The organism is Pseudomonas sp. S10E 269 (genome assembly GCF_002798465.1).
In the GTDB taxonomy this organism is placed as follows: Bacteria; Pseudomonadota; Gammaproteobacteria; order Pseudomonadales; family Pseudomonadaceae; genus Aquipseudomonas; species Aquipseudomonas pergaminensis.
The window spans coordinates 1,482,501-1,539,532 of sequence record NZ_PHIJ01000001.1 but is presented as its reverse complement, the minus strand read 5'-3'; the positions used below and the strand labels follow the sequence as shown (position 1 = coordinate 1,539,532).

General features: G+C 61.7%; 49 protein-coding genes and 1 rRNA gene (2 of these 50 cut by a window edge). 21 read left to right on the top strand and 29 right to left on the bottom strand.

Going from position 1 to position 57,032, the window contains the following annotated elements; translation table 11 throughout:
- Positions 1–618, bottom strand: partial view of an MATE family efflux transporter gene (locus CWC48_RS07270; RefSeq protein ID WP_100491585.1) — the 5' end (the start) only. Its footprint begins 720 nt before the window's first position; only the first 618 of its 1,338 coding nucleotides appear in the window; it begins with the start codon at positions 616–618; the stop codon falls past the left edge of the window.
- A gap of 250 nt (positions 619–868) precedes the next feature.
- On the opposite strand from CWC48_RS07270, the gene CWC48_RS07265 reads away from it, so the two are divergent.
- Positions 869–5,767: an alpha-2-macroglobulin gene (locus CWC48_RS07265; RefSeq protein ID WP_100492502.1), complete on the top strand. Its 4,899-nt coding sequence runs from the start codon at positions 869–871 to the stop codon at positions 5,765–5,767.
- Between the two features lie 138 nt (positions 5,768–5,905).
- Here CWC48_RS07265 and CWC48_RS07260 read toward each other — a convergent pair whose 3' ends face one another.
- Positions 5,906–6,199, bottom strand: a complete 294-nt coding sequence (locus CWC48_RS07260; protein WP_078046684.1) for a hypothetical protein — start codon at positions 6,197–6,199, stop codon at positions 5,906–5,908.
- Positions 6,200–6,369: 170 nt separating this feature from the next.
- Between CWC48_RS07260 and pbpC the strand changes: the two genes are divergently transcribed.
- The 6 genes from pbpC (at position 6,370) to CWC48_RS07230 (ending at position 14,534) form a co-directional block, all read left to right on the top strand.
- The gene (gene pbpC / locus CWC48_RS07255; protein WP_100492501.1) at positions 6,370–8,730 is read left to right on the top strand and encodes a peptidoglycan glycosyltransferase PbpC; all 2,361 of its coding nucleotides are present in this window, start codon (positions 6,370–6,372) and stop codon (positions 8,728–8,730) included.
- Positions 8,731–8,871: 141 nt separating this feature from the next.
- Positions 8,872–9,180 carry a MazG-like family protein gene (locus CWC48_RS07250; RefSeq protein ID WP_025857622.1) on the top strand — a complete coding sequence of 103 codons (309 nt, stop codon included), beginning with the start codon at positions 8,872–8,874 and terminating at the stop codon, positions 9,178–9,180.
- Positions 9,173–9,922, top strand: a complete 750-nt coding sequence (locus CWC48_RS07245; RefSeq protein WP_078046686.1) for a methyltransferase — start codon at positions 9,173–9,175, stop codon at positions 9,920–9,922. The genes CWC48_RS07250 and CWC48_RS07245 overlap by 8 nt, the downstream gene beginning before the upstream one ends.
- A 24-nt stretch (positions 9,923–9,946) precedes the next feature.
- On the top strand, positions 9,947–10,549 hold the full coding sequence (locus CWC48_RS07240; RefSeq protein WP_078046687.1) for a DUF4136 domain-containing protein: 603 nt from the start codon (positions 9,947–9,949) through the stop codon (positions 10,547–10,549).
- A gap of 45 nt (positions 10,550–10,594) precedes the next feature.
- Positions 10,595–11,152 (top strand): DUF4136 domain-containing protein, encoded by a 558-nt coding sequence (locus CWC48_RS07235; RefSeq protein WP_100491584.1) that lies wholly within the window; start codon positions 10,595–10,597, stop codon positions 11,150–11,152.
- Positions 11,153–12,584: 1,432 nt separating this feature from the next.
- Entirely contained in the window at positions 12,585–14,534 is a 1,950-nt protein-coding gene (locus CWC48_RS07230) for a pilus assembly protein TadG-related protein (protein ID WP_100491583.1), read from the top strand.
- Here CWC48_RS07230 and CWC48_RS07225 read toward each other — a convergent pair.
- Entirely contained in the window at positions 14,531–17,257 is a 2,727-nt protein-coding gene (locus CWC48_RS07225) for a PAS domain-containing sensor histidine kinase (protein ID WP_100491582.1), read from the bottom strand. The two genes, CWC48_RS07230 and CWC48_RS07225, sit on opposite strands and share 4 nt — an antisense overlap.
- Complete coding sequence (locus tag CWC48_RS07220) at positions 17,254–17,703, bottom strand: TadE family protein (RefSeq protein WP_100491581.1); 450 nt, start codon at positions 17,701–17,703, stop codon at positions 17,254–17,256. Before CWC48_RS07220 ends, CWC48_RS07225 begins: the two co-directional genes overlap by 4 nt.
- Before the next feature lie 72 nt (positions 17,704–17,775).
- Between CWC48_RS07220 and CWC48_RS07215 the strand changes: the two genes are divergently transcribed.
- A complete protein-coding gene (locus CWC48_RS07215) occupies positions 17,776–18,225 on the top strand; it encodes a prepilin peptidase (protein WP_100491580.1) in 450 nt (149 codons plus the stop codon).
- Positions 18,226–18,351: 126 nt separating this feature from the next.
- On the top strand, positions 18,352–19,140 hold the full coding sequence (locus tag CWC48_RS07210) for a response regulator transcription factor (protein WP_100491579.1): 789 nt from the start codon (positions 18,352–18,354) through the stop codon (positions 19,138–19,140).
- Between the two features lie 11 nt (positions 19,141–19,151).
- On the opposite strand, the gene CWC48_RS07205 is transcribed toward CWC48_RS07210, so the two are convergent.
- The 8 genes from CWC48_RS07205 to cpaB are packed head-to-tail and all read right to left on the bottom strand — an operon-like array spanning position 19,152 to position 26,574.
- Positions 19,152–19,421 (bottom strand): DUF3613 domain-containing protein, encoded by a 270-nt coding sequence (locus tag CWC48_RS07205; protein ID WP_078046694.1) that lies wholly within the window; start codon positions 19,419–19,421, stop codon positions 19,152–19,154.
- Positions 19,422–19,424: 3 nt separating this feature from the next.
- Complete coding sequence (locus tag CWC48_RS07200) at positions 19,425–20,141, bottom strand: tetratricopeptide repeat protein (RefSeq protein ID WP_078046695.1); 717 nt, start codon at positions 20,139–20,141, stop codon at positions 19,425–19,427.
- 10 nt (positions 20,142–20,151) lie between these two features.
- A complete protein-coding gene (locus tag CWC48_RS07195; RefSeq protein ID WP_099493363.1) occupies positions 20,152–21,039 on the bottom strand; it encodes a type II secretion system F family protein in 888 nt (295 codons plus the stop codon).
- Between the two features lies 1 nt (position 21,040).
- Positions 21,041–21,922: a type II secretion system F family protein gene (locus CWC48_RS07190; RefSeq protein ID WP_078046697.1), complete on the bottom strand. Its 882-nt coding sequence runs from the start codon at positions 21,920–21,922 to the stop codon at positions 21,041–21,043.
- Between the two features lie 9 nt (positions 21,923–21,931).
- Positions 21,932–23,203 (bottom strand): CpaF family protein, encoded by a 1,272-nt coding sequence (locus CWC48_RS07185; protein WP_078046698.1) that lies wholly within the window; start codon positions 23,201–23,203, stop codon positions 21,932–21,934.
- Positions 23,200–24,393 carry a pilus assembly protein gene (locus CWC48_RS07180; RefSeq protein ID WP_078046699.1) on the bottom strand — a complete coding sequence of 398 codons (1,194 nt, stop codon included), beginning with the start codon at positions 24,391–24,393 and terminating at the stop codon, positions 23,200–23,202. Before CWC48_RS07180 ends, CWC48_RS07185 begins: the two co-directional genes overlap by 4 nt.
- Entirely contained in the window at positions 24,390–25,607 is a 1,218-nt protein-coding gene (locus tag CWC48_RS07175; RefSeq protein WP_100491578.1) for a type II and III secretion system protein family protein, read from the bottom strand. The genes CWC48_RS07180 and CWC48_RS07175 overlap by 4 nt, the downstream gene beginning before the upstream one ends.
- A 19-nt stretch (positions 25,608–25,626) precedes the next feature.
- Positions 25,627–26,574 carry a Flp pilus assembly protein CpaB gene (cpaB, locus tag CWC48_RS07170; protein WP_078046701.1) on the bottom strand — a complete coding sequence of 316 codons (948 nt, stop codon included), beginning with the start codon at positions 26,572–26,574 and terminating at the stop codon, positions 25,627–25,629.
- Positions 26,575–26,905: 331 nt separating this feature from the next.
- On the opposite strand from cpaB, the gene CWC48_RS07165 reads away from it, so the two are divergent.
- Positions 26,906–27,103, top strand: a complete 198-nt coding sequence (locus tag CWC48_RS07165) for a Flp family type IVb pilin (RefSeq protein WP_078046702.1) — start codon at positions 26,906–26,908, stop codon at positions 27,101–27,103.
- A gap of 47 nt (positions 27,104–27,150) precedes the next feature.
- A complete protein-coding gene (locus CWC48_RS07160) occupies positions 27,151–27,552 on the top strand; it encodes a response regulator (protein ID WP_078046703.1) in 402 nt (133 codons plus the stop codon).
- Positions 27,553–27,581: 29 nt separating this feature from the next.
- Here the strand turns inward: CWC48_RS07160 and CWC48_RS07155 are convergent, their stop codons facing one another.
- The 4 genes from CWC48_RS07155 to CWC48_RS07140 form a co-directional block, all read right to left on the bottom strand.
- Positions 27,582–29,264: a ShlB/FhaC/HecB family hemolysin secretion/activation protein gene (locus CWC48_RS07155; RefSeq protein ID WP_100491577.1), complete on the bottom strand. Its 1,683-nt coding sequence runs from the start codon at positions 29,262–29,264 to the stop codon at positions 27,582–27,584.
- A 185-nt stretch (positions 29,265–29,449) separates the two neighbouring features.
- Entirely contained in the window at positions 29,450–31,048 is a 1,599-nt protein-coding gene (locus CWC48_RS07150) for a collagen-like triple helix repeat-containing protein (protein ID WP_100491576.1), read from the bottom strand.
- 301 nt (positions 31,049–31,349) lie between these two features.
- Positions 31,350–32,198, bottom strand: a complete 849-nt coding sequence (locus tag CWC48_RS07145) for a MaoC family dehydratase (protein ID WP_078046706.1) — start codon at positions 32,196–32,198, stop codon at positions 31,350–31,352.
- 2 nt (positions 32,199–32,200) lie between these two features.
- Entirely contained in the window at positions 32,201–33,544 is a 1,344-nt protein-coding gene (locus CWC48_RS07140) for a 3-oxoacyl-ACP reductase (protein WP_100491575.1), read from the bottom strand.
- Between the two features lie 114 nt (positions 33,545–33,658).
- On the opposite strand from CWC48_RS07140, the gene CWC48_RS07135 reads away from it, so the two are divergent.
- Together CWC48_RS07135 and CWC48_RS07130 are read left to right on the top strand one after the other, a co-directional pair.
- Entirely contained in the window at positions 33,659–34,936 is a 1,278-nt protein-coding gene (locus tag CWC48_RS07135; RefSeq protein ID WP_099493354.1) for an acetyl-CoA C-acetyltransferase, read from the top strand.
- A 124-nt stretch (positions 34,937–35,060) separates the two neighbouring features.
- Positions 35,061–35,960: a PA4780 family RIO1-like protein kinase gene (locus CWC48_RS07130; RefSeq protein WP_014716761.1), complete on the top strand. Its 900-nt coding sequence runs from the start codon at positions 35,061–35,063 to the stop codon at positions 35,958–35,960.
- A 146-nt stretch (positions 35,961–36,106) separates the two neighbouring features.
- On the opposite strand, the gene cueR is transcribed toward CWC48_RS07130, so the two are convergent.
- The 3 genes from cueR to CWC48_RS07115 all read right to left on the bottom strand — a co-directional run bounded on the left by cueR (position 36,107) and on the right by CWC48_RS07115 (position 39,153).
- On the bottom strand, positions 36,107–36,508 hold the full coding sequence (gene cueR, locus CWC48_RS07125) for a Cu(I)-responsive transcriptional regulator (protein WP_100491574.1): 402 nt from the start codon (positions 36,506–36,508) through the stop codon (positions 36,107–36,109).
- Positions 36,505–38,706 carry a cation-translocating P-type ATPase gene (locus CWC48_RS07120; protein ID WP_100491573.1) on the bottom strand — a complete coding sequence of 734 codons (2,202 nt, stop codon included), beginning with the start codon at positions 38,704–38,706 and terminating at the stop codon, positions 36,505–36,507. Before CWC48_RS07120 ends, cueR begins: the two co-directional genes overlap by 4 nt.
- Positions 38,707–38,772: 66 nt before the next feature.
- On the bottom strand, positions 38,773–39,153 hold the full coding sequence (locus CWC48_RS07115; protein ID WP_078046711.1) for a hypothetical protein: 381 nt from the start codon (positions 39,151–39,153) through the stop codon (positions 38,773–38,775).
- Between the two features lie 147 nt (positions 39,154–39,300).
- On the opposite strand from CWC48_RS07115, the gene CWC48_RS07110 reads away from it, so the two are divergent.
- Positions 39,301–39,498 (top strand): heavy-metal-associated domain-containing protein, encoded by a 198-nt coding sequence (locus CWC48_RS07110; protein ID WP_100491572.1) that lies wholly within the window; start codon positions 39,301–39,303, stop codon positions 39,496–39,498.
- An 85-nt stretch (positions 39,499–39,583) separates the two neighbouring features.
- Positions 39,584–40,777, top strand: a complete 1,194-nt coding sequence (locus CWC48_RS07105; protein WP_100491571.1) for a Bcr/CflA family multidrug efflux MFS transporter — start codon at positions 39,584–39,586, stop codon at positions 40,775–40,777.
- 8 nt (positions 40,778–40,785) lie between these two features.
- Here the strand turns inward: CWC48_RS07105 and CWC48_RS07100 are convergent, their stop codons facing one another.
- From CWC48_RS07100 to CWC48_RS07090, 3 genes are all read right to left on the bottom strand, one after another.
- Positions 40,786–40,968: a hypothetical protein gene (locus CWC48_RS07100; protein ID WP_100491570.1), complete on the bottom strand. Its 183-nt coding sequence runs from the start codon at positions 40,966–40,968 to the stop codon at positions 40,786–40,788.
- Between the two features lie 145 nt (positions 40,969–41,113).
- Positions 41,114–42,127, bottom strand: coding sequence for a zinc-binding alcohol dehydrogenase family protein (locus tag CWC48_RS07095; RefSeq protein WP_078046714.1), 1,014 nt, complete (start codon positions 42,125–42,127; stop codon positions 41,114–41,116).
- A 25-nt stretch (positions 42,128–42,152) separates the two neighbouring features.
- Positions 42,153–42,446: a putative quinol monooxygenase gene (locus CWC48_RS07090; RefSeq protein ID WP_025857591.1), complete on the bottom strand. Its 294-nt coding sequence runs from the start codon at positions 42,444–42,446 to the stop codon at positions 42,153–42,155.
- Positions 42,447–42,564: 118 nt separating this feature from the next.
- Here CWC48_RS07090 and CWC48_RS07085 point away from each other — a divergent pair, with 118 nt between their 5' ends.
- Positions 42,565–43,491: a LysR family transcriptional regulator gene (locus CWC48_RS07085; RefSeq protein WP_078046716.1), complete on the top strand. Its 927-nt coding sequence runs from the start codon at positions 42,565–42,567 to the stop codon at positions 43,489–43,491.
- A 137-nt stretch (positions 43,492–43,628) separates the two neighbouring features.
- Positions 43,629–44,321: a helix-turn-helix transcriptional regulator gene (locus tag CWC48_RS07080; protein WP_078046717.1), complete on the top strand. Its 693-nt coding sequence runs from the start codon at positions 43,629–43,631 to the stop codon at positions 44,319–44,321.
- 94 nt (positions 44,322–44,415) lie between these two features.
- Here CWC48_RS07080 and CWC48_RS07075 read toward each other — a convergent pair whose 3' ends face one another.
- Positions 44,416–45,369 carry an adenosine deaminase gene (locus CWC48_RS07075; RefSeq protein ID WP_012722045.1) on the bottom strand — a complete coding sequence of 318 codons (954 nt, stop codon included), beginning with the start codon at positions 45,367–45,369 and terminating at the stop codon, positions 44,416–44,418.
- Positions 45,370–45,563: 194 nt separating this feature from the next.
- Between CWC48_RS07075 and CWC48_RS07070 the strand changes: the two genes are divergently transcribed.
- Entirely contained in the window at positions 45,564–46,655 is a 1,092-nt protein-coding gene (locus CWC48_RS07070; protein WP_099493349.1) for a calcium:proton antiporter, read from the top strand.
- Here the strand turns inward: CWC48_RS07070 and CWC48_RS07065 are convergent, their stop codons facing one another.
- From CWC48_RS07065 to CWC48_RS07040, 6 genes are all read right to left on the bottom strand, one after another.
- Positions 46,656–48,011 (bottom strand): 8-oxoguanine deaminase, encoded by a 1,356-nt coding sequence (locus CWC48_RS07065; protein ID WP_100491569.1) that lies wholly within the window; start codon positions 48,009–48,011, stop codon positions 46,656–46,658.
- Between the two features lie 145 nt (positions 48,012–48,156).
- Complete coding sequence (locus tag CWC48_RS07060; protein ID WP_078046721.1) at positions 48,157–48,843, bottom strand: SDR family oxidoreductase; 687 nt, start codon at positions 48,841–48,843, stop codon at positions 48,157–48,159.
- Positions 48,844–48,892: 49 nt separating this feature from the next.
- Positions 48,893–49,474, bottom strand: a complete 582-nt coding sequence (locus tag CWC48_RS07055; protein WP_099493346.1) for a YigZ family protein — start codon at positions 49,472–49,474, stop codon at positions 48,893–48,895.
- A gap of 12 nt (positions 49,475–49,486) precedes the next feature.
- Positions 49,487–50,146: a TetR/AcrR family transcriptional regulator gene (locus CWC48_RS07050; RefSeq protein WP_078046723.1), complete on the bottom strand. Its 660-nt coding sequence runs from the start codon at positions 50,144–50,146 to the stop codon at positions 49,487–49,489.
- A gap of 87 nt (positions 50,147–50,233) precedes the next feature.
- Entirely contained in the window at positions 50,234–51,628 is a 1,395-nt protein-coding gene (locus tag CWC48_RS07045; RefSeq protein ID WP_100491568.1) for a uracil-xanthine permease family protein, read from the bottom strand.
- Positions 51,629–51,716: 88 nt separating this feature from the next.
- Positions 51,717–52,637, bottom strand: coding sequence for a LysR family transcriptional regulator (locus CWC48_RS07040; protein ID WP_078046725.1), 921 nt, complete (start codon positions 52,635–52,637; stop codon positions 51,717–51,719).
- A gap of 125 nt (positions 52,638–52,762) precedes the next feature.
- Between CWC48_RS07040 and CWC48_RS07035 the strand changes: the two genes are divergently transcribed.
- The 3 genes from CWC48_RS07035 to CWC48_RS07020 all read left to right on the top strand — a co-directional run.
- Positions 52,763–54,112, top strand: coding sequence for an aspartate aminotransferase family protein (locus CWC48_RS07035; RefSeq protein ID WP_065900385.1), 1,350 nt, complete (start codon positions 52,763–52,765; stop codon positions 54,110–54,112).
- A gap of 39 nt (positions 54,113–54,151) precedes the next feature.
- Positions 54,152–55,645: a CoA-acylating methylmalonate-semialdehyde dehydrogenase gene (locus CWC48_RS07030; protein WP_099493344.1), complete on the top strand. Its 1,494-nt coding sequence runs from the start codon at positions 54,152–54,154 to the stop codon at positions 55,643–55,645.
- Positions 55,646–56,270: 625 nt separating this feature from the next.
- Positions 56,271–57,032 (top strand): 16S ribosomal RNA (locus tag CWC48_RS07020) (it continues 775 nt past the right edge of the window).

The following is a 57,032-nucleotide window of genomic DNA, read 5'->3' as shown; positions in this document are numbered from 1 at the left end:
GGTCCATTCGGCAGTCACCGAGGCGCGGGCGGAGCCGACCACACCCCAATCCAGGCCGAGTACAAACCACAGGTTCAGGGCGATGTTGACCAGGTTGGTGGTCAGCAGAATCGCCAGCGGCGCGCGGGCGTTCTGCGTGCCGAGGAACCAGCCCACCAGCGCGTAGCTGGCCAACGCGGCGGGCAAACCGAACAGGCGGGTGTGGAAGAATTCGCGGGTCAGTTGATTCAGTTCGGGCGAAGGCTGCATCCACTCCAGCGCCAGATGGCTCAGCGGAATACCCACCGTGCCCAGGAGCATCGCCAAACCCAGCGCCAGCAACAGGCCTTGCAGCAGGATTTGCCGCAGTGCAGCCCCATCATTGCGCCCGGCAGCCTGGGCGGCGAAGCCGGTGGAACCCATGCGCAGGAACCCCATGGCCCAGGCGAGAAAGGTATACAGGCTGGCGCCAACGGCCACGGCGCCCAACTGGTGAGCGTGAGGCAGGTGGCCGATGACCATGCTGTCGACCAGCGCCACCAGTGGCACCGAGATATTCGACAGGATCATCGGCGCGGCCAGGGCCCAGACGCGGCGGTGGGTGGGGCGGTGGCGCCAGTCGGTGAGCAAAGTGGGCATGCGGGCTCCTTCAGAGGAACGGCATTGTACCTATCCATCAGGTGCGCAGCAGAACCAATGTGGGAGCGGGCTTGCTCCCACAGGTGAGCTCTTTTGCCTGTGGGATTCGGCTGGCTCGCTATCCCTGCCCAGAACCAAACTGCCCTCCGTCGGTCAATGTGACCAGCGCCACATCGGCCCCACGCAGGCTGATATATAGTTCACCCTTCGGACCCCTCTCACTACGAGTGCTCACATGCTTAATAAAAGCGTGCTTAACAAAGGACTGTTTCTTGCCTGTGCGCTGGCCCTGCTGAGCGCCTGCGATTCCTCCGATAAACCGGCTGCCCCGACCGCTCCCACAGCGGCGACAGTGGCCCCCAAACCGGCCAAGGCGGCGGTGGATGTGGCGGCGCTGAAGCAGCGGTACGCCGGGCGTGAGTTAAGCGTGGTGGACGTGTCCGAGGTGCAGCTTGACGGGGCCAGCACCTTGTCGGTGAGCTTTTCCATTCCGCTGGATCCCGACCAGAAATTCGCCGACAAACTTCATTTGGTGGACAGCAAGTCCGGCAAGGTCGATGGGGCCTGGGAAATCTCCGACAACCTGATGGAACTGCGCCTGCGCCATCTGGAGCCGCAGCGCAAACTGGTGCTGACGGTTGATCCCGGTCTCAAGGCGGTGAACAACAACCTGCTGCCCGCCGAGTACATCGCTCGTCTCGAAACCCGTGACCTGCAAGCCACCGTTGGCTTCGCCAGCCGTGGCACGTTGCTGCCGACCCGCTTGGCCGAGGGCCTGCCGGTGATCGCGCTGAACGTCGACAAGATCGACGTCGAGTTCTTCCGCATCAAGCCCGAGTCCCTGCCGTCGTTCCTGGCGCAGTGGGGGCGCAACACCAGTCTGCAAAGTTATGAATCCCGCGAGCTGCTGCCGATGGCCGACCTGGTCTACGGCGGCCGTTTCGACCTGAACCCGGCGCGCAACACCCGCGAAACCCTGTTGCTGCCCATCGCGGGTCTCAAGCAATTGCAGCAGCCGGGCGTGTACCTGGCGGTGATGCGTGCTTCGGGCACCTACAACTATTCCCAGCCGGCCACGCTGTTTACCTTGAGTGATATCGGCCTGTCGGTGCACCGCTACGCCAATCGCCTGGACGTGTTTACCCAGGCGCTGGAAGGCGGCAAGGCACTGGATGGCGTTGACCTCGAAGTGCTCGACGCCGAGGGCCGCGTGCTGGGCCAGGGCAAGACCGAGAAGGGCGGCCACGCCGAATTGCCGCTGCCGAAGAAGGCCCAGGTGCTGCTGGCCAAGCAGGGCGAACAGACCAGCCTGCTGCGCCTCGACAGCGCGGCACTGGACCTGGCTGAGTTCGACATCGGCGGCCAACCGTCTCATCCCTTGCAGTTCTTTGTCTTTGGCCCGCGTGATCTGTATCGCCCCGGCGAAACCGTGCTGCTTAACGCCCTGCTGCGGGACAAAGATGGCAATGCCGTCAAACCGCAGCCGGTGAGTGTCGAAGTGCGTCGCCCGGATGAGCAGGTGAGCCGCAAATTCGTCTGGGATGCCGATGCGTCTGGCCTTTACCAATATCAACTGCAATTGGCCGGCGAAGCACCGACCGGGCGCTGGCAATTGGTGTTTGACCTGGGCGATGGCAAGCCGCAGTTGTATGAATTCCTCGTCGAAGACTTCCTGCCCGAGCGACTGGCGCTGGAACTCAAGGGCAGCGACACGGCGTTGAGCCCGGCAGACAGCCCGGTGATCCAAGTCAACGGGCGTTACCTGTATGGCGCGCCTGCGTCGGGCAACCGGGTCAGTGGGCAAGTGTATGTGCGGCCTTTGCGCGAAGCGGTCAAGTCGCTGCCGGGCTACCAGTTCGGCTCCGTGACCGAAGAAGAACTGAGCCAGGATTTTGAGCTGGAAGAAAGCGTCCTCGACGCCAAGGGCCAAGAAGAGCTGACCCTGGAAAGCAAGTGGGCCGAGGCCAAGTCGCCGCTGCAACTGATCGTGCAGGCCAGCCTGCAAGAGTCGGGCGGGCGGCCGATCACGCGGCGCCTGGTGCAGCCGATCTGGCCGGCCGAGCAACTGCCGGGCTTGCGCGGGTTGTTTGACGGCACGGAAACCAATGGCGATGGCCCGGCGGAATTCGAAGTGCTGCTGGCCAACCAGGACGGGCAGAAACTCGCCGCGCAAAACCTCAAGGTGCGCCTGGTGCGCGAGCGCCGTGACTACTACTGGAACTACTCCGAGAATGATGGCTGGAGCTATCACTTCAACGAGAAATTCCTCAACCTCGACGAGCAGACCCTGAACATCAAGGCCGGCGACACGGCCAAGGTCAGCTTCCAGGTGGAGTGGGGCCCATACCGCGTCGAAGTGGAAGACCCGCAGACCGGCCTGGTCAGCAGCCTGCGCTTCTGGGCCGGCTACCAAGCCCAGGACAACACCGAAGGTGGCGCCGTGCGCCCGGACCAGGTCAAGCTGGCGCTGGATAAACCCGCGTATGGCGATGGCGACACCGCCAACGTCACCGTGACGCCGCCGGCAGCCGGCAAAGGCTACCTGCTGGTGGAGTCCGCCGAAGGACCACTGTGGTGGCAGGAAATCGATGTGCCGGCCGAAGGCAAAAGCTTCGCGGTGAAGCTCGACCCGAAATGGTCGCGCCATGACCTGTACGTCAGTGCCCTGGTGATTCGCCCGGGCGAGCGCAAGGCCAATATCACCCCCAAGCGGGCGGTGGGCCTGCTGCACCTGCCTTTGGATCGTACCCAGCGCAAACTCGGTGTGACCCTTACAGCACCGGAAAAAATGCGCCCCAAACAACCGCTGACCGTGAAAGTCGCCGCCCGCAATGCCGATGGCAGCGTGCCGAAACAGGTGCATGTGCTGGTGGCCGCGGTGGACGTGGGCATCCTCAATATTACCGAATACCCGACGCCGGACCCGTACTCCAGCCTGTTCGGCCGCAAGGCCTATGGCGTGGACCAATTCGATATCTACGGCCAGTTGATCGAAGCCGGGCAGGGCCGCCTGGCCAGCCTGGCGTTTGGCGGTGATGCGGCGTTGGCCAAGGGCGGCAAGCGCCCGGACACCAGCGTGACCATTGTCGCCCTGCAAAGCGCACCCGTGACCTTGAATGAGCAGGGCGAGGGCGAAGTCAGCGTCAATATTCCCGACTTCAACGGCGAACTGCGGCTGATGGCCCAGGCTTGGACCGACGACCGCTACGGCATGGCCGAAGCCAAGACGGTGATCGCTGCACCGCTGATTGCCGAGCTGTCGGCGCCGCGCTTCCTCGCCGGTGGTGACCAGACGACGCTGGCCCTGGACCTGTCCAACCTGTCGGGCAAGGCGCAGAAGCTCGACGTACAACTGAGCGCCGACGGGCAATTGGAGTTGGCAAACGGTGGTGCGCAAACCGTCGAATTGAAACAAGGCCAGCGCACCACCCTGCGCATCCCGGTGAAAGCCTGGGGCGGGTTGGGCCAGGGCAAGGTCAAGGTGACCGTGAATGGCCTGGACCTGCCGGGCGAGAACCTGCCGCCGTTCACCCGTGAATGGACGCTGGGTGTGCGACCTGCATATCCGGCACTGCTCAAGCATTACCGTGCAGTGCTCAAGGATCAGCCATGGAACCTGCCGGTGGGCACCCTGGATCAATTCGATGCCTCGGGGCGCCAGGCGCTGCTGAGCCTGTCGAGCCGGCCACCGCTGAACCTCGGTGCGCAGATCAGCGCACTCAAGGCTTACCCCTACGGTTGCCTGGAACAGACCGCGAGCGGCCTGTACCCATCGCTGTACGCCGACGATGCATTGCTCAAGCGCCTGTCGATCAAAGGCGAGTCGGACAGCGAGCGCAAACGCAAGATCGAGCTGGGCATCGAACGCCTGCTGGGCATGCAGCGCTACAACGGCAGCTTCGGTCTGTGGGGCGCTGATGGCGAAGAAGAATACTGGCTGACGGCCTACGTCACCGACTTCCTGCTGCGTGCCCGTGACCAGGGTTTTGCCGTGCCGCCTGAAGCGTTGAAGAAGGCCAGCGAGCGCCTGCTGCGGTACGTGCAGGAGCGCAACCTGATCGACGTCGACTACAGCGATAACGCCGACCACACCCGCTTTGCCGTGCAGGCCTACGCCGGCATGGTACTGGCGCGCAGTCAGCAGGCGCCGTTGGGGGCGCTGCGCAGCATCTTCGAACGGCGAAGCGATGCGCGCTCCGGTTTGCCGTTGGTACAGCTGGCTGTCGCGTTGCAGAAGATGGGTGACCAGCCGCGCGCGGACCAAGCCTTGCTCGCCGGGCTCTCTGCGCAGCGCAATGCCAACGAATGGCTGGCCGACTACGGCAGCCCGCTGCGGGACCAGGCGATGATCCTGGCGCTGCTGGAAGAGAACGACCTGGCCAAGGGCAAGCGTGAGGAGCGCTTGTTCACCCTATCCGACCAGCTGGCGGCCAGCCCCTATCTGTCGACCCAGGAGCGTAACTCGCTGTTCCTGGCTGGGCGCCTGGGGTTCGCCAAGCCGGATGCGAACTGGCAGGTGTCGCTCACCGGCAGTGGCGGCGTGCAGGAATTGAACAACCAGCAGCCGACGCTGGAGTTGGAAGGCAAACTGCTGTCCAGCGAACTGAGCCTGAGCAATCAGGGCGAGACGCCGGTGTACCAGCAACTGACGATCTCGGGTTATCCACAGGTGCCACCGGCGCCTGGCGGAGACAACTTGAGCATCCGCCGCGAATACCTGGGCATGAACGGCCAGCCGCTGAACCTGCGCAACCTCAACAGCGGTGATCTGGTGCTGGTGCATCTGGCGGTCGGCGCCAAGCAGCGTGTGCCGGATGCCTTGGTGGTGGACCTGTTACCCGCCGGCCTGGAGCTGGAAAACCAGAACCTGGCACAAAGTGCTGCCAGCCTGGAAAACGCCAGCAGCCAGGTGAAGGAGTGGCGTGAGTCGATGCAGAATGCGTCGCTCAAGCACCAGGAGTTCAGGGATGACCGCTATGTGGCGGCGATCAATCTGGAAGGCTCTGGCACTACGCACTTGCTCTACTTGGCGCGTGCCGTGACCCCGGGTACATACCGGGTGCCGCCGCCGCAGGTGGAGTCGATGTACCGGCCGAACTGGCAGGCGGTGGGGGAGACACCGGCGGATCTGGTGATCAAGGGGCGCTGAAGGTCTCAGCTTGAAATGGAGATCAAATGTGGGAGCGGGCTTGCTCGTGAATACGGAGTGTCAGTTAGCGCCTCTATTACTGACCCACCGCATTCGCGAGCAAGCCCGCTCCCGCAGGGGATGTGTGGTGGTTTTGGGTTAGTGGACGACCCAGCTCAGGAGCCACAGGCCCAGCAGTAGCCAGATGATGCCCATGATGATCGACGCGCGCATGAAGGCGCGTATGGCCGAGTACAGCAGCATCAGGCCGATGATCAGGGTGATGATGCTGATAATCGAGGTGTCCATGCCCAATGTACGGGACAGGCCATCGATGAAGTTGCCACCGGCATTGGTCAGCGCACCGAACAGGCCGCTGAGTCCGTCGACGATAAAACGGATGATGGAACCGAGCGCCTGGCCCAACCATCCGAAAAAGCTTTCTACCTGCATGTGTGTGTCCTGATGAGAAGGTGGGCGTATCTGTGCTTTTGGTTGTTATTGCGACGGGCTAGTTCCCTATAAGCATAGAGGTTTGCCGGTTTAAACATGGGTTTCATTAATTGTACAGGGTTCAGGGTAGGAGCCGGCTTGCCGGCGATTGCGGTGTGCCTGTGACAAATGTGCCAACTGATTCGCCGCGATCGCCGGCAAGCCGGCTCCTACGGGTTTGGCGTTGGGTTGCAGTGGTTGTTGGGGTGGTGGTTGCGCTGATTTGGCTGGCCGATCGGATTTGGCCGTTGCCGTTGCCCAAGGATGATTTGGCGCGGGTAGTGCTGGCTGAGGATGGCACGCCGTTGTGGCGGTTTGCCGATGCCAATGGGGTGTGGCGGTATCCGGTGCAGACGCGCGAGGTATCGCCCTATTACCTGGACGCGTTGCTGACCTATGAGGACCGTTGGTTCTATCAGCACCCCGGCGTAAACCCGCTGGCACTGGTTCGGGCGACGTGGCAGAACCTCACGGGGGCGCGGGTGGTGTCGGGGGGCAGCACGTTGTCGATGCAGGTGGCGCGGCTGTTGGATCCGCATTCGCGGACCTTCCATGGCAAGGTGCGCCAGTTGTGGCGCACGGCGCAGTTGGAATGGCACCTGTCCAAGGAAGAAATCCTCAACCTCTACCTGAACCGCGCACCGTTTGGCGGTACGTTGCAGGGCGTGGCGGCCGCCAGTTGGGCGTACTTGGGCAAATCGCCGTCACAGCTGACCCAGGCCGAAGCCGCCTTGCTCGCGGTGTTGCCCCAGGCGCCGAGCCGTTTGCGCCCGGACCGCCATCCTCAACGCGCCCAGCAAGCTCGCGACAAAGTGCTGCGCCGCCTCGCTGAGTTCCAGGTGTGGCCGCAGGCCGCCGTCGATGAAGCCCTGGAAGAACCGCTGCTGCTCGCCCCGCGCCTGGAACCGAGCCTGGCGCCTTTGCTCGCGCGCCGCCTGAACCGCCCCGACAGCCCCCCGCTGATCCGCACCACCCTGGATGCCACCTTGCAACGCCGCCTCGAAGACCTGCTGCTGGGTTGGCGTGCACGGTTGCCGGAGCACACCTCCGCCGCCATTTTGGTGGTGGAAGAGGAAACCATGGCCGTGCGTGCCTACCTCGGTTCGGTGGACATCAACGACACCAAGCGCTTTGGCCATGTGGACATGATCAGCGCGCTGCGTTCGCCGGGCTCCACGTTGAAACCCTTCCTCTATGGCATGGCCCTGGATGATGGGTTGATTCATTCCGAATCTCTGCTGCAGGACGTGCCCCGGCGTTATGGCGATTACCGGCCGGGCAACTTCTCCATGGGCTTTACCGGTGCTGTGCCGGCGAGTACGGCGTTGTCCAGTTCGCTGAACCTGCCGGCGGTGCAATTGCTGGAAGCCTATGGTCCGAAGCGGTTCGCCGCCCAGATGCGCATCGGCGGCGTGCCGTTGGCGCTGCCGGCATTGGCCGAGCCGAACCTGGCGTTGATCCTGGGCGGCGCCGGCAGCCGCCTCGAAGACTTGGTGAGCGGCTACAGCGCCTTCGCCCGGGACGGCAGGAGTGCCACCCTTCGATTACAGCCGGACGATACGCTGAGAGAACGGCCTTTGCTGTCGCCAGGGGCCGCCTGGATTGTGCGGCGTATCCTCAGTGGCCAGGCACGCCCGGACCGCGACCCGCGTGCCGAGCTGGTGCAACGCCCGGTGCTGGCCTGGAAGACCGGCACCAGCTACGGCTTTCGGGACGCCTGGGCGATTGGCGTGGGGCCGCGCTATTTGATCGGCGTATGGATCGGCCGCCCGGACGGTACGCCGGTGCCGGGGCAGTTCGGCCTCGCCTCGGCCGCGCCGTTGATGTTGCAGGTGCACGACGTGCTGACCAACCGCGACAGCCAGCGCGGTATCAGCGCACCCGTCAAACCGGTGCCGGCCAATGTCGGCGTGGCGGCGATCTGTTGGCCGCTGGGCCAGCCCATGAGCCGCAGCGACCCCAATTGCCGTCGCCAGCGCTTCGCCTGGACGCTGGATAACACCACGCCGCCCACCCTGCAGGCGCTGGACCAACCCTTGAGCGTGGGCTTGATGGAAAGCGTGTGGGTCAATGGCAAGGGCTTGCGGGTCGACGCCCATTGCCCTGGCGCCGAGCACAAGAACATCGCCCTGTGGCCTGCGCCCCTCGAACCCTGGCTGCCCAGGGCCGAGCGCCGCGAAGCGCGTATCCCTGCAGCCGACCCCGAATGCCCGCCACCGGCGCTCGCCGCGTCTTCACCTTTGTCGATCGTGGGTGTGCGCGAAGGCGACCAACTGCGCCTGCCCGCCGCCAGCCAACAGGCCCTGCGTTTGAAAATCTCCGCATTGGGCGGCAGTGGACGGCGCTGGTGGTTTCTCAACGGTGCCCCGCTGGGTGACAGCGCCAACCAGGACTTTATCAACGCCAGTTTCGAGCGCCTGGGCCGCTACCAGCTCAGCGTCCTCGATGAAGCAGGTCAAACGGCCCGGCTTGAGTTCAGCGTCGTCGATTGAATCGCCATCGCCGACAAGCCGGCTCCTACAAGGGAACGCATTCCAAACTGTAGGAGCCGGCTTGCCGGCGATAGCGGCCTAAAGGTTCACTTGCCTTCAAGGCTAATCCCCCCGAAGCTATCCACCTTCAGGAGCCCCCGCATGAACCTCGAACACCTCACCGAACGCCTGCACCGCATCCGCGATAACAACGACTGGAAGCCATTCCACAGCCCGAAAAACCTGGCCATGGCCGCCAGCGTGGAAATGGCCGAGCTGGTGGAAATCTTCCAATGGCTGACCGAAGACCAATCGCGCCAGCTCCCTGCCGATAAACTCGCCCATGCCGGGCAGGAAGTCGGCGATATCGTGCTGTACCTGCTGTTGCTGTGCAGCGAGCTGGGCCTGGACATGAACGAGGTGGTGCGCGCGAAACTGGCCGACAGCGAACGGCGGTTTGCTCATGAGTGACCGCCATTTCGACCAGCTCGCCACGCGCTTCGCCGAAAAGATCTACGGGGGCGCCAAAGGTGCCATACGGTTGGCGGTGCTCCAGGCCGACCTGACCGAGGCCCTGCCCAAGCGCCCGTTGCGTGTGCTGGATATCGGCGCGGGCCTGGGCCATATGTCGCTGTGGTTGGCCGAGCAGGGCCACGACGTCACCCTGGCCGAACCTGCCGAGCCGATGCTCGAAGGTGCACGCCAACGCTTTGCTGACGCAGGGCAGACCGCCACCTTTATCCATGCGCCCTGGCAAGACCTGTTGGGCCAGCTCACCGAACCCTACGACCTGGTGTTGTGCCACGCGGTGCTGGAATGGCTGGCCGAGCCCCATGCGATCCTGCCGGTGCTGCACCAGCTCACGGTGCCCGGCGGCTGGTTGTCGTTGGCGTTCTACAACCGCGATGCGCTGATTTACCGCAACCTGCTCAAGGGCCACTTCCGCAAAATGCGCAAGAACGACATGGCCGGCGAAAAGCAGAGCCTCACGCCGCAACAACCCCTTGACCCGCGTGAATTGGCGGCGCAACTCGACGGCCTTTGGCAGGTCGAAAGCCAAAGCGGTGTGCGGGTTTTCCATGACTACATGCCAGTGGAATTCCAGGCGCGCGCGGATTTGCAGGACCTTTTGGAGATGGAACTCGCTCACCGTCGTCACCCAAGCTTTGCCGGACTTGGGCGTTATTTGCACTGGATCTGCCGTCCGGTTTAAGCGGCCCAGTCTGCGGAGGTCGAAATGCGTCGTCTCTGTTTGATCCTGTTGTCCCTCGGGCTGGCCGCGTGTTCCAGCCCCAACCCTTATGTGGCCGCTTCGGCGCCGATCCCGCCGGCGCCTCCCCAGGCTGCCAACACCTTTGATGCCAGCGCCTACCCGGCGCCGGTGCGCGACTACGGTGCTTACCGCAACTGGGCCTGGCGTAACGGCCAACTGCCGGCGGGCACGGCCTGGGCGGATTCGGCGCAAATTGCCGAAGCGGTGAGCGGCGCCCTCGACCAGCGCGGCCTGCGTCCCCTGCACGACAACCGCCCGGCAGACCTGCTGGTGAGCGCCGATGTGCGCCTGGAGAAGCGCCTCAAGCAAGTCCAGGATGACTATGGCTACGGCTATGGCGGTTACAACCGTTATGGCAATGGTTACGGCATGTACAACTCGGTGCCGATCGTGCGCACCTATGAAGTCCAGGTCGTGGTGGTTCGCGTCAACCTGTTCGATGCCCGCACCGGTCAACCGGTGTGGAGTGCCAGCGCGGAAACTGGCAGCCAGGGAAGCCTCAGCGAGCGGGGAGATGCCTTGCGCCAGGCGGTGCAAAAGGCAATGACGGCATATCCTCCCAGTTAACAGCTATTCTCATTTCAAGCGCGGGTCGCTCTTTGGAGAAAAACCATGTTTCGTCGTATCGCTACGCTTGCTGTTGTAGTGCTGCTGGGCGGTTGCCAGACCAGCCAGGTCAACCACGATTTTGACGCCAGCCGGGATTTCGGTGCCTACCGCAGTTGGGCCTGGAAGGACCCGGCGCTGCAATATCGCCCCGATGACCCGCGCATCAAGAGCGACCTCACTGAACAGCGCATCCGGCAGGCCGTGGGTGAACAACTCGACCAGCGCGGCCTGCGCCCGGCCGCGTCCGGCACCAAGGCTGACCTGAATGTTCAGGCCTACCTGATTGTCGAGGACCGTCAGCAGCAAGTCACCACCAACTATGGTGGCGCTTGGGGGGGGCCGTGGAATGGCTATTGGGGCGCGCCGATGTACAACGAAACGCGCAACATCACTTACAAAGTCGCCACCATCCAGATCGACCTGCTTGACGGCAAGGATGGCAAGCTCGTCTGGCGCGGCAGCGATGAACAAATGATGGCTACCTCGCCCAATCCTCAGGATCGTGACAAAGCCATTCGCACCACCGTCACTCGTGTCCTTTCCAGCTATCCCCCTCACTAGTTCCCTCGACCTGTAGGAGCTGGCTTGCCTGCGAAGGCGGCCTGACAGCCGGCCGCTCTCTAACTGCCGCCCCACGATCCAAATGTGGGAGCTGGCTTGCCTGCGAATACGGCCTGACAGCCGACCACTCTCTAACTGTCACCCCGCGATCCAAATGTGGGAGCTGGCTTGCCTGCGAAGGCGGCCTGCCAGCCGAGCACTCTCTAACGGCCACCCCACGATCCAAATGTGGGAGCTGGCTTGCCTGCGAATACGGCCTGACAGCCGACCACGCTCTAACTGCCACCCCACGATCCAAATGTGGGAGCTGGCTTGCCTGCGAAGGCAGCCTGCCAGCCGACCACTCTCTAACTGTCACCCCGCGATCCAAATGTGGGAGCTGGCTTGCCTGCGAAGGCGGCCTAACAGCCGACCACTCTCTAACTGCCACCCCACGATCCAAATGTGGGAGCTGGCTTGCCTGCGAATACGGCCTGACGGCCGACCACTCTCTAACTGCCACCCCACGATCCAAATGTGGGAGCTGGCTTGCCTGCGAAGACGGCCTGACAGCCGACCACTCTTCAACTGTTGCCCCACGATCCAAATGTGGGAGCTGGCTTGCCTGCGAATACGGCCTGCCAGCCGACCGCTATCTAACTGCCACCCCACGATCCAAATGTGGGAGCTGGCTTGCCTGCGAATACGGCCTGACAGCCGACCACTCTCTAACTGTCACCCCGCGATCCAAATGTGGGAGCTGGCTTGCCTGCGAAGACGGCCTGCCAGCCGACCACTCTCTAACTGTCACCCCGCGATCCAAATGTGGGAGCTGGCTTGCCTGCGAAGGCGGCCTAACAGCCGACCACTCTCTAACTGCCACCCCACGATCCAAATGTGGGAGCTGGCTTGCCTGCGAAGGCGGCCTGCCAGCCGACCAGGATGTTGGATCTGAACGGGTACATATCCGTTATTTGGGTAACGGCTGGTATTGGTTCCGCCCTTACGGCGGCTCACTTTTGAAAAGCGCAAAAGTAAGCAAAACGCTCTTGCCCCAACACTCGGCACCTCGCCTAGGCTCGGTGTGCCCGTAATCCGACAGGTATTTGGGGGGGCGCCGCCACGCGCCATCCATGGCGCGGGGCGGCTAAACCGGCATCCCTGCCGGTTTACCCCCCAAATCCCTGTCGAATTCCGGCCAGCGTGTTTGACGGGGCGCCTAAGATCAAAAGCAGGGTCAAGATCAAGATCAAGATCAAGATCAAGATCAAGATCACGATCAACAGCGACTCGCTTCGCATCGTGGTTACGGGGGGTGTCGTGGGTGTTACAACTTCGTGTCGATATTTATCGTCATCGCCGGTAGGCCAGCGCCCGCATTGATTTGTGGCGACTGGCCAGCCCTTGTCTACACTCCAAATAACTACGGAGAGTAAGCGCTAAGGAGTGCCTGATGTCTCCCCGACTTCGTTCCAGGCAACGTGGTGCGATTGGCTTGATGGCAGCAGGCACCCTGGCGGTGGCCATGGTGTTTATGCTGTTGGCGGTGGACAGTGGCCGCCTGTACCTGGAAAAACGCAAGCTGCAGTCCATCGCCGACACCTCGGCCCTCGAAGCTGCCGGCCGTGGCGGCGTTTGCACCCCCAGCACCACCGCCAACGACTATGCCGTACAGAACGCTACGCGTAACGGGTTTCCGGTGGTCGCCGGCGATAACAGCCGTGGCCTGGCGGTGACCTGCGGTGCGCTGGTGACCAATGCCAGCAATATCCGCGTGTTTACGGTCGATGCCACCAAGAATGACGCCGTGCGCGTGGTGGCCACTCGCAGTGTAACGACCAGCCTCGCCAGTGGTATCTGGAGCATGTTCAGCGGTGCGCCGGTTTCCTCGCAGATGATCTTGAGTGCCACCGCCGTGGCGGCGTATGCGCCTCCGGTGGCGCAGTTGACCATTCGCAGCAGCCTGGCATCGGTGAATTCCAGCAATTCCCCGCTATTGAACATGGTCATCGGCAATCTGTTGGGCGGCAGCCTGTCGCTGACCGCTGCGGGTTGGAATGGGTTGCTGACCACGAATGTGAACCTGCTCAGCTACCTGGATCAGTTGGCGATTCAATTGAATGTGACGGCGGGCGACTACGAGGCGTTGCTCAACACGGCTGTCTCCGCAAGCCAGTTGATCGACGCCGCAGTCAAGGTGCTGCAGAAAAACGGATCGGTGGCCACGGCGATCATTAACGACGTGATCTCACTGAAAGCCATCGCCCCCAATACCCAGCTTTTGAAAGTGGGGGATCTGCTCAAAGTTGCCAGCGGAACACCCTCCGCAGCCTTGAATACCACTGTGCAGTTGTTTCAGTTGCTGGAGACGGTGGCGCAACTGTCCAATAGCAAGAGCGCGGTGAGCGCGGCAGCCCAGGTGAACATCCCGCTGGTGGGCAACGTCTCGATCCAGACCAAAGTCATTGAGGCACCGCAACTGTCGGCGATTGGTAATCCGGCAAAGGCCAAGGCCGGGCTTTTGAATAATCCGCAGACCGATCAGATTTTCGTACGCACCGCCCAAGTACGCACATTGGTCACCATTGATGCGCCGATCATCAAGGTGGTTTCAGGGGTTTCATCGATCCTTTCCGGCCTGGGCACGCCTGTGTCGAAGGTGGTCGGCGGCCTGTTGAACTTGAACCTGCCGGCAGTTGTGGGCGGCGTCTTGTGCCTGGTGGCGTGTAATGTCGCGGATGTTGATATCACCCAAACACTGTCCATTTATATCGAGGCAGCCAGTGCGCAAAGCTATGTCACGGACTACAACTGTGCCACGCCTGCCACCAAGTCGCTGACGGTCAAGTCCACCACTGCATTGGCCACCCTGGGCGTTGGCTATGTTGATCCGGTTGCGGCATTTTCTTCATCGGGCCCCGTCACCGTGCAGCCGGTCAGGCTGATCGATTTTGGCCAGCGCTATTGCATTGTGTTGACGCTGCTATGCGGTCCGCGCACAGCGGGCGTGGGCGGAGGATTGAATCTGAAGGCGCTGACGACCGTGGGCGCGCAAACCAACTCGATGCTGTTCTTGCCCGTGGCCGAAATGAACACGACGCCGACTTACAAAAGCCCGCCAGGCACCGCCGATATCATTCATAGCCTGGGAGATACCTTGAACGGCCTGCAGGTCACTTACGTACCGCCCACCGGCAGCACGCCCGGCCCGGCGAACGGTACTGTTACCAGTGCTCTGACAACCATCGTCAGTTCGGTGGTCAACCTTGTCCAGAACGTACTGGCGCCGATACTCGACCCTATCGTCAAAACCTTGCTTTCGGCCCTGGGCATCAGCCTCGGCAACGCTGAAGTCGGCGCCAACCTCACCTGCCACATGGGGCGTGCCTACCTGGTGATCTAAACCACCGGCAACTCCACGCAAAACCTCGCGCCTTGCTCACCATTGGCAACGCTCAAGCGTCCGCCCATGTTTTCTACAATGCCGTAGCTCACCGACAACCCGAGCCCGGTGCCTACGCCAATCGGTTTGGTGGTAAAGAACGGTTCGAAAATCCGCTCCAGCAACCGTGGGTCAATGCCGCCACCGTTGTCTTCTACCCAGATCCGCACATGGCGGCTGTCATGCTCGCAATGCACCGCAATCCAGGGACGGAACCCAGGATCTTTTTCGCGCTGGCTCAACAACGCATCACGGGCATTCACCATCAGATTGATCAGCACCTGCTCAAGCTGGTCGACGTGACCTTTGACCTGCACGGTAAAGTCCGCCGGTGTTACGCGCACTTCCACGCCCTTGCCACGCAGGCCTTCGCCGAGCAGCGACAGCGTGCCTTCCACCGCCTGCGACGGGTCGAAGGGCTGCTGTTCGATTTCCGAGCGGCGGCCGAACACGCGCATATGGTCCACCACCCGTGCTGCGCGCTGCACCTGGGTGTCGATGCGCTGGAGCTTTTCGGTGAGGTAGTCGATCTGCGCATCGCCGTTGCCCAGGCGCTTGAGCACATTGACGATGGCCATGCGCATCACGTTCAGCGGCTGGTTGATCTCATGGGCCAGGCCGGTGGCCATTTCGCCCAGGGTGGCCATCTTGGCGCTCTGGGTCAGTTGCTGCTGGGAGCGGCGCACCTCGGTGTTGTCGCGGCCGACGGCCTGCACTTCCACCAGCGCGCCCTGTTCGTCAAACACGCCACGGTCCGACCACACCCACCAGGCATGTTCGCGTCCCGGCAACTCCAGGCTGATCTCGGCGGTGCTCACCGGGAATTCCGGGGTCAACTGGCCGATGCGCTGCACAAAGGCCTGGCGTTGTTCCTCCGACAACCAATGGCCCAGGTTCAAGCCCGGCAATTGCGCCGGCAGACACTCCAGGTAATTGGCCAACGGCGTGTTGCCAAACGTCAGGGTCAGGTCCGGACGATAGCGGCAGATCATCGCCGGGGAGTCTTCGACCAGGATGCGGTAGCGCTCTTCGCTGTGCTTGATCTGTTCGGCGGCCAGGGTCGCGTCGGTGACATCCAGCCACAGGCCGACGGCTTCCACCGGCAGGCCGAGGTCGTCGCGCAGCAACTTGGCCTCATCCAGCAACCAGTGGTAGTTGCCCTGTTTGTCACGCAGGCGGTAGCGGCTGCGGACGCTGCCTTCGCGCAGCAATTGGCGGCTGCGCTCAAAGTACAGTTCGCGGTCGTCGGGGTGGATCAATGACGCCAGGCTGTCGTGGTTGCAGTCGGCCAACGTCCAGCCCAGCAGCGGCAGCAAGCTGTCACTGAAGAACGCCGGGTGCAGGGCGCCGTTGACGTAGCGCTGCACATAGATCACCGCCGGTGAGCTGGCGATCAGGTTATCCAGGCGCGCATGGGCGGCGGCGGCTTGCAGTTGCTGGTTCTTGATGTCGCTGATGTCGAGCATGAAGCCGATCCAGCGGCGGCTGTCGCCCACGCCCAGCACTTGACCCTGTACCCGATACCAGAGCGGGTTGTGCTCGGCGTCGGTGCGTTGCAGGCGCACGCTGGTCAGCAGCGGTTTGCCCAGGGCTTGCAGGTCGTGCAGGCGGCTGTTGAGTGCCTGGCGGTCGGCAGGGTGGATCAGCTCCAGCCACAGGGCCAGAGGCTGGCGGGTAGGGCCGTCTTCCAGGCTGAGGCTGTGCAGCAACTGCGGGGCGAGCTGGACTTCCTGGGTGGCCGGCAGCAGTTCCCACCAGCCGGTGCCGAGCAGGCCTTGCAAAGCCTCCATGCGGTCGAGTTGCTGGTGGTAGCGCTGCTCGCGCAGGCGGCTCAGCAGCGGGGCGGCGAGGGCGGCGGTGAGGTTCAGCCAGTCGCGCTCGTTGGTGTGCCGCTCGCCGCTGTAGAGGCCGCAGAGCAACCACGCGGCGACGCCCTGGCTGTCACGGTAGGGCACCAGGAAACCGTCGGTGGTGCCGAAAATGCCGTGCAGGCGTGGGTGGTCGCTGCGCGCCAGGGCCAGGCTCAACGGCGCGTTGCCATTGGCACTGTCCAGGCTGGTGCCCAGGTGTTGGCCGGTCTGCCATAAGGTGGGCGCATCATGGGCGGCGTAGTGGCTGTAGACGCGCCAGCCTTGGTCGTCCTCATCGAGCAAGGCCAGGGCGACGCAAGGGATTCGCCAGCGTTGGGCCAGGCTGCGCAGCTGTTCATTGAACACCTCAGGCAGGCGCGCCAAGCTGCACACGCGCAATTGCTCGCTCATCTGGCAGGCCAGCTGATGGTTTTGCTCGCGGTGTTGGGCCAGTTGCTGGCCGGCGATCAAGTCGCCAACGTCTTGCAGGTGCAAGTTCCAGCCATCACCCTGCGGCTCGACCCAGCCACGGGTGTGCAGGACCTGGCCGGTAGCGCCCTGGAAATCCAGGTCCAGGCTCTGGTGTTGCCACTCGGCGGGGCTGCCTTCGATACTCAGCGCGCTGTTGGCACACAGCAGTTCACGCAACAGCGGCCGGGGTTCGCCCACGCCGTGTGGCGCAAGCTGTGGGCGCAGGGTACCGCCGATGCTTAGCACGTGGCCCTGGGCATCCAGTTGCAGGTGCAGCCCTGGCGTCGGCGTGCCGGGGGAGTCGAGAGCCAGCGCGCTGGTGCGGCCGAGCAGGCGCCCGAAGAGCTTGTCCCCCGAGGTCAAAGCTGCAGACTCGAACTGACCAACAGGTTGGCCGGCAGATTCGGCACGGTGCCGATGACCGGCAACACCAGTGCAGGGAACACCGAATAGAGGCGGCTGGTGGGGTATTTGATCGTGACTTTCAGCGTAGTGTCGGTTCCAGAGTAGGTGGCGGTGACCAGGTCATCGGTAAACTGGAAGCTGGGAGGGATCCATTGCAACTGTTTTAACGCGGTAGTTTTGGCGAGTGTGGTCACCTGGGTGGTATAAGTGGTGCCCGCGGCTATCGGGTCCACCGACATAGCCTGGCGCACGCCCTCCGCCGCCGCCTGGTTGAACGACTGCATCATCAGCAGTGGCAGGCTATAGCTGACCAACCCATAGAACACCGCGAAAAAGATCCCGAAGACCAGGGCGAATTCAATCGCCGCAGCACCTTTTTGCTTTTTGGGGAGGCCCGTTTTCATGACTGCGTCTACCCTGACGGCTACTACCTGATATCAGCATAGAATCATTCAGCGAAAAGGGATGTTTTTTACGTGATCCAAAGCGTGGTGATACTGCTCTGGCTGGGGCTCTGTGCGTTGCAGGATATGCGTCAACGGCAAATCGCCAACAGCTTGACCCTGGGTGGGGCACTGCTGGCGTTGATCTACCTGCTCTGGATGGGCCTGACCTGGCTGGGAGCGCCTGCCAGCGAGGGAGGCTGGGCCTTCGCCGTGGCGCTGCTGCTGACCTTGCCCGGCTATGCGCTGGGCCGCTTTGGCGCGGGGGATGTGAAGCTGCTGGCCGCCCTGGCCCTGGCCAGTTCGCTGGACGTTTTGCTGTGGTCATTGATCGGCGCTGCCGTGTTCCAGGGCGCCTGGGTGCTTATCAGTCAAAGGCTTAGCGCGCGTCGAGAGGTGTCGCCTCCGGGAGTGTCAACAAAGCAGCCTTATGCGCCCTTTTTATTGACAGGGTTCGCGCTGCATTGGTTTTGGATCCATTAGTCGCACAAGGCCTCTATCGCTATGTACATAGTCGGAAAGTAGGTCTACGTTTATTGAGTAGATGTATAGGATTCTTCGTCAAAAGGGATAGGTCAATCTTTTGGCTTGCCAGGCATGGAGTAGCGCGTGAACAAGCTTACCTCGGCGGTGAAAGTGCTCGTGGTCGACGATCAGCCGATGATCGTGGAAGAGCTGTGCGAATTTCTTGAAGGCAGTGGCTACCGCTGCGTCCCTTGTGAGTCCAGCCGACACGCCTTGCAGCGCTTCAGCGAAGACGCCGAGATCGGCCTGGTGCTGTGCGACCTGCACATGCCGGACATGGATGGCATCGAGCTGGTGCAGGCCATGCAGAAAGTGGCCGGCAAGCAGCGGGCATTTGAGGCGATCATGCTGACCGGGCGTGCCGACAAACAGGACGTGATCAAGGCCCTGCGCGCCGGGATCTCGGATTACTACCAGAAGCCGATCAACCTCGATGAATTGCTCGAAGGCCTGCAACGCCAGGAAGCGGCATTGGAAGAGCGGCAAAAAGAGCTGCAACTGGGGCACCTGAACCAGAAGCTGCAATACCTCTCCGAATCCATCAATGACCTGTATCAGGACCTCGACAAAGTACGTCGCAGCCCAGGTACCGGCTTGGCGGATGAGGGCGAGTTGGCCGCCGAAGAAACCGGGCCGCTGGAAATCCCGACCATTTTCAACCAGCTGTCACCGCGCCAGCTGGATGTGGCGCGCCTGGTGGGCAAGGGCCAGACCAACTACCAGATCGCCTGTGAACTGGGGATCACCGAAAACACGGTCAAGCTCTACGTGTCGCAGGTGTTGCGCCTGACCCATATGCATAACCGCACTCAACTGGCACTGGCCTTGTCGCCGAACAATTCGGCGATGCGCCAACGGGTGACGGCACACTGAATCTTCGGGTGTTATTGGCTCTTCCCGCCCTTGGACGACCCACCGGACTCTGACTCGAAAAACTCCGGGATGGGGTGCTTGTTGCTGTCCAGCCAACGCTGCAAGGCATTCTCCCGTTCTGCGGGCGTGGTCCTTTGCGGCGTGGGTGAAGCGACCCGCCCATCGACCTGCAAGGCCAGCCAGTTTTCCGTCTCTGCCTGTTGCGGGGACGATGGGCCCGGTTCAATGGCCAGTGCGCTCAGCGGAAGCAGCGCCAGGCCGATCAGGTAATGTGCTTTCATCGATCACTCCTCACTTGATAGCCAGCGTATGGCATCGCTGACCGCCACGACTTTGCGTGCTGGTGCGCTGGGGCCCTTGAGTTTTTGCGCGCGGGCCTGGGCATCGGTGACTTGTTCGGGGCTCAGGCCCAATTGGCTGACCACCTTTGCCGCTTGCCCCCAGTCGTCCTGATAGATCAGCAAAGTCACCAGGTTGACGGCGGCCAACGGGTCGCTTTGCTTGAGCTCGATGGCGGTCATGAATTCAAAACGCGCATCTGCCATGCGCAGTTGGTTGAGGTACACCACGCCCAGGTCATTGCGGATTTTTTCGTCGGTGGGCGCCAGTTGCGCGGCCCGTTGCATATGCGCCATGGCCTGGGCGTTGTCGCCCCTGGCGGCCGCCAATTGCCCCAGACCGTGCTCGCCTTCGGCGTCCATGCAAGTACCGAGCAGGCTGCGGTACAACGGCTCGGCCTCGCTGCGCCCGAGCAGTCGGTAGTTACGGGCCTTGCGCTGGCGCACCTGAGGCAGGGCGTCGGGCATATTTTGCAGATTGGCCAGGCTGGCGTGCAGCTTGCCTTCGTTGGCCAGGTCATCGGACAGGTTGAGCGCCAGCTCCTGCTCGGAACTCGGCTTGGCGCAACTGCCGGATGAGGTCAATGCCGACCAGGGTGATTGGCCATCGGTGGCGCAGCCGCCGAGCATCAGCAAGGCCAGGCCGGCAATCAGTACTTTCATCAACGACTCCTTAAAAGTGACTCAACGCGCGGGCGATGCCGATAAAGGCCGGGCCGCCGAGCACGATCAGCAAAGCTGGGAACAGAAACACCATCATCACCACTGACATTTTTGCCGACATTTTCGAGATGTATTCCTGCAAGCGGGTCAGGCGTCGGTCGTCGAGCAATTGCTTGAGCGCCAGCAGCGACTTCATCGCGCCGCCGCCTTGCTGGATCAGTTGTTGGAGGATGATGCAGGTGTCGGTGAACTCATCCACTTCCAGCACGCGCGCGGTCTTGCCCAGTTCCTCACCCAACTCCAGCCCGGAATCGACCCGCGCCAGGATCAGGCGCAATTCGTGCGTGAGGTGGGGAAGCAAACGCTGGGCTTCGTTGCCCAGCACCCGTAACGACTGTTCAACTGCCATGCCCGACTCAAACAGGATGCGCAGCAGCGGAATAAACGTTGAGACTTCCTTGGCGATGGCTTGCTGGCGATGTTTTGCAGCCGCAGCCAGCACACGCTTGGGCAACAGGTAGCCAATCCCCAAGGCAAATAGCGGGGCGATCCATGCAGGGTCCGCATGGGGAAACAGAATTTGCTGGCCCAGGAGGGTCAGGCCCAGGAGCACGATGGGCAAACCGATCTGGAAGGCAGCAAACAGCGAGCGCTGGTTGGCCTTGCGCCACCCGACTCGGTTGAGCAACACCTGGGTCTCCTGGTCCAGGCTGACCGAGCGCTGGGCCAGGGTGCTCCCGCCGAGCTGGCGCATCAGCGTACCGAGCCGGGCATCGCCGCCCATCCGCCCTTGCAGTCGATCAGCGACCCGGCGATCGCGCCGGCGATGCTCCAGCAATTGGCCGGCCACCAGTACCAGGGCGGCGAGCAGCAACAAGGCGCTGGCGAGAAGGGCCATCTCAGACACTCCTCAGCATGCGCCACATGATCAGGGTGCCGCAGATGTCCATGGCCAGTGCGCTGAACAGCATGATGCGCCCGGTGCCGTCGTTCCACATGGTCATCAAATAGTCCGGGTTGACCATGATGAAATAGCCCACGATCAGTACCGGCAACCCACCCAATACATAGGCGGTCATGCGCGTTTCGCCGGTCATGGCCTTGAGTTGGCGGGCACCTTGTTCGCGCTCGCGAATCATCTTGATCAGGTTTTCCAGCAGCTCGCTGGCGTTGCCGCCGTAGCGATGGTTGACCTTCAGCCCCAGGGCGAACAGTCGGAACTCGTCCTGTTCGTAGAACTCGGCGAAGTCACTGACGGAGTCCGGCAGGCTGACCCCCATGCGCACGTTGCGCTGCACCCGGCCCATGGCGTCCTTGAGTGGGTTTTCAATGCTTTCGACGCCGCCCAGCACAGCATCGGCCAAGGTTCTGCCGGACTTGAGGCTGCGAACGCTGTGGTCGAGCAACTGCGGCAGCTGTTCGACCATGCGTTGCACGCGCTGTTGATAACGCCAACTGATGTAGACGCGCAGTGCCAGTGGCGGCCCCAGGATCATTGCGATCAGGCCCAGCCCGTCGGCGAACAGCCAACCGAGCAATGCGCCGATCACCCAACCGCTCAGCCATAGGCCCAGGCGATCGGTGGGCTTGCCCAGCCCGGCGCGCGCGAACATGCGCTCAAGCCCGGTCCATTTGGTCGCGGTTTCCTGAATGTCGGGCTGGCCGTCGCCGAGGCGTTCCAGCACGCGGTCCGTCTGGGCCTTGCGCAGGCCGTGGTGAAACTGCCAGAACGACAGGCCGATCAGCAGCAGGCAGACAAGCAGCAATATCGGTCCGGTCATCAAGCGCCCCTACGACTGCAACGCCGATTCACGGCGCAGTTTGTCGCCGGCCGGGTTGATGGCTTCGCGCAGGAACCCGATGCCGGTGCGCCGGTCCAGGCGGAACAGGGTGTTGGTGACATACACGTCTTCGCGTACGCCGACCACTTCCACCACCTCGCTCACACAGCGGCGGCCATCGGGCATGCGCGTCAGTTGGATGATCACGTCCAGTGCAGCGCAGATCATCTGGCGCAGGGTTTTTTCCGCGACCACACGGCCGGTCAGGCCCACCAGGGTTTCCAGGCGCAGCAAGGCATCCTGGGCATTGTTGGCGTGCACGGTGCTCATGGAACCGTCGTGGCCGGTGTTCATGGCGGTCATCACGTCGAGCACTTCCACGCCACGGATCTCCCCGAGGATGATGCGGTCCGGGCGCATCCGCAGGGCGTTGCGGATCAGGTCGCTGGAGCGTACTTCTCCATGGCCTTCGGCGTTTGGCGGGCGGGTTTCCAGGCGCACCACATGGGGGTGGCCCAATTGCAGTTCGGCCACGTCTTCAATGGTGACCAGGCGCTCGTGGGGGTTGATCAGCTGGCTGAGAATGTTCAGCAGCGTGGTTTTGCCGGTGCCGGTCCCGCCGCTGATGAGGATGTTGCAGCGCTTGCCCACGGCCTCCTGGAAGAATTCGAAAATGCTTTGGTCGATGGTCTGCATGGCGACCAGGTCGCTGCTCTTGAGCATGTCCTTGCGAAATTTCCGAATCGACAGGCATGGCCCGTCCAGGGCAATCGGCGGGATGATCGCGTTGACCCGGCTGCCGTCGGGCAGGCGCGCATCCACCATCGGCGAGGATTCATCGAGGCGCCGACCCAGTGGCGCGAGGATGCGTTGCATCACGCGCTCCACGTGGTGGTCGTCGATAAAGCGCAGGTCGCTCTGGTGCAGCAGGCCGTCGCGTTCGATAAACACCCGGTGCGGCCCGTTGACCAGGATCTCGGTCACCGAGGGGTCGCGCAGCAGCACTTCCAGTGGGCCGAAGCCGGTGAGTTCGTCGACGATCTCTTCGGCCAGGCGCTCCATTTCATAGCGCGAGATCGCCAGGCGCATGCGCGTGATGTATTCGGAAACCTTGTCGATGACAAACTGCGCCAGGGACTGGCGCGTGCCTTCGAGCAGGTTCTTGCCCGACTCTTCGATGGCGTCGATGATGTAGCGATGCAGCACCAGTTTCAGGCCATCGTGATCGCTGTTGCCCCCGGCGCTTCGGGCCGGGCCGCCAAATAATTTTTCGCCGTTCATCGTCCGGACCCCAGGAAGCGTTCAAACCAGCGCATTGAGGGTTTCGCGAGGCCCTCGGAGCGTTTTGCCAGGCGCTCGCCCAAGGTGCGCACGGCTTGGGTCAAAGGTTCACGTGGGGCCAGGGCGAACAGGGTCTGGCCCTGGTTTTTCACATTCAGGCGCAGCTCGGCGGCGAGGGGGAGTACGGCGACGCATTCGAGGCCGAAGCTTTTTTCCAGGGCTTCGGTGTCCGGCGCACAGGCCTTGATGTAGCGGTCCACCACCAGCTTGGCGTGATCGAGCTTCATGCCTTTTTCGCGCCAGCGGTTGATCACCGCGAGGTTGCGGCGGCAGTCCAGTACGCTTTGGTCAGTGCACCACAGCAGCTTGTCGCAGTGGCTGACAAAGGTGCGCAGAGCTTCGCTGTCCGGTTGCCCGGTAATGTTCACGACAATGTGCTGGAAGTGCTGGCGCAGCGCACTGAGCAACATGAACAGCTCGGCGGCACTGGTGAGTTTGAGCGGTTCGTCACCGGTGGCGTACGCCAGGATGCGCAGGCCATCGAGGGCGGTGGTGAAGGCACTGTTGATCAAGGTGGTGTCGAGACGGCGCAAGTGTCGCAATGCATCGCCGAAATTGAACGTGCTCTCCAGGCCCAGCAAGGCCAGGCTGTCGCTGCGCGGCAGGCCCAGGTCGAGCAGCAGGGTCTGCTGCCCGCTTTTTTGCACCACCAGCGCCAGGTGGGTGGCCAGCATCGCCCCATCGGCGTTGCTCTGGGTGCCAAACAACACGGTCAGGCCGCCCAGCTGTGTATTGGGCGTGACGGTCGGCAGGCGCTTGCTGAGGCGTCGCACCAGGCCGGCCACTTCGCTGGAGCGTGAGCCATAGGCGACGAAATCGCGGGCGCCGGCCCGCATGGCGTTGAGTACCAGCTGGTTGTCCATGCCATCGCCGAGGGCAACTACCGCGAGCATCGGCTTGGCTTCCAGGGCACCTTCGATCAGCGCGCTCTGGGCCACTACGTTTTCACGGTCCAGGCCGACAAACACCAGGTTGGCAAAGGTCACGTCCACCAGCGCCAGCAGCTCGTCCAGGCTGCCGGTGCCGGCGCTCACGACTTGGCCCAGGGGCGCCAGGGCACCCTGCAGCCACTCAAGGTCAGTGGCGTTGCGGGTGATGGCGAGGAAGGTCTGACTCAGGCTATCGCTCATTGGGAAAGTCCACTGCGACGGTCGAAATTACCGTTTTCCAGGAAGAACAGCCGGTACCAGTTCGGGTCGTAGGTGCGCAGTTTTTCGCCGGGCAAGGAGGGCAATTGGGCGTTGGCGGCCAGCGGCTGCACCAGGTGCGGCGTGACGATCATCAGCAGTTCCTTTTCTTCGCGGCTGATATTGGAGTCGCGGAAAAACGCGCCGATGATCGGGATATCGCCCAGCCCTGGAAACTTGCTGATGGTGGAGCGGTTATTGGTGCTGATCAGGCCGCTGATCACAAAGCTCTCGCCATCGGCCAGGGACACGCTGGTGTCGGTGCGGCGCACGGTCAGCGCCGGCACCTGGATGCCTTGGATCTGCACCGCATTGCTGTAGTCCAGCTCGCTGACTTCTGGCGCCACCTTGAGGGTGATGCGGTTGCGGTCGATCACCGTGGGGGTCAGGGTCAGGCGGATGCCGAACTCCTTGTACTCGATGGAGATGGTGTCGCTGCCGGCGCTGGGCACCGGCACCGGCACCTCGCCGCCGGCCAGGAAGGAAGCGCTCTGGCCGCTCATGGCCACCAGGCTCGGGCGCGCCAGGGTGTAGGCAAAGCCGCTGCGTTCCAAGGCATTGATCATGGCTTTTACCCGGCCACCGCCAAAGCCGATGTTGAAACTGTCAGCGCTCACCGGCAGTTTGAACACGCCTTCCGAGGGGGACAGCAGGTTGGGGCTGCCGAGGAAAAAATTCGTGCCCGTGCCCAGGAACCGCGTGCTTGCTTCCTTGAGCTTGGTGCGGCTGACTTCTACAAAGCGGATATCGGTCTGCACCTGGCTGGGCAGCAACGGGTCTTCCGACGGCGACAGTGACAGGCTGGTCAATGCCGAGGTGGCCTTGCCCTTGACGAACACCATGCTCTGGCGCGGCGCGCTGGCGCAGGCGGTCCACACCATCAGGCTGGTGGCGCCGGACGATACACCGGTCAGCAGGAAATGTCGGTCGCCGTTCACCCGCACATCGGCGATTTTCGGATCGCCGATGGCCAGGCGCGTAATGGCTACCGGTGATTGCAGCTCCTGTTGCAGGCCTTCTCCCACTTCGACCACGGCGGGCAACTGGCCCAAGGCGCTGCAATTGCCCGGCGCGGCCAGAGCCATGCCGACCGGCAGGCTCGACAGCATCAGGGCGCAGGCCAGTTGCGTGAACATGGGGGCGTAGCGATGGCTCATTCAAAGCATCCTTGCTCGATCACGGAGTTTGTGGCGCCGCCTGGGCGCCGCGAATCACTTCAATGCCACGGCGCACGCCAGGCTCACCGGCGGCCGCGGCTGCGGCGACGCGTTTGGGCGGGCCGGTCAGGGCCAGTTGAGTAAATTGGTAGAGGTCGCGGTTGGCACTTTCCAGTTTGTCCGGCGATTCGTTTTCACCGGCCCAATAGCGGCTGAGCAGTTGCTCTTCGGCGCTGCGGACGGCCAGGCGCAATATCCCGGCTTGTGCCGCGAGCATCATGCGGCTTAACAGAGGCTCCGGCACGGCCAGCACAACGGTGCGCGCGCCCGCCCGGCGTTGGGCGGCCTGGGCGCGCTCTTCGGCGGTGGCCGGCGGCGGGACGGCGGGTGTGCCATCGTTGGCCAGGCCCAATTGGTCGCCCACGCTGAGCAGGCGCATGGCGGGAAGGACGATCTGGGCCGATTGCTCGGCGTTGCTGGTGTCCTGGCGCAAGAACAACAGTACGTCCACGTAATCGCCGGGGCTCAGTTGGCCGCCGGCGCCGATGACTTCGTCCACGGCCACTGCCAGGGCGCGTTCGTTGGGGCGAATCATGCGTGCGAGGGGGCCGCCGCTGTTAAAGCTTTCTTCGGTGAGCCAAGTGCCGGCGCCGAGGGCGCGCAGTGGCGTGCGGCCGATGGCCTGGTCGAGCTGAGTGAGGCTGCCAGCGGGCACGGTGCGTAGTTTTTCCACCGTCAGGTCGGCGGCGGTCAGCGGAATAAAAGCCGGCACATCATGCACCAGCACCACCACCGGTTGGCGCGTCTGGTCTTCGGCGGCAGCGACGGTGTTTGCAACGGAAACGACAGGTGCAGCTGGGGCGGCGACAGGCTCCGGTGTGCGGCTCAAGACCAGTCCCCAATACCCGGCGATCAACGCCCCGATCAGCAACAAGCCGGCCAGGACCATGCTGATACGACTGTTCATGACGGCTCTCCCTATCCCGTTGCACTGCGCGCCCGCTTAATCCAAACGGGTTAATCCGCAACCTGGCTGTGATGAACATCTAACGATTTGGCTATTTGAAGGTAGCTCAGCTAGGACGAAATGCCATTACCGTAGGAAAAATTTATCTGAACTATAGAAGCAGCGGCTTGGCGTGCAGGTTTATGGCGTCAACGTTGTGACTAATACTTTGTGATTAATCCGTTATTACAGTTGTGAGGCCGAGGTTTGTTGACAATGCTCTAATGGCACGCCGCGATCATCTGGTACTAGAGCCGTTCCGGCTTCCAGTGGCGTTTTAGGGAGAAGTCTTATGTTCCTTGACCTGGTGTTGAAACTTTACGTTCAGACGCAACTATTCTTCAGTCGCAAAGAGGGTGCCTCAGGTATCGAGTACGCAATTGTCGTCGCGTTGGTCGCGCTGGTTATTGTCGGCGCCGGAACGGGGCTGGGAACTAAGATCAAAAACATTTTCACCAACATGACCACAAGCATGCCGACTGGGACCTGATTTAAGTGTGGCAGTCGTTATGATTATTCCCTCTTGCAGGTAATGCCATGAGCGCGTCTTCTTCACGCCAGCAAATCCTATTGGTGGACGACGAAGAGGACGCCTTGATCGAACTTGCCGAATCCCTCGAGAACGAGGGGTTTGTCTGTTTTACCGCCAACTCCGTCACCTTCGCCCTGCAAGAATTGACACTTCACCCCGACATCGCCCTGGTCATTACCGACCTGCGCATGCCCGAGGAAAGTGGCATTTCCTTGATCAAGCGCCTGCGCGAACACACCTCACGTTCCCACCTGCCGGTGATTGTGATGTCCGGTCATGCCGAAATGGATGATGTGAGCGACATGCTGCGCCTGCAGGTGCTGGACCTGTTTCGCAAGCCGATCTACCTGGTGAGGTTGATTGATACGTTGAACAACCTCTTCCCCCTCCCCAAAGCGAAACTGTAGGCGCCCGGAAAGCCGGGCTCCTGCAGATGTCAGAGCTGGTAACTGAAGCTCACCGAATAACGCGGCCGCCGATCGTAGCTGTCCAATGCCACGTCCGACATCGGCTTGGCGACCTCCAGCGCGATGTTGTAGTACTTGGCATCGCCAAAACGCAGCCCCAACGCCGCCGATGACAGGTCGTTGCCCTGCACCGGCAGGTCGTTGAACCAGGTCTTGGCGCGGTCGAACACCACGTAGGGTTGCAGGATTCTCACCCAGTCGCCGGCGCGGTTGTAGCTGTAGTTGACCTCGTAGGCCAGGCCCCAGCCCTTGTCGCCGGTGCCCTGGTCATCGGGATAACCGCGGCCGAAACTCTGCCCGCCGAAGGTGGCGCGTTCGCTGTCGGGCAGGTTGTCGTTGCTCCAGTAAAGCGCGCCGGACAGCACGCCTTGCCAGTTCTCGAACAGCTTGTTGCTCTGTACGCCAGACAGGCGCAGGCGGAAGAAGTCGAGGTCGGGTTTGAGGCCGCCAAAGTCCGTGCGGGTCTTGGCGCCCATGCCATTGATTCCTTGGTACACGCCGCCGCTGATGATGCGCAATTGGGTGGTGTCAGCCTTGCGCCAGTCCCCTTCGAAGGCCAGGGCGCGCAGGTTGGTTTCAAGTTCGAAACGCTGGGGGAAACCTTCCAGTTTGTAGCGGTTGGTCTGGTCGACGGCGTAGAGCCGCGTGCCCAGGCTCAACGACTCGCTGGGCGAGGCGATGAAGGGGTGGCTGATGCCAATGGAGTAACGGTCGATCTGCTGGTGTGGCTTGAGTTCCAGGCCGTCGCCCAGTTGCAGGCTGGTGCTTGGGTCGGCGCGGTAGCGTTCCCCCGAGAGCGCGAGTTGGGTGCCCTCGGCGTTGATGAATTGGCTGTAGGTCGCGCGGTAGTAGTGCTCTTTGTCTTCGCCTGGCGGGAACAGGCCGCTGATGCTCAGTTGCTCGCCCATGGATGTCCACGAGTTGCTGGTACCGGTCAGCAAGGCCTGGGTACCGCCACGGCTGGCTTCGTTGAGGCTCATGCTGGTGGTGATGGGCTTGCGGCTGGCGTTGATCTGCATGTGGGTGCCGCCATCGGTGGTGCCTGGCGGCGGCACCTGGGCTTGCACGGTTATACCCGGTATAGCGCCCATCAACGTGGTGTAGCGCTCGAACGTCTTGCGCGTGAGCGGGCGTTCGGCCTTGAGTTTCTCGGCCAGTTTGTCGACGTAGGACGAGACCGCGCCAATGTCGCCTTGCAGTTGGTAATCCCGGATGTAGCCTTCGACCAGCACCACGCGCACCAGGCCGTCCTCGAAACGTTGTTCCGGCAGGAAGGCGTACGACAGCAAGTAGCCGTCCTGCTGATAACGCCGGGTGATGCTGCGGGTGGCTTCGATCAATTGCTCCAGATTGGTTTCGTGGCCGATCAGCGGCCCGAATGCCTGCGCAACGTCGCTGAGCGGGTAGACCGTGCCGCCGTCGATCTGCAGTTTGCGGATGGTCACTTTGGTGTCCATCAGCAAGGGTTGCCCGGCGGTGGGCGCCGGCGTCGGCACCTGGGTGGGTGTGGCCGCCGGACGGTAGGCGTCGGCGGGCAGGTTGGGCACGGGCAGGTTGCGGATGGTGTCGTTGCTATTGAGGAAACTGGGTAGGGTATCGGCGTGGGCATAGGCACTGAGGGTGAGCAATAACAACGGCGTCAAAGCGCGCATAGGACACTCCATGGTCAAACTGCAGCAGCGTTTCGCAGATTCCCGCCGGGCTCTGGGGGCGCGGTTCGGGTGCTTTCAGGGATCGATCATTGACCCATAAAAAAGACGAGAGACTTAGTGGGGTCTCTCGTCTCAACCAAGCGTAGGCGCTGTAGGTGAGGCCGTCTAATCGGCCAGGTGCAATTCTATTTTTTGCCGCCCAGGCCGCCTAACAGCCCGCCCAGTAGACCACCATTTGCGCTGCCGCCTGCACCGGCAGAGGCACCGGCACCGGCACCGGCACCGGCGCCTGCGCCGACACCCAGGTTCAGGCCGCCCCCGAGCAGCCCGCCGCCGGTATTGGTGCCGCCGGTGACCAGGCCGCCGATCGAGGCCACGGTACCGCCCACTGCAGTCACTGTACCGCCGAGGGCGTTGGTGACCGGGTTGGCATTGGTGCCGCTGATTTTGCCGCCCAGGCTGCTGACAGCGCCGCCGACATTCGTCGCCAGGCCATTGACGGGCGCACCCAGGCCGGTGGCACCGCCGATGGTTTGGGTCAGGCTTTGCACGCCGCTGGTGACAGGGTTGATAGCGCCGCCGATTTGAGTGGTCAGCCCGGCAATGGGGGCACCGGCCGCTGTGTTGGGGACGCCGCTGCCGCCCAGGAGGGTACCCAGGGACGCCACGGTGGTGCCGGCTTTGACACCCGTGACGCCGGTCGCGCTGACCACGCCGTTGGTGTTGCCTGCATCCAGGCCGCTGCCGGCCCCGGCGATCACGCCACCGATCAGTTCAGGCAAGCCCAGGTTGTTAGTACCGCCACCTGTACCACCGCCGTTGCCGCCGCCACTGTTATCCGCATCCGGGTCGACATAACCGCTGGCCTTGCCGACCACGGTGCCGACACCATTGAGCACATTGCCCACCGCGCCTGTCACAGGGTTGCCGGTGCCGCCGGTGTCGGCGACTTTATCGCCCAGGCCGTCGACGGTATCGCCCACTTTTTTCAGCAAACCGCCCACTGGAGAATCCAGGCCGGTAGAGGAGCCGACTTTGCCGGTGGTGTTTTCCACCAGGGAGACCACGGGCACCAGGACTTTTGCGCCCACGGTGTTGGTGACCGAACCCAGTGGGCCGGTAGTGCTCGCGGTGCTCAGGGTGTCGCCCAGCATGGTCACGGCATTGCCCACCTTGCCGACGACGTTGCCTACCACCGGTGCAGCGCCGCTGACCACCGGCACTTTGCCCAGCAGGGTGGCGACATTAGTGCCGGTGACGGTCACGCCGTCGCCCAGGTCGGAAACCCCGTTGGCCACGCCAGCGACGGTTTTGCCCAATGCATTGCTGTCAGTACCCAGCGTACCCAGGCCATCCGACAGGCCGGTACCGATGCTGCCGACGGCGTTGCCGGTAGCGGTGACCAGGTCGCCAGCGGTTGCACCGACGATTGGCAGGCTGCCAAGGGTGGTGCCCAGGCTGCTGACGGTGCCGCCGAGACCGGTCACGGTATCGCCGACGGTGTCGACCACGGTCGCCGTAACCAGTGGCGTGGTGCCGCCGCCTGGGTTAGTGCCCGGGTCGGTGCCAGGATCGGTGCCGCCACCGGTTCCCCCGCCGCCTGTACCGCCGCCTGTACCGCCACCGGTTCCCCCGCCGCCTGTGCCACCACCTGCGCCAGCGCCAGCATCGGAAGATCCACCACTGTGATGCCCACCACCACCGCTGCTGCAGCCGCCGAGTGCCAGTGCTACTGCCAGGGCCAGCGCGGTACTTGCTTTCCAAAACACTACTTGAGTTTTCATGATTGAGTTCCTTGCACCTGTACAACCTTGGTTGTCTTCAAACGCTCACTATTTCTAGGGATAGCGATACGTTTGTCCGTGTGGCTATAACAGCCCCGGACGTGCGTTCTCTCAATGCTCAACTTGGTATTAACGATTTATATATCGCGCAGCTGTACCGTTTAAGTAGCTAATACCAAGGGTATAAGGCGGGGATGTATCAAGATGTATATATGTTTAAAATCAATAGGTTGTATAAAAAAGCGGACTTAAAAAAGTCCGCTATTACTTAGGGTGTATATATACAATTAATCATTTTATTTCAGGCGATTGGCTGCCACTTGCCTACCATATGTTCAATATCGCCTGCGCCTTTGAGCCACAACTCTCCGCTGGAACCGGCGGCGCTGGCCAATAACGTCACTTCACTGGGCAGGCGTACGGGTTTCCTGAACTCGACGTTTATCTCAACATTGGCGGCGGGCAGGTGTTCGCCAAGTGCGGCGAGGGTATGCGCCTTGTTCCACAGTCCGTGGGCGATGGCCTGGGGGAAGCCAAACAGCTTGGCGGTCAGGGCGCTGAGGTGGATCGGGTTGTAGTCACCGGACACCCGTGCATACCGGCGACCGATGTCGGCGGGTGCCTTCCAGCGGGACAATTCGCTGACCTGGGTGGGGGAGGGTTGGGCGTCCTCTTGCGCCTCACCGTCCAGTTTCACGCCTCGGCACAGCATGCGGCTTTCGGCTTCCCACAGCAGGCCAAGGGAGTCTTCGACGGTGGTGATCAGGTCGAAGGTCGCGCCCTTGGGGTGGGGCTTGAGGTTCTGCGCGTGCACACCGACGGACAGCTCACTGACACCCCCCAGCGGGCGATGGATGCGGATACGGTTGCTCAGGTGAATCAGCCCCAGCAGCGGGAAGGGAAAGTGTTTATCGGTGAGCAACTGCATCTGCAGGCCAAACGCGAGGATATGCGGGTACGTCGCCGGTAGGATCGGGCTGTCAGCAAAACCACAGACCTTGCGATAGGCCGCCACGTGCCTGGGGTTGATGCTCACCCGACAACGCAGCCCCTGCTCGGGCAGGGCGCTGCCGGTAATCTTGCGCTTGAGCGCCGCGCGCCAATACAGCGGCGGCAGAAACGGCGTATTGCCCAGTGTCTTCCATTGCATGCTTACGCTCCCAGGAGACTTTGCCCACACACACGCAGCGCTTGCCCGCTGACCGCACCCGAACCTGGTTGGCCCAGCCACGCCACCGCTTCGGCGACGTCCTGTGGCAGGCCGCCCTGGCCCAGTGAACTCATGCGTCGCCCGGCTTCACGCAAGCCAAACGGAATATGCGCGGTCATCTGGGTTTCGATAAAGCCCGGCGCCACCGCGTTGATGGTGATGCCACGCTCCTTAAGCAGCGGCGCCCAGGCCTGCGCGAGGCCGATCAAGCCCGCTTTGCTCGCCGCATAGTTGGTTTGCCCACGGTTACCGGCGATGCCGCTGATGGACGCCAGCAACACCACGCGGGCGTTGTCGTGCAGGGTGCCGTTGTCGAGCAGCGCCTGGGTCAGTACTTGCGGCGCATTGAGGTTGACGGCGAGCACCGCGTCCCAATATTCCGGGGTCATGTTCGCCAGGGTTTTGTCGCGGGTGATACCGGCGTTGTGCACCAGGATGTCGAGGCCATCGGGCAACTGTTCAATCAATTGGCGGGCGGCGTCTTCAGCGCAGATATCCAGCGTGACGGTGCGTGCCCCCAGGCGCGCGGCCAGGGCTTCGAGGTCGGCCTTGGCCTGGGGCACGTCGAGCAGGATCACCTCTGCGCCGTCGCGGGCGAGGGTTTCGGCGATGGATGCACCAATGCCTCGGGCGGCGCCGGTGACCAGTGCCTTGCGCCCGGCCAAGGGCCGCGTCCAGTCTTCGACCGGTGTGGCGCAGGCCTCCAGGCGAATGACTTGGCCGGAGATGTACGCGCTTTTTGGCGAAAGGAAGAAGCGCAGTGCGCCTTCCAGTTGCTCTTCGGCCCCGTCACCAACATAGAGCAGTTGCAACACACCCCCATTGCGCAGCTCTTTGGCCAGCGAGCGACTGAACCCTTCCAAGGCGCGCTGGGCGCTGGCGGCAAAGGGATCGCTGAGACCTTCCGGCGCACGCCCGAGGATCACCAGGTGCGCGCTGTTATCGAGGTTTTTCAGCAGTGGCTGGAAGAATTCGCGCAGCTGTTTGAGTTGGTCGGTGTGCTGCAAGTCGCTGGCGTCGAATACGACAGCCTTGAGTTTGGGACCGTGGCCGGGAATCCAGGTCGAGGTCTCGCTGCCGTAGGTGTAGATGGCGTCAGTGAGCCGATTGGCGAACGCCTGCACCTGGGTGGTCAGCGCACCGCCGCCCAGCAGCAATGCACCCTCCACTGGGCGAAGGCGCCCGGCTTGCCAGCGTTCCAGGCGTACCGGTGACGGCAGGCCAATGGCGGCGACCAGGCGATGGCCGAGGCTTGAGTTGGCGAAGTCGATATAACGGTCAGACATGGAACGCTCTCCGAAGGCTGGGGTTCAAAGGGTTGACCACCCCGGGGTGGCAGTCGTTCGATTGAGCCTAGGCTAGGCTTGGTGATTCCACCCACAACCATCAGGGAGCTTTCCATGACTCAATTGCGCCGTGTAGCGATCATTGGCGGTAACCGCATTCCTTTCGCCCGCTCCAATGGCCCCTATGCCACGGCGAGCAACCAGGCGATGCTGACCGCCGCCCTGGAGGGCCTGATCGAACGCTACAACCTGCACGGCCTGCGCATGGGCGAAGTGGCTGCCGGTGCGGTGCTCAAGCATTCGCGCGACTTCAACCTCACCCGCGAATGCGTGCTGGGCTCGCGCCTGTCACCGCAAACCCCCGCCTACGACATTCAGCAGGCCTGCGGCACCGGCTTGGAAGCGGCGCTGCTGGTGGCCAACAAGATCGCCCTGGGGCAGATCGAATGCGGGATTGCCGGTGGGGTGGACACCACCTCCGACGCCCCTATCGGCGTGAATGAAGGCTTGCGCAAGATTCTGTTGCAAGCCAACCGCAGCAAGTCCGTGGCGGACAAATTAAAAGTCCTGTTACAACTTCGTCCCCATCACCTCAAGCCAGAACTGCCGCGCAACGGCGAACCCCGTACGGGTTTGTCCATGGGCCAGCACTGTGAATTGATGGCGCAGACCTGGCAGATTCCGCGTGCCGAGCAGGACCAGTTGGCCCTGGAAAGCCACCAGAAAATGGCCGCTGCCTACGCTGAAGGCTGGCACAACGATTTGCTCACGCCGTTCTTGGGCTTGACCCGCGACAACAACCTGCGCCCGGACCTGACCCTGGAAAAACTCGCCGCGCTCAAGCCCGCCTTCGAGCGCAGCGAAAAAGGCACGCTCACCGCCGGCAACTCCACGCCGCTCACGGATGGTGCGTCGCTGGTGCTGCTGGGCAGCGAGGCCTGGGCCCAGGAACGTGGCTTGCCGATCCTTGCGTATCTACGCGATGGTGAAGCGGCGGCGGTGGACTTCGTTAACGGCGCCGAAGGCCTGCTGATGGCGCCGGTGTACGCGGTACCGCGCTTGCTGGCGAGGAATGGTCTGACGCTGCAGGACTTCGATTACTACGAGATCCATGAGGCGTTCGCTGCCCAGGTTTTGTGCACGCTCAAGGCCTGGGAAGATGCGGACTACTGCAAGACGCGCCTCGGGCTGGAGGCACCGTTGGGCGCCATCGACCGCAGCCGGCTGAATGTGAAGGGCAGTTCACTGGCGGCCGGGCATCCGTTCGCTGCCACGGGTGGGCGTATTGTCGCCAACCTGGCCAAGTTGCTGGATGCGGCGGGCAAGGGACGTGGCCTGATTTCGATCTGTGCGGCAGGTGGGCAGGGTGTAACCGCGATCATTGAACGTTGAAACTGGCATATTGGATGCATTCTTAAGTGATCAACGGTCGGTAGCCTCTCCCACCGGCGAGCTGATTGCCGTATAACGAGTGCCATACGCGTATTTGGTAATAAAGGACCCACAATAAAAGCTGATGAAGACTCCTAAACGCATTGAACCCCTGATCGAAGACGGTCTGGTCGACGAAGTGCTGCGCCCACTCATGAGTGGTAAAGAAGCAGCTGTTTATGTGGTGCGCTGCGGCAACGAATTGCGTTGCGCCAAGGTTTACAAGGAGGCGAACAAACGAAGTTTTCGTCAAGCGTCCGAATACCAGGAAGGCCGTAAGGTCCGTAACAGCCGGCAAGCCCGGGCCATGGCCAAGGGCTCCAAGTTCGGCAAGAAAGAAACCGAAGATGCCTGGCAGAACGCCGAAGTGGCGGCCTTGTTCCGCCTGGCCGGTGCGGGCGTTCGCGTGCCCCAGCCGTTCGACTTCCTGGAAGGCGTGCTGCTGATGGAACTGGTGGCCGACGAGTATGGCGATGCGGCGCCGCGTCTGAACGACGTAGTGCTGGAGCCGGACCAGGCGCGTGAATACCACGCTTTCCTGATTTCCCAGATCGTGCTGATGCTGTGTACCGGCCTGGTGCACGGTGACTTGTCCGAGTTCAACGTACTGCTCACGCCAACGGGCCCGGTGATCATCGACCTGCCCCAGGCCGTCGATGCGGCGGGCAACAACCACGCGTTCAGCATGCTGGAGCGGGATGTGGGCAACATGGCTTCCTATTTCGGGCGCTTTGCCCCGGAGTTGAAGAAGACCAAGTACGCCAAGGAAATGTGGGCCCTGTACGAAGCCGGCACCTTGCACCCGGCCAGCGTATTGACCGGCGAGTTCGACGAGCCGGAAGAGTTGGCGGATGTCGGCGGTGTGATCCGCGAGATCGAAGCCGCGCGGCTGGATGAAGAGCGTCGCCAGGCGATCCGGGCGGCGGATGATGCGCCACCGAGCAAAGTGCCGGACGAGCCGCCGCCACCGCCGTGGATGCAATGATCTTTGGGTAGATGAAGATCAACACTGTGGGAGCGGGCTTGCTCGCGAAAGCGGAGTGTCAGTCGATGCATGTGCTGACTGATCCGCCGCTTTCGCGAGCAAGCCCGCTCCCACATTTGGTTTTGCATGTATTCAGATAGATTCCATCAGACGCAGCAACTACCGGACGCCAATTCCTTGAGGATTGGGCAATCCGGCCGATGATCGCCTTGGCAGTGCTCCACCAGGTCCTGCAAGGTATCGCGCAGTTGCCCCAGCTCCAGAATCTTCTGGTTCAGCTCATTGATATGCTGGCGTGCCAACGCCTTGACATCGGCACTGGCCCGTTGCCGGTCCTGCCACAGGGTCAGCAGCTTGCCGACCTCTTCCAATGAAAACCCCAGGTCCCGCGAGCGTTTGATAAACGCCAGCGTGTGCAAGTCGTCACTGCCATACACGCGATAGCCACTGTCGGTGCGGTGGGCGGCTTTGAGCAGGCCGATGGATTCGTAGTAGCGAATCATCTTGGCGCTGAGCCCGCTCTGGCGTGCGGCTTGGCCGATATTCATGGGCGTTGATCCTCCAGGTCCTTAGGCTTCCACGTCTTCAACAGTAAGGCATTGCTCACCACGCTGACACTGGACAACGCCATCGCCGCGCCCGCCAGCACGGGATTGAGCAGGCCAAAGGCGGCCAGGGGAATGCCAATCAGGTTATACACAAAGGCCCAGAACAGGTTCTGGCGAATTTTCGCGTAGGTCTTGCGACTGATCTCCAGGGCTGCGGGCACCAGGCGCGGGTCGCCGCGCATCAGGGTGATGCCGGCCGCGTGCATGGCCACGTCGGTGCCACCGCCCATGGCGATGCCGATATCGGCGGCGGCCAGGGCCGGGGCGTCGTTGATGCCGTCGCCGACCATGGCCACCACCCCGGTTTTTTTCAACTCGGCGACGGTGGCGGCTTTATCGGCGGGCAGCACTTCGGCGTGCACATCGTCGATGCCCAGGGCGTGCGCGACCACACGGGCGCTGCCACGATTATCGCCGGTGAGCAAATGGCTGGTGATGTGCTGGGCCTTGAGTTGTTCCACGGCCTCCATCGCACCGGGCTTGAGCGTGTCGCCAAAGGCGAACAGCCCCAGCACACGCGGTTGCGCACCTTGCTCGATCAGCCAAGACAACGTGCGTCCTTCGGCTTCCCAGGCGTTGGCCGAGTCGGCGAGGTCGCCCGCGCTCAAGCCGCTTTCCTCCAGCAGGCGACGATTGCCCAACGCCAACTGCCGTCCCTCCAGCGTGCCGGCGATGCCGCGTCCGGTCAGGGATTGGCTGGCCGTCACGTCGGCCACGGGCAGCCCTTTTTCGTTGCACGCATCCAGCACGGCCTTGGCCAGCGGGTGTTCGCTGCCGCGCTGCAGTGCACCGGCGTGCTGCAACAGCAGCGATTCGTTGCCATCCACTGCCGCCAGGTGGGCAATTTTCGGCGTGCCGGAGGTGAGGGTGCCGGTCTTGTCGAAGACCACGGCGCTCACCTCATGGGCGCGTTCCAGGGCTTCGGCGTCCTTGATCAGGATGCCGTGGCGTGCGGCGACACCCGTGCCGGCCATGATCGCAGTCGGCGTGGCCAGGCCCAGGGCGCACGGGCAGGCGATTACCAGCACGGCCACGGCATTGATGATTGCGGTTTCCAGCGGCGCGCCATACAGCCACCAACCCACCAGGGTAGCCAACGCCAGCACCAGCACGGCCGGGACGAAGATTTGGCTGACTTTGTCCACCAGCTTATGGATCGGTGCCTTGGCGGCCTGGGCGTCTTCGACCAAACGGATGATCCGCGCCAATACGCTTTCAGCGCCAAGGGCCAGGGTGCGCACCAGCAGGCGGCCTTCGCCGTTGATGGCGCCGCCGGTAACGGTATCGCCAGGCTGTTTCGGGACCGGCAGGCTTTCGCCGCTGATCAAGGCTTCGTCGGCATGGCTTTGACCCTCGACCACTTCGCCGTCCACCGGGAAGCGCTCGCCAGGCTTGACCATCACCAGGTCACCGAGCTTCAACGCATTGATGGCGACGTCTTCTTCGCGCCCTTCAATGACCCGAATCGCCCGCTCGGGACGCAAGGCTTCCAGGGCGCGGATGGCGCTGGCAGTCTGGCGCTTGGCGCGGCTCTCCAGGTATTTGCCCAGCAGCACCAGGGCGATCACTACCGCCGAGGCTTCGAAGTACAGGTGCGGTGCCATGCCGGGGTGAGCGGTGAGCCATTCATACATACTCAGGCCGTAACCGGCGCTGGTGCCGATGGCCACCAGCAAGTCCATATTGCCGGCACCGGCACGCACGGCTTTCCAGGCAGCAATATAGAAGCGCGCGCCGAAGATGAATTGCACCGGCGTGGCCAGGGCGAACTGTGCCCAGGCGGGCAGCATCCAGTGCAGGCCGAAGGGTTCCACCAACATCGGCAGCACCAACGGCAATGCCAGCAGGATCGCCAGCAGCAGCGCCCAACGCTCACGCTGCAGGCGCTGGGCTTGATTGGCGTCGGTGGCGGTTTCGCTTTGGGGCAGGGTGGCGGTGTAGCCGGCTTTGTCGACTGCGGCGATCAGCACGCCGGGGTCCATCTGGCCCAGCACTTCAACATGGGCGCGCTCGTTGGCCAGGTTGACGCTGACGCGTTGCACCCCCGGCACCTTGCTCAGCGCGCGCTCGACCCGGCCGGCACAGCTGGCGCAGGTCATGCCGCCGATGGGCAGGTCAAAGGTGGTGGATCCATTCATGGGGCAGTCCTCCAGGAGACGTTGCCCGTAGGATCAACCTTGACCTGTGGGGAAGGTCAAGCGCCTTTAATATTCCAATGCGGCGGGCTTGAGGTACATGCCATCCGGGCCTTGGGCGATACGCAACTTGCGTACGTCACCGACCTTGAGCGTGATGTTTTGCGCGGGCGGTGCCAGCATCCCTGGCAGGCAGCCTGGGGATTGGCCTGGCAGCAGCTTCAGGCGCAAGGACAGGTTGCCCGCCGGCAGGTTGAAGGACGTGGCTTGTTCCTGGAACAGCCGGCCCGCCAGTTGGTCATTCAGGTACAAGCCGATTTCGCAGTTGGTCGGCACTTCCAGGCGTTCCCGGGAAATGATCAGCACCGCATAGTCTTCGGCGGCGATAGCCTGCGGCGCAGCGGCAGACAAGCTCATCAGGCCGAGAAGGGCAAAAAACGACCAGCGCATGGCGAATGCTCCGTGGTGTGAATCGAAGATAGGTGAAGCTTGGCCGACGACGCCAATGATTACCAGCCCGGCAGATATTCCCGTAACTTGACCTTGCCATCGTGGCAAGCTTGAGACTGGGTCCAACCTCATCAAAGGAGTCATGTCATGCAAGTATTCAGCGTTGAAGGAATGACCTGCGGCCATTGCGTTCGAGCGGTGACCCAGGCATTACAGGGCAAGGACCCGGCAGCCAGTGTGAAGGTCGACCTGGCGGCAAAGGAAGTGGGCATCGAAAGCCGCCTGTCTGCCGAGGAAGTGATCAAGGCGATCACCGAAGAGGGCTACAGCGCCAAGCTCGCCTGACGCGAACAAATAGTTAGCGAGCTATCGTGTTCAATGCACCCAAGCGCGGCTAGACTATCGGGCTGCCGTCTTACTTGGGTGCCCGATGAACCTCCGCATAATCCTGATTCTGGGTGCCTTGAGCGCCTTTGCGCCGTTGGCGATCGATTTTTACCTGCCGGGCTTTCCGGCCATGGCCAAGGCTTTCGCGACCGATGAAAAACACATCCAGCTGACCCTGGCGGTGTACTTCGGTGGCCTGGCCATCGGCCAATTGATCTACGGCCCACTGGCTGACCGCTTCGGACGACGCGGCCCGCTGCTCAGTGGTGTCACTCTGTTCACCTTGGCGTCCTTTGCGTGTGCCTTTGCGCCTTCGCTGGAGGGGCTGATTGCTGCGCGCTTTGTGCAGGCCCTGGGTGGCTGCGCGGGCATGGTGATTTCCCGTGCGGTGGTCAGCGACAAATGTGATGCGGTGGGCTCGGCCAAAGTGTTTTCCCAGCTGATGCTGGTCACCGGCCTGGCGCCGATCCTCGCACCGCTGGCAGGCGGGTTGATGGTCGGGCTGTGGGGTTGGCAGTCGATCTTCCTCGCGCTGTCGATATTCAGCGTAATGGCCGCCATTGCCGTGGCAGTCGGGTTGCCGGAAACCTTTCCGGCGCATCAGCCACGTCAGCCGTTGTCCGGGTCGCTGCGTCGCTACGCAGCATTGTTGTCGGACCGCGTCTACTTGGGGTACGCCCTGACAGGCGGTATCTCGATTGCCGGGATGTTTGCCTACATCGCCGGTTCACCTTTCGTGTTTATCCAACTCTACGGCGTGCCTGCCGAGCATTACGGCTGGCTGTTCGGTTCCAACGCTGCGGGCTTTATCCTGGTGGCCCAAGTGAATGCGCGGTTGCTGTCCAAGCGTGGGCCCGCGTTTCTACTGTCGCGCAGTGTGTGGGTCTACCTGTTGGCGGCGCTGACGTTGCTCGGCATTGCAGCCTTGCGCACCGATGCGCTGTGGCCATTGCTGGTGCCGTTGTTTATCTGCATCGCCAGCCTGGGCTGCATTTTGCCCAATACCTCGGCGTGTGCCATGAGCGGCCAGGGAGCACGGGCGGGTAGCGCATCGGCGTTGCTCGGTTGCATTCAGTTTGGCGTGGCGGCGGGGGCGGCGTCGTTGGTGGGGATCCTGCACGACGGCACGGCGATGCCGATGGCCATGGTCATCAGCTTGTGCGGGGTATTGGCGGTGACGATTGCGATGTCGACCCAGCGCCTGCAACGCAAACGGGCCTTGCAGGCACAGGTCTGAAGAGCGGATCAGCCAGCGGCGGAGCGTTGCTGGCTGTTTGGAAAACGGTGGGGCGCCTGGATACGGGCTTGCAGGGTGTCGGCAAAGGCACGGGCTTCGGCCTCGGTGCGGAAGGTGAACGCGTCCCGGTCGAGACGAACCTGCCATTTATTGCCTGCGGATTTTGCTAACGCTTTTATCAGGATCTTCATTGCTGACTTCCTCACGTAAAAGAATCGTGGCAAAGGCGGCTAATATAAACCCGAACACGCTCACAAATATGACAAAGGTCAACTCTCGGACTAATGGCACCGTCCATCACTCAGGTGAATAACAGACGGCGCCGACGCGTAGATTTCAGAACCCTTCCAGCACGATCTTGCCCTTGGCCTTGCCGCTTTCCAGCAGGGCATGAGCGCGTCGCAGGTTCGCGGCATTGATCACACCAAAGTGCTCACCCACCGTGGTTTTCAGGGTACCGGCGTCGATCAGTTCGGCCACGCGGTTAAGCAGGTTGTGCTGCTCGATCATGTCCGGCGTCTCGAACATCGAGCGTGTGTACATGAACTCCCAGTGCAGCGACAGGCTCTTGCGCTTGAGCTTGCTGACATCCAGCGCCTTGGGGTCGTCGATCAGTGCCAGCTTGCCCTGGGGTTGCAGGGCTTCGACCAGTTGGTCCAGGTGATGATCGGTCTGGGTCAGGCTGGCGACGTGGGTCACTTGCGGGTGACCGGCGGCTGTCAGTGCTTCGCTCAGCGGTTGGCTGTGATCGATCACCAGGTCGGCACCGAGGGCCTTGGCCCATTCCTGGGTTTCCGGGCGAGAGGCTGTACCGATCACTTTAAGGGCCGTGAGCTGGCTGGCCAGTTGGGTCAGGATCGACCCCACGCCACCGGCAGCGCCGACGATCAGCAGGCTCTGGCCTTCGTCCTGCTTGCCTTCACGCACGTGCAGGCGTTCGAACAGCAGTTCCCAGGCGGTAATGGCGGTCAGCGGCAGTGCGGCGGCATCGGCAAAGCCCAGGCTCTTGGGCATGTGGCCGACGATGCGCTCATCCACGGTGTGCAGTTCGCTGTTACCGCCCGGGCGCACCAGCGAGCCGGCGTAGAACACCTTGTCACCGGCCTTGAACAACGTCACTTCGCTGCCGACCGCCTTGACCACGCCGGCCACGTCCCAGCCCAGCACTTTGGCGGCGCCGTTTTCCGGGGCGACGTTCTGGCGCACCTTGGTGTCCACGGGGTTGACCGAGATGGCTTTGACTTCCACCAGCAAGTCGCGCGGACCGGCGACGGGCGCTGGCAATTCGATGTCTTGCAGGGCGTTGGGATCGTTGATCGGCAGTGACGCGTAGTAGGCAATGGCTTTCATGATGGCTCCGGAAAATGGCGGGTGATCAGGCGAGAAATTTCAGGCGCTTGAGTTCGAAGTGTTCGATGACATCGGCGGCCTTGGCGCGAAAGCTCTGGATGTGCGCGCTCTGGTCGTGGTCGGCCAGTGCCGCGTCGTCGCTCCAGCGTTCGAGCATGTAGAAGGTCTCGGGGTGTTGCAGGTCCTGGTGCAGGTCGTACTGCTCGCAGCCGGCTTCCAGGCGCGTGGGTTCCAGCAGGCCGCGCAGCAGGGTTTCCAGGGTGGCCTGTTGGCCGGGTTTGGCGATCAGCGTGGCAATGACGTTAAAGGCAGTGGACATATTCAACTCCAGGCACGTGATGAACGGGATGCACAGATGATTGGCTATTTCCCGCGCCGATAAAAGCGGCTAAAACAGCAGTCTGTTTCAATAAAATATTGATAATGAGCGGGAATGCATGCTGCGTTTTGATGATTTGCAGTTGTTTGTACGTGCGGCGGACCTCGGTAGCCTGTCCGCTGCTGCACGGGTCATGGACCTGTCACCGGCTGTCGCAAGTGCGGCGCTCAAGCGTATCGAGCAGCAATTGGGCACACGCTTGCTGGCGCGGTCTACCCGCAGCCTGCGCCTGACCGCCGAAGGCGACGGCTTCCTGGAATATGCTCGCGCTGCCTTGAGCTCGCTGGATGAAGGCCGACGCTTGTTGGCCAGTGGCCAGGACCATGTCAGCGGCGTGCTGCAGCTATCGGCTCCGTCGGATTTCGGGCGTAATCAGCTGCTGCCCTGGTTGGACGAGTTCCAGCGGGAGTACCCGCATTTGACCGTACGGCTGCTGTTGGGCGATCGAATTGCCGATCTGTTCCGCCAGCCGGTGGATATTGCCCTGCGCTACGGTGAGCCCGAGGACTCCAGCCTGATCGCGCTGCCCGTCGCGCCGGATAACGTTCGCGTGCTGTGTGCCTCCCCCAGCTATCTCGCGCGCTATGGTGAGCCTCGGCACCTGGAGCAACTGGCCCAGCACAATTGCCTGCTCTATATGCTCGGCAGCCGGGTCCACGATCATTGGACCTTCCGCGACGGTAAGCGCGAAATCAGCCTGACCGTCACCGGCGACCGCTTCAGTGACGATGCCGATGTGGTCCGTCGTTGGGCGGTGGCGGGTGTGGGCATTGCCTACAAGTCCTGGCTCGATGTGAGCACCGATGTGCTGGCGGGGCGCTTGCGTCTGATCCTGCCGGAGCTGCGTGGCGAGCGCACGCCGCTCAATTTGTTGTGTGCTCACCGTGCGCAGCTGAGCAAACCCATCAACCTGTTGCGAGAAATGCTTGTGTCCCGCTGTGCGACGTTGACCGCTCAGTTACCGGAACGATTGAGCGCGACGTAACGCCCTCCACCACAAGAGGAAATTTCACTCATTCCCTGTCCCTATCCGCGCTGTCAGACGCCGTGGAACCGGCGGTTTGCGCCCCTATACTCTGGCGCTGACCTCAATGGGAAAATAATTCAACAGGGAGTGAAACGATGGAAGCAGCACCGTGCATCAGTCAGATCGCCAGCTTACTTGCTGAACCCAAACGCACTGCGATGCTATGGGCGTTGATGGATGGCTCGGCCAAGTCGCCGGTCGAGTTGGCGACACTCGCCGGGTTGTCAGCAACCTCTGCCAACGCGCACCTGGCGCGACTGACCGCCGGTGGTTTGCTGCGCGTAGAGGCCAGGCGTGGCAAGCGCTTGTTTCGCGTGGCGGCGCCGGATGTCAGCGCAGCCATTGATGCCCTGGCCAGGACTACCATGGCGTGCGCCGCGCGCAGCACGTCGGATAATTTGCCAGCCCTGGTCGCGCCGGCGTTGTTACGGCAGGCCCGGTTGTGCCACGGCCACCTGGGTGGAGAGCTGGGGGCGCAGTTGTATCAACATCTGCTGGAAGCGGGATGGATCGAGCGCCATGAGCAGCGTACCGATATCACGGTCAAAGGTGCGCTGTGCCTGGCAGGCCTGGGGATTTTCACCCAGGCATTGGCGTCGCCGCTGGTGTGCAACTGCTTTGACTGGAGCCAGCAGCAGCCGCATCTGGGCGGGGCGTTGGGGGCGGGGTTGTTGCAGTTGTTCTTGCAGTCGAACTGGATCAGCGTGATCAATGAGTCCCAGGCCTTGCAGGTCCATGCTATCGGACGGCAGGAAATCACCCGATTGGCCGTGCCAGCGAGGAGCTGACTGCGTAGGAACCGGCTGGCCGGCGATAGGATCACCTCGGTCATCCTGAACAACCCGAGGTGTCTGCATCGCCGGCAAGCCGGCGCTTACGGGATCACGGTTTGACCAGTCGCGCATCCAGGCTGTTTTGCGCCAGGCGTTTGGCCTGGTCCTGGGTCATGCCCAGCGAGGTGTACAGCGCGTGGAAGTTTTCGGTGACATAACCGCCGAAGTAGGCCGGGTCATCCGAATTCACCGTCACCTTCACGCCACGCTCAAGCATGTCGAGGATGTTGTGCTGGGCCATGTCGTCGAACACGCACAGCTTGGTGTTGGACAGCGGGCACACAGTCAGCGGGATTTGCTCGTCGATGATGCGTTGCATCAGGCGCTCGTCTTCGATGGCGCGTACGCCATGGTCGATACGCTGGATCTTCAGCAGGTCGATGGCTTCCCAGATGTACTCGGGTGGGCCTTCTTCGCCGGCGTGGGCCACGGTGAGGAAGCCTTCGTGACGAGCACGGTCGAACACGCGCTGGAATTTGCTTGGCGGGTGACCCATTTCCGAGCTGTCCAGGCCCACGGCCACGAACGCGTCACGGAACGGCAGCGCCTGGTCGAGGGTTTTCTCGGCTTCGGCTTCGCTCAAGTGGCGCAGGAAGCTGAGGATCAAGCCGCTGGTGATGCCCAGTTGCTGCTCGCCATCTTTGAGCGCGGCGGCGATGCCGTTAAGCACCACTTCGAACGGTATGCCACGGTCAGTGTGGGTTTGCGGGTCGAAGAAGGGTTCGGTGTGGATCACGTTCTGCTCTTTGCAGCGCAGCAGGTAGGCCCAGGTCAGGTCGTAGAAATCCTGGGACGTGCGCAACACATCAGCGCCCTTGTAATACAGGTCGAGGAACTCTTGCAGGTTGTTGAAGGCGTAGGCCTTGCGCAGGGTTTCGACGTCGTTCCACGGCAGCGCAATCTTGTTGCGCTCGGCCAGGGCGAACAGCAGCTCAGGCTCCAGCGAGCCTTCCAGGTGCAGGTGCAGTTCAGCCTTGGGCAGGGCGTTTAGCCAATCGTACATTTTCTAAATTCTCATCAGGTGCAATGGCGGCATTCTACAGCCCATGGCTGAAATAATTGGCAAAACCTGACCAGCAGGAGAGTTTTGCTTTTATTCATGCAAGGTTCCCGTGAACTAAGGTGTAACGAAACGTTAGCGGCTTGGCGCAGTCTGTACCCCATCAATGACTGATTTGCCGTACTAAAAGGCCCGGAATGCTCACATCCCTCAAGCAAGAAAAATTCATGCTGCTGGCGCTGATTGCCGCCATTGCCGCCTACCCATTGGAGCACTGGATGCTCCACAGCGGGCAAGTGGTGGCGCTGCTGGCGGGCGTGGTGCTGATTGGCTTCATCGTGGCGGCGTCGATGCGCGTGGCCCATCACGCTGAACAACTCGCGGAAAAAGTCGGCGACCCTTACGGCACCATGATCCTCACGCTCGCCGCTGTGCTGGTGGAAGTGGTGATCCTGGCGATCATGATGAGCAATGAGCCGTCGCCCACCTTGGTGCGCGACACCATCTACTCGGCGGTGATGCTCGACATCAACGGGATTCTCGGCCTCGCCGCGTTGATGGGCGGCATCAAGCATGGCGAACAGTCCTACAACGACGATTCGGCGCGAACCTACAGCGTGATGATCCTCACCGCCATGGGCGTGTCGATGGTGGTGCCGGAATTTATCCCCGAAGCCGACTGGAAAATTTATTCGGCCTTCACCATCGGCGCGATGGTGGTGTTGTACACCCTGTTCCTGCGCATGCAGGTGGGGCCGCACAGCTACTTCTTCAGCTACAGCTACCCGGAGAAACGTCGCAAGAAACAGCCGGAAGAAGAACAGGCGCAGCCGGTCAACCTGGCGTTTTCCATCGGCACGTTGGTGTTTGGTGTGATCGTGATCGGGGCGCTGGCCGAGGTGATGTCCAAAACGTTGGACCTGGGCCTGGAAGGCACGGGGGCGCCGCCGGTGATTACGGCGATTGTGGTCGCGGCCATTTCGGCAGCACCGGAGATTCTGACGGCATTGCGCGCCGCGTTGGCCAACCGCATGCAGTCGGTGGTCAACATCGCGTTGGGTGCATCGTTGTCGACGGTGATCCTGACGGTGCCGGTGATGGAGGCGATGGCGCTCTACACCGGCCAGCCGTTCCAGATGGCGATGACGCCGGTACAAACGGTGATGGTGTTTATCACGCTGATCGTCAGCGCGATCAACCTCAACGATGGCGAAACCAACGCCATCGAAGGGATGACCCATTTCGTGCTGTTTGCGACCTTTATCATGCTGTCGCTGTTGGGGTTGTAATCAGCCAGCGATCAACTGCCGCGCGGCCTGGGTGTGATCGGCGATCAGGCCTCTCAGGTCCAGGCCTTCGACCTGGCCGTCGATCACGCGCCATTTGCCTGCAATCATCACCCGGTCCGCACGGTCGGCGCCGCACAACAGCAGCGCCGAAATCGGATCATGGCTACCGGAGAAGCGCAGCTCGTCGAGCTTGAACAGCGCCAGGTCGGCCTGTTTTCCGACGGCCAATTCGCCGATATCCGTACGGCCCAGCAACTGCGCCGATCCTTTGGTTGCCCAGCCCAGCACGCCTTCCGGGGTGATCTTTTCCGCGCCGTAACGCAGGCGCTGGATGTACAACGCCTGGCGCGCTTCAAGGATCATATTCGACGCATCGTTGGACGCGGAACCGTCCACACCCAGTCCGATAGGCGCGCCTGCCGCGAGCAGGTCCAGGGTCGGGCAGATGCCGGACGCGAGGCGCATGTTCGAGCTTGGGCAATGGCAGATACCCGTGCCGGCGGCGCCCAGGCGCGCAATTTCATCCGGGTTGAAGTGAATGCCATGAGCCAGCCAGGTACGTGGGCCGAGCCAGCCGACGCTGTCGAGGTAGTCCACGGTGCGCAGGCCGAAGCGTTGCAGGCAGAAGTCTTCCTCGTCGAGGGTTTCCGCCAGGTGGGTGTGCAGGCGTACATCCAGGCGGTTGGCCAGTTCGGCACTGGCTTCCATGATTTCCGGGGTGACGGAAAACGGTGAGCAGGGCGCCAGTGCGATCTGGATTTGCGCGCCGTCACCACGCTGGTGGTATTCGCGGATCAGCCGCTGACTGTCTTCAAGGATGACTTGGCCCTGCTGCACCGTCTGTTGCGGTGGCAGGCCGCCGTCGGCTTCACCCAAACTCATGGAACCACGGGTGAGCATGGCGCGCATGCCCAACTCGCGGACGCTTTCCACTTGTACGTCGATGGCGTTTTCCAGGCCGTCGGGGAACAAGTAGTGGTGGTCCGCCGCTGTGGTGCAGCCCGAGAGCAGCAGTTCGGCCAATGCGACTTTGCTGGCGAGAGCGAGCTTTTCCGGGGTGAGTCGTGCCCAGACCGGGTACAGGGTTTTCAACCAGGGAAACAACGGCTGATTGACCACCGGCGCCCAGGCGCGGGTCAGGGTCTGATAGAAATGATGGTGGGTGTTGATCAGGCCCGGCAGGACCACATGCTCACGGGCATCGAATACCTGTGTGCAGGGTTGTGTGGGCTCTTGTCCCAGGGCCAGCACTTCGGTGATCACACCGTCTTTCAGCACCAGGCCGCCACGGGCATCGAGGCCATTGGCGGTGAAAATCGCGAGGGGGTTTTTTAACCAGATACGGGTCGCAGGCATTGGCCGGCTCCTCTGAATGATGGGTTCAGGTTTGCCAGCTCAGTGTTGCCCTGTCTGCTGATCCAGGGTCGCCGGTAAAGGCGAGGGGGCAGTCTACGCGCGGATCGTTACCGACGGCAATCGGTCGATAACGATCCTCAGGGTTTTACCAGGCGATGGTGTCGCCTTTGTAATCGATGAAATGATGGCCGCCTTTGCCAGTGTAGGCGTTCACCTGGTCCACCAGGCCGCGCACGCTGGTGTCGACGTCGATGTGTGCGTTTTCACCGCCCATGTCGGTCTTCACCCAGCCTGGGTGCAACGACAGCACGGTCAACTTATGGTCGCCCAGCTGGGTAATAAAGCTGTTGGTCATGGAGTTGAGTGCCGCCTTGCTGGCTTTGTACAGCGCCAGGTCGGAGCCGTCGGGGATGGTCACGCTACCCAGTACCGAACTCATGAAGGCCAATACGCCGCTGTCTTTACGAATTTGCCCGACAAAACGCTGGGCGAGGTTGATCGGCGCTACGGCGTTGGTGAAGAACAGTTGGCCGACTTCTGCCAAGGTGGCGTGGCCCGGCTCTTGATTGGCGGGGCCCTTGACGCCGGCGTTGACGAACAGCAGGTCAAAGGTCCGTTCCTTCAGGCGTTGGCTCAGGGCGATCACGGCTTGCTGGTCGTCCATGTCGAGTTTTTCGATCTTTACTGGGCCGACGGCCTTCAGGGCATCGGCCCTGCTCGGGTCACGCACGGTGGCCGTCACGTCCCAACCGTCCTGCAACAGTTGCTTGACCAAGCCAAGGCCCAGCCCGCGCGAGGCGCCGATGATCAATGCGGTTTTTGGCGTAGACATGAAAAGCTTCCTTTAGAGTCGCGGTTCAGGGAGTGCAACGTTAGCAGTTTCAGCGTTGTAGCAGGATACGCCCACGGCTGAGGTCGGCAAGCTGAGTCTGCAGGGTATCGATATGCGCTTCGCCCAAGGCGAGTTGCAACTCGACGCCATTGGCGGTGAAGGTTTCGTCGACCACCAGCCCGCCCAGTTCAGCAACGCGCAATTTCACCAGGTTCAGCTCGGCGAACCCGCAGGCGCAGCTCAAGGGGACACGGCTGATCAGTTCGATGCGGTCGGCATTTTGCAGGCATTTATTCGCGCCGCCACCGTAGGCGCGTGCGAGGCCGCCGGTGCCCAATTGGATGCCGCCGTACCAGCGAATCACCAACACCGCGACCTGATCAAAACCTTGCGCCTCGATGGCTGCGAGGATCGGGCGCCCGGCGGTGCCGCCGGGTTCGCCGTCGTCATTGCTGCGGTATTGGTCGGCCAGTTTCCAGGCCCAGCAATTGTGCGTGGCGTTCAGGTCGCTGTGTTGCTCGAAAAACGCCTGGGCGTCTTGCGCGCTGGTGATCGGTGCGGCGAGGGTAATAAAGCGGCTTTTGCGTATTTCTTCGCGAAACTCGCAAAGGCCGGTGAGCGTGAAAGGCATAAGTCGCTTCGATTAATAGACGGGCTTGATGCCACAGCCCTTGAGAATGATGTGGATCAGGTTGGTGCCGGCGTCTTCCATGTCCTGCTTGGTCAGCTTGGTACGACCGGTGACGCGGCAAATCTGGGTGGCAAAGTCGGCGTAGTGCTGGGTGCTGCCCCACAACAGGAAGATCAGGTGCACGGGGTCTATGGGGTCCATCTTGCCGGCGTCGATCCAAGCCTGGAACACGGCCGCGCGGCCGCTGAACCAGGCGCGGTAGTCCTGGCTGAAATATTCGGTCAGGCATTCGCCGCCGCTGATAATCTCCATGGCGAAGATCCGCGAGGCCTGGGGGTGGCGTCGCGAAAACTCCATCTTGGTGCGGATGTAGCGGGTGAGGGCCACGGCTGGGTCATCCTCGGCGGTCAGCGCGTTGAAGGTGCTGTCCCACAGTTCGAGGATATTGCTGAGCACCGCGATGTACAGCCCCAGCTTGTTAGTGAAGTAGTAATGCAGGTTGGCCTTCGGCAGTCCGGCACTGGCAGCGATGGTGTTCATGCTGGTGCCTTTGAAGCCATGGCGCGCGAACTCATCTTCAGCAGCCTGGAGAATCGCTTGTTCGTTCTTTTGCCGAATGCGGCTGGCGGGTTTACCGGCTTGGTTGCTGTGGGCAGGAACTTCGAGGCTCATGGAGGTTTCCGTGCTGATCGATAGAGACGACGTGTGCACAGATAACCCACCCTCAAGCCCCAGACAAGTCCTGATGCAATAAAACCGTCAAAGCGGTTCCAGACTGTCGCTTTCCGGCGCTTTGTTTGCGGCAGTCACGGGCGCTTTGCTTTCCGGCAGCAGCAGGCACAACAGGATGGCCGTCAACCCGCCGCTGGTGATGGCCGAGTCAAACAGGTTCTGCACCAGCGTTGGCATCAGGTGCAGCAGGTTCGGTTGGGCGGCGATACCCAGGCCGACGCCAAACGAGGTGGCGATGATCAGCATGCTGCGCCGGTCCAGCGGAGCCTGGGCAAGAATGCGCACGCCGGCGGCGGCCACACTCCCGAACATCACCAGGGTTGCGCCGCCCAGTACCGGCTTGGGGATTTGCTGCAGCACGGCACCAATCAACGGAAACAGGCCCAGGCAAAACAGCACCACGCCGATGTAGAGGCCAACGTAACGGCTGGCCACGCCAGTGAGTTGGATCACGCCGTTGTTCTGCGCGAAGGTGGTGTTGGGGAAGGCGCTGAAAGTGGCAGCGATCATGCAGCTCACGCCGTCGCCGAGTACGCCGCCTTTGAGCCGGCTTATATAAGAGGGGCCGCTGATGGGCTGACGGGCGATCATGCAGTTGGCGGTGAGGTCGCCAACGGTTTCGATGCTGCTGATCAGATAAATCAGCGCGATCGGCAGGAAAGCGCTCCAGTCGAACTTGAAACCAAAGCGGAACGGAATCGGCACGCTGACCAGCGGCAGGTCGGGTAGGGCCTGGGGCACGAGTTTGCCGCTGAACCAGGCGGCGAGGCTGCCGAGCGCGAGTCCGATGATGATTGCAGAGAGGCGTACCCAAGGGGTGTTGGAGCGGTTGAGCAAAATGATCGTCAGCACCACGAACAGGCCCAGTGCCAGGTTGGTGGGCGCGCCGAAATCGGCGGCGTTGAACCCGCCGCCAAGGTCAGTGATACCGACCTTGATCAAGCTGATGCCGATCAGGGTGATGACAATCCCCGTCACCAGTGGCGTGATGACCCGACGCAGTTGGCCGATAAACCGGCTCAACACGATTTGCACCGCAGCACCGAAAAAGCACACGCCAAAGATCATCGCCATGATGTCCTCCGGGCTGCCGCCTCGTTGTTTCACCAGGAAGCCTGCCGACAGCACCGCGCCGAGGAACGCGAAGCTCGTGCCTTGCAGGCAGATCATCCCGGCGCCGATACCAAAAGGTCTACGCGCCTGGATGAACGTGCCTACACCGGAAACCATCAGCGCCATGCTGATGAGGTAGGGCAAATGGGCGATGAGTCCCAAGGTAGAGCCGATGATCAGCGGCGGGGTGATGATGCCGACGAAAGCGGCGAGTACGTGTTGCAGGGCGGCGAGGAAGGCCGGGGCAGGTTTCGGCCGATCGTTGAGGCCGTAAATCAGGTCGCTGGGGCTGGAAGATTCTGGTGGCATGGCGGGCAAACTCGAGTCGGACGGTTCTAGGTCCTTGAACTCTTGCAAAAAGCTGTCCAGTTGCTCAGCTTTTTGCGCAAGGCCCGAGCTAGCGCGTTGCAGCCAGGCTTTCGAGGAAGCTTTCCAGCACCAAATGGGGGCGACGGCCTTTGCGCGTGACCGATGCGAGGCTTAAATCGTAAAACCGTGTAGCCGGTTTCAGCGCACGCAGTCGGCCTTGTTGTACCCATAGGCTGGCGTAGTGATCAGGCAGGTAGCCGATGTAGCGGCCGGTGAGAATCAGGAACGCCATGCCTTCTCGGTCAGAGGCGCTGGCGGTGCAGTTGAGCGCCTGGTAATGGGCCTGGATCTCGGCGGGCAAGCGAAAGGTTGGGGCGATGGCGTCTTGGGCATCGATGCGTGCATCGTCCAGTTGTTTATCGTCGGCATAGAACAGCGGGTGGCCCACCGCGCAGTAGAGCAGGGAGCGCTCGCTGTACAGCGGCTGGTATTCCAGACCCGACAGTGCGCTGGCCTGTGGCACCACGCCGACATGCAGGCGGCCGTCGAGGACGCCTTGCTCGACTTCATTGGGAGCGATCATGCGGATCTGGATCTGCACGTCCGGGCCGCGCTCCTTCAACTGTGCGAGTGCGTGGGTGATGCGCATGTGGGGCAGGGTGACGAGGTTGTCGGTGAGGCCGATGATCAGCTCGCCACGCAGATGCTGGTGCAGGCCGTTGACTTCGGTGCGAAAGCTTTCCAGAGCACTTAATAGTTGCAGGGCTGACTGATAGACCTCGCGGCCCTCTTCGGTCAGGGAAAAACCGGCGCGGCCGCGTTGGCACAGTCTTAATCCGAGCCGTTGTTCGAGATCGCTCATTTGCTGGCTGATCGCCGAACGCCCGATGCCCAATACGGTTTCGGCCGCCGAAAAGCCGCCGCATTCCACCACGCTGCGAAAGATGCGCAGCAGGCGGATATCGAAGTCACTGACTTGGGCCAAAGGGTCGGGTCGACGGCTGCTCATAGTTTAGTGAAGGTCTGACTGAAGGTTAGAAGAGTTGGATTTCACCGACTTTATCGCCGTGGCAATTTAGCTGCAACAACGCTTTTCAATCCCGACGCTGCCTTTTGCCTTGCGAGGTTTTGCTGATGAACATGCCCGAAAACGCCCCATCGTCCCTGGCCAGCCAATTGAAGCTGGATGCTCACTGGATGCCGTACACCGCCAACCGTAACTTCCAGCGTGACCCGCGCCTGATCGTTGCTGCCGAAGGAAGCTGGCTGACGGATGACAAGGGCCGCAAGGTGTACGACTCGCTGTCGGGCCTGTGGACGTGCGGCGCTGGGCACACCCGCAAGGAAATCCAGGAAGCGGTCGCCAAGCAACTGGGCACGCTGGACTACTCGCCGGGCTTCCAATACGGTCATCCGCTGTCCTTTCAACTGGCGGAAAAGATCACCGACCTGACCCCAGGCAACCTGAACCACGTGTTCTTCACCGACTCCGGCTCCGAGTGCGCCGATACCGCGGTGAAGATGGTGCGTGCGTACTGGCGTCTAAAAGGCCAGGCCACCAAGACCAAGATGATCGGCCGCGCCCGTGGTTACCACGGTGTGAACATCGCCGGCACCAGCCTGGGTGGCGTCAACGGTAACCGTAAGCTGTTTGGCCAGGGTTTGATGGACGTTGACCATTTGCCGCACACCTTGCTGGCAAGCAATGCCTTCTCCCGTGGCATGCCGGAGCAGGGCGGTATCGCGCTGGCCGACGAACTGCTCAAGCTGATCGAATTGCACGATGCGTCGAACATCGCCGCAGTCTTTGTCGAGCCAATGGCCGGCTCCGCTGGCGTGCTGGTACCGCCGCAGGGCTACCTCAAGCGTCTGCGTGAGATCTGTGATCAACACAACATCCTGCTGGTGTTCGACGAAGTGATCACCGGTTTCGGCCGTACTGGCTCAATGTTTGGTGCCGACAGCTTCGGTGTGACCCCGGACCTGATGTGCATCGCCAAGCAAGTCACCAACGGCGCTATCCCGATGGGCGCCGTGATTGCCAGCAGCGAGATCTATCAGACCTTCATGAACCAGGCGACGCCGGAGTACGCGGTGGAATTCCCCCACGGCTATACCTATTCGGCGCACCCGGTAGCCTGTGCGGCCGGCCTGGCGGCGTTGGACCTGTTGCAGAAGGAAAACCTGGTGCAGAGCGTGGCCGAAGTCGCACCGCACTTTGAGAATGCGCTGCATGGCCTGAAGGGCAGCAAGAACGTGATCGACATTCGCAACTACGGTCTGGCCGGCGCGATCCAGATCGCCCCGCGTGACGGCGATGCCATCGTGCGACCATTCGAGGCCGGCATGGCCTTGTGGAAAGCAGGTTTCTACGTGCGTTTTGGCGGCGACACCCTGCAGTTCGGGCCAACCTTTAACAGCAAGCCGCAAGACCTGGATCGCCTGTTCGATGCGGTCGGTGAAGTGCTGAACAAGATCGACTGATTTCTCCTTCTATATAGAACAACTTTTCAGGAGCCCTGCATGAGCCTTATCCAGCATTTGATCAACGGTGAATTGATCAACGACAGCGGTCGCAGTGCCGACGTGTACAACCCGTCCACCGGCCAGGTGATCCACCAGGTGCCGCTGGCCAGCCGTGAAACCATTCAACAGGCGATCGACGCAGCCAAGGCGGCGTTCCCGGCGTGGCGTAATACCCCGCCGGCCAAACGCGCCCAAGTGATGTTCCGTTTCAAGCAGTTGCTGGAGCAGAACGAAGCGCGTATCTCCCAATTGATCAGCGAAGAGCACGGCAAGACGCTGGAAGATGCCGCGGGTGAGCTGAAGCGTGGGATCGAGAACGTCGAGTACGCGTGTTCGGCGCCGGAAATTCTGAAGGGCGAGTACAGTCGTAACGTAGGGCCGAACATTGATGCTTGGTCGGATTTCCAACCGCTGGGTGTAGTGGCTGGTATCACGCCGTTCAACTTCCCGGCGATGGTGCCGTTGTGGATGTACCCGCTGGCGATCGTCTGTGGCAACTGTTTCATCCTCAAGCCATCGGAGCGTGATCCAAGCTCGACGCTATTGATCGCACAGCTGCTGCAGGAGGCCGGTCTGCCTAAAGGCGTGTTGAGCGTGGTGCACGGCGACAAGGGCGCGGTGGATGCGCTGATCGAAGCACCGGAAGTGAAAGCGCTGAGCTTCGTGGGCTCGACGCCGATTGCCGAGTACATCTATTCTGAAGCAACCAGGCGCGGTAAACGCGTCCAGGCGTTGGGTGGGGCGAAGAACCACGCGGTACTGATGCCGGATGCGGATTTGGACAACGCCGTCAGTGCTCTGATGGGCGCGGCATACGGTTCCTGCGGCGAGCGTTGCATGGCGATCTCGGTGGCCGTGTGCGTGGGCGACCAGGTGGCGGATGCGTTGATCGCCAAGCTCGTGCCGCAGGTCAAGGCGTTGAAGATCGGTGCGGGCACCTCTTGCGGCCTGGATATGGGGCCGCTGGTAACCGGGCAGGCTCGGGATAAAGTCAGCGGCTATATAGAAGACGGTGTTTCATCGGGCGCCAAGTTGGTGGTTGATGGTCGCGGTCTGAGCGTTGCGGGGCACGAGGAGGGGTTCTTCCTGGGTGGCAGTCTGTTTGATCATGTGACGCCTGAAATGCGTATCTACAAAGAAGAGATCTTTGGGCCGGTGCTGTGTGTGGTGCGAGTGGCTAGCCTGGAAGCGGCGATGCAACTGATCAATGATCACGAATACGGTAACGGAACCTGCATCTTCACCCGTGACGGTGAAGCGGCGCGGCTGTTCTGTGACGAGATTGAAGTGGGCATGGTGGGCGTTAACGTTCCACTGCCGGTGCCGGTGGCCTATCACAGCTTTGGTGGCTGGAAGCGTTCGCTGTTTGGCGACCTGCATGCCTATGGGCCGGATGGGGTACGTTTCTACACCCGTCGTAAGGCGATTACCCAGCGTTGGCCGCAACGGGCCAGTCATGAAGCGTCTCAGTTTGCCTTCCCTAGTTTGTAAGGTTGGCTAGAAAGCCGGCCCCTTGGGGCCGGCTTTTGCGTTTTTGGGGCCTTTTTGACCGATATGACAGAAATGTGAAAAAAGGTGTTGACGGCAGATTCTGGAAGTCTATAATTCGCCCCACTTCCGGCGCAGTCGAAACGGAAAACTCCTTGGTAAACAAAGAGTTACGCAGAATTCGACAGTGACTTGCTTCAGTTCATCGAAGCCCAGAAGGAGTTGGTAGAGCAGTGTTGTTTGGCTCTATTAACGTTTCGATCTTCTCGGTCGAAAGCGGAGAAAAAGAGGTGTTGACAGCAGCGTGTAACGCTGTAGAATTCGCCTCCCGCTAACGAGAGATCGGAAGCGCAAGTGGTTGAAGTTGTTGAAGAAATCTTCGAAAACTTCTGAAAATAATCACTTGACAGCAAATGAGGCTGCTGTAGAATGCGCGCCTCGGTTGAGACGAAAGATCTTAACCAACCGCTCTTTAACAACTGAATCAAGCAATTCGTGTGGGTGCTTGTGGAGTCAGACTGATAGTCAACAAGATTATCAGCATCACAAGTTACTCCGCGAGAAATCAAAGATGTAACCAACGATTGCTGAGCCAAGTTTAGGGTTTCTTAAAAACCCAAAGATGTTTGAACTGAAGAGTTTGATCATGGCTCAGATTGAACGCTGGCGGCAGGCCTAACACATGCAAGTCGAGCGGTAGAGAGAAGCTTGCTTCTCTTGAGAGCGGCGGACGGGTGAGTAATGCCTAGGAATCTGCCTGGTAGTGGGGGATAACGTTCGGAAACGGACGCTAATACCGCATACGTCCTACGGGAGAAAGCAGGGGACCTTCGGGCCTTGCGCTATCAGATGAGCCTAGGTCGGATTAGCTAGTTGGTGAGGTAATGGCTCACCAAGGCGACGATCCGTAACTGGTCTGAGAGGATGATCAGTCACACTGGAACTGAGACACGGTCCAGACTCCTACGGGAGGCAGCAGTGGGGAATATTGGACAATGGGCGAAAGCCTGATCCAGCCATGCCGCGTGTGTGAAGAAGGTCTTCGGATTGTAAAGCACTTTAAGTTGGGAGGAAGGGTTGTAGATTAATACTCTGCAATTTTGACGTTACCGACAGAATAAGCACCGGCTAACTCTGTGCCAGCAGCCGCGGTAATACAGAGGGTGCAAGCGTTAATCGGAATTACTGGGCGTAAAGCGCGCGTAGGTGGTTTGTTAAGTTGGATGTGAAATCCCCGGGCTCAACCTGGGAACTGCATTCAAAACTGACTGACTAGAGTATGGTAGAGGGTGGTGGAATTTCCTGTGTAGCGGTGAAATGCGTAGATATAGGAAGGAACACCAGTGGCGAAGGCGACCACCTGGACTAATACTGACACTGAGGTGCGAAA

Bases quoted from the DNA above. Each gene is read 5' to 3' on its own strand.
- CWC48_RS07260 (WP_078046684.1), bottom strand. From the start codon at position 6,199: ATGCAGGTAGAAAGCTTTTTCGGATGGTTGGGCCAGGCGCTCGGTTCC.
- CWC48_RS07250 (WP_025857622.1), top strand. From the start codon at position 8,872: ATGAACCTCGAACACCTCACCGAACGCCTGCACCGCATCCGCGATAAC.
- CWC48_RS07245 (WP_078046686.1), top strand. From the start codon at position 9,173: ATGAGTGACCGCCATTTCGACCAGCTCGCCACGCGCTTCGCCGAAAAG.
- CWC48_RS07240 (WP_078046687.1), top strand. From the start codon at position 9,947: ATGCGTCGTCTCTGTTTGATCCTGTTGTCCCTCGGGCTGGCCGCGTGT.
- CWC48_RS07235 (WP_100491584.1), top strand. From the start codon at position 10,595: ATGTTTCGTCGTATCGCTACGCTTGCTGTTGTAGTGCTGCTGGGCGGT.
- CWC48_RS07230 (WP_100491583.1), top strand. From the start codon at position 12,585: ATGTCTCCCCGACTTCGTTCCAGGCAACGTGGTGCGATTGGCTTGATG.
- CWC48_RS07220 (WP_100491581.1), bottom strand. From the start codon at position 17,703: ATGAAAACGGGCCTCCCCAAAAAGCAAAAAGGTGCTGCGGCGATTGAA.
- CWC48_RS07205 (WP_078046694.1), bottom strand. From the start codon at position 19,421: ATGAAAGCACATTACCTGATCGGCCTGGCGCTGCTTCCGCTGAGCGCA.
- CWC48_RS07200 (WP_078046695.1), bottom strand. From the start codon at position 20,141: ATGAAAGTACTGATTGCCGGCCTGGCCTTGCTGATGCTCGGCGGCTGC.
- CWC48_RS07195 (WP_099493363.1), bottom strand. From the start codon at position 21,039: ATGGCCCTTCTCGCCAGCGCCTTGTTGCTGCTCGCCGCCCTGGTACTG.
- CWC48_RS07190 (WP_078046697.1), bottom strand. From the start codon at position 21,922: ATGACCGGACCGATATTGCTGCTTGTCTGCCTGCTGCTGATCGGCCTG.
- CWC48_RS07185 (WP_078046698.1), bottom strand. From the start codon at position 23,203: ATGAACGGCGAAAAATTATTTGGCGGCCCGGCCCGAAGCGCCGGGGGC.
- CWC48_RS07180 (WP_078046699.1), bottom strand. From the start codon at position 24,393: ATGAGCGATAGCCTGAGTCAGACCTTCCTCGCCATCACCCGCAACGCC.
- CWC48_RS07175 (WP_100491578.1), bottom strand. From the start codon at position 25,607: ATGAGCCATCGCTACGCCCCCATGTTCACGCAACTGGCCTGCGCCCTG.
- cpaB (WP_078046701.1), bottom strand. From the start codon at position 26,574: ATGAACAGTCGTATCAGCATGGTCCTGGCCGGCTTGTTGCTGATCGGG.
- CWC48_RS07165 (WP_078046702.1), top strand. From the start codon at position 26,906: ATGTTCCTTGACCTGGTGTTGAAACTTTACGTTCAGACGCAACTATTC.
- CWC48_RS07160 (WP_078046703.1), top strand. From the start codon at position 27,151: ATGAGCGCGTCTTCTTCACGCCAGCAAATCCTATTGGTGGACGACGAA.
- CWC48_RS07155 (WP_100491577.1), bottom strand. From the start codon at position 29,264: ATGCGCGCTTTGACGCCGTTGTTATTGCTCACCCTCAGTGCCTATGCC.
- CWC48_RS07150 (WP_100491576.1), bottom strand. From the start codon at position 31,048: ATGAAAACTCAAGTAGTGTTTTGGAAAGCAAGTACCGCGCTGGCCCTG.
- CWC48_RS07145 (WP_078046706.1), bottom strand. From the start codon at position 32,198: ATGCAATGGAAGACACTGGGCAATACGCCGTTTCTGCCGCCGCTGTAT.
- CWC48_RS07140 (WP_100491575.1), bottom strand. From the start codon at position 33,544: ATGTCTGACCGTTATATCGACTTCGCCAACTCAAGCCTCGGCCATCGC.
- CWC48_RS07135 (WP_099493354.1), top strand. From the start codon at position 33,659: ATGACTCAATTGCGCCGTGTAGCGATCATTGGCGGTAACCGCATTCCT.
- CWC48_RS07130 (WP_014716761.1), top strand. From the start codon at position 35,061: ATGAAGACTCCTAAACGCATTGAACCCCTGATCGAAGACGGTCTGGTC.
- cueR (WP_100491574.1), bottom strand. From the start codon at position 36,508: ATGAATATCGGCCAAGCCGCACGCCAGAGCGGGCTCAGCGCCAAGATG.
- CWC48_RS07120 (WP_100491573.1), bottom strand. From the start codon at position 38,706: ATGAATGGATCCACCACCTTTGACCTGCCCATCGGCGGCATGACCTGC.
- CWC48_RS07115 (WP_078046711.1), bottom strand. From the start codon at position 39,153: ATGCGCTGGTCGTTTTTTGCCCTTCTCGGCCTGATGAGCTTGTCTGCC.
- CWC48_RS07110 (WP_100491572.1), top strand. From the start codon at position 39,301: ATGCAAGTATTCAGCGTTGAAGGAATGACCTGCGGCCATTGCGTTCGA.
- CWC48_RS07105 (WP_100491571.1), top strand. From the start codon at position 39,584: ATGAACCTCCGCATAATCCTGATTCTGGGTGCCTTGAGCGCCTTTGCG.
- CWC48_RS07100 (WP_100491570.1), bottom strand. From the start codon at position 40,968: ATGAAGATCCTGATAAAAGCGTTAGCAAAATCCGCAGGCAATAAATGG.
- CWC48_RS07095 (WP_078046714.1), bottom strand. From the start codon at position 42,127: ATGAAAGCCATTGCCTACTACGCGTCACTGCCGATCAACGATCCCAAC.
- CWC48_RS07090 (WP_025857591.1), bottom strand. From the start codon at position 42,446: ATGTCCACTGCCTTTAACGTCATTGCCACGCTGATCGCCAAACCCGGC.
- CWC48_RS07085 (WP_078046716.1), top strand. From the start codon at position 42,565: ATGCTGCGTTTTGATGATTTGCAGTTGTTTGTACGTGCGGCGGACCTC.
- CWC48_RS07080 (WP_078046717.1), top strand. From the start codon at position 43,629: ATGGAAGCAGCACCGTGCATCAGTCAGATCGCCAGCTTACTTGCTGAA.
- CWC48_RS07075 (WP_012722045.1), bottom strand. From the start codon at position 45,369: ATGTACGATTGGCTAAACGCCCTGCCCAAGGCTGAACTGCACCTGCAC.
- CWC48_RS07070 (WP_099493349.1), top strand. From the start codon at position 45,564: ATGCTCACATCCCTCAAGCAAGAAAAATTCATGCTGCTGGCGCTGATT.
- CWC48_RS07065 (WP_100491569.1), bottom strand. From the start codon at position 48,011: ATGCCTGCGACCCGTATCTGGTTAAAAAACCCCCTCGCGATTTTCACC.
- CWC48_RS07060 (WP_078046721.1), bottom strand. From the start codon at position 48,843: ATGTCTACGCCAAAAACCGCATTGATCATCGGCGCCTCGCGCGGGCTG.
- CWC48_RS07055 (WP_099493346.1), bottom strand. From the start codon at position 49,474: ATGCCTTTCACGCTCACCGGCCTTTGCGAGTTTCGCGAAGAAATACGC.
- CWC48_RS07050 (WP_078046723.1), bottom strand. From the start codon at position 50,146: ATGAGCCTCGAAGTTCCTGCCCACAGCAACCAAGCCGGTAAACCCGCC.
- CWC48_RS07045 (WP_100491568.1), bottom strand. From the start codon at position 51,628: ATGCCACCAGAATCTTCCAGCCCCAGCGACCTGATTTACGGCCTCAAC.
- CWC48_RS07040 (WP_078046725.1), bottom strand. From the start codon at position 52,637: ATGAGCAGCCGTCGACCCGACCCTTTGGCCCAAGTCAGTGACTTCGAT.
- CWC48_RS07035 (WP_065900385.1), top strand. From the start codon at position 52,763: ATGAACATGCCCGAAAACGCCCCATCGTCCCTGGCCAGCCAATTGAAG.
- CWC48_RS07030 (WP_099493344.1), top strand. From the start codon at position 54,152: ATGAGCCTTATCCAGCATTTGATCAACGGTGAATTGATCAACGACAGC.